Origin of the sequence: Micromonospora sp. B11E3 (assembly GCF_039871625.1) — a bacterium.
In the GTDB taxonomy this organism is placed as follows: Bacteria; Actinomycetota; Actinomycetes; order Mycobacteriales; family Micromonosporaceae; genus Micromonospora.
The window spans coordinates 1-55228 of the sequence record NZ_JBDPMC010000045.1 but is presented as its reverse complement, the minus strand read 5'-3'; the positions used below and the strand labels follow the sequence as shown (position 1 = coordinate 55228).

Below are 55228 nucleotides of genomic sequence, written 5' to 3'. Positions count from 1 at the left end.
CGCAACGTCAGCCTGTGCCCGTGGAACATCGGCAGGATCACCGCGGCGGCCCTCGTACTCCTGCACATCGAGCACAACCGCACAACCTGATCACCCAACGCCACGACCCGTTACGCGGAAAGGCTCAATATCACCAACGCCGTCTGCGACGTGCTCTGCCAGCTCGGCACCGACCTCGTGCTCGTCGACGAGATACACAATCTCAACCTGGCCACGCGCGGCGGCGCGGAAAGCTCTGATCAGCTCAAGTACCTGGCCGAGCGGGTTCCGGCCACGTTCGTCTACGCCGGCATCGACGTCGAGCACGCCGGCCTGTTCTCCGGGGTCCGCGGCCGGCAGATCGCTGGCCGGTTCGCCTCCATCGCCACCATGCCATTCGCCTACGGCACCCGCCCACAACGCGAGCAGTGGGCCGCGCTGGTCGGCACACTGGAACACGCCCTGCGCCTGCACCAACATCGCACCGGCTCCCTGCTGCGGCTCGCCGGCTACCTGCACGAACGCACCAACGGCATGATCGGCAGCCTGTCGCACCTGATCCGCGACGCCGCGGTCGAGGCCATCTTCGACGGCAGCGAACGCATCACCAAGAACGCGCTGGAGGCCGTTACCCTCGACCACGCCGCCGAACACCCGCGCATCAGTACCTCACCACCGGCGCTACGGCCGCGCCGACCGTCTGCCCGCACCGCGAGCAGCGGCGCTGCCTGACCGTGACCGAGCTAACCCTCGACCACGACCGCTACTGGCAACGCCGCCTGCGTCCACTACCGATCCGGCTCCCGCCGATGCCCGGCGAACTCATGGCCTCCTACCTGCGGCGCCTCGCCGAAGCCAACAGTGTCAAACCCGAGCTGCTGGTCCGGCACCTGGCTTCCCAATACAACAACCGAATTTGGCAGATCGTCACGCACGATGTCGCGCTCAACCGGTCCGCCCTGGCACGCCTGGCCACCCTCAGCGGCTACCCGGAATCCACGCTCCTGGCCGCCATCCCAGTGCACATCATCGGCACGCCGGACCCTCGCCCGTCCCGCTACTGGGTCCCGCTCGGACGCGGCAAGGACCCCACCCTGGTGCAGGCATGCTCCCACTGCGCAGCACGCCGAGGCGTTCACGAGCAGGTCGTCGTCCGGCTTCGTCGGCGGCAGCCACCCGTCTGCATCCAGCACCACCGGGCGCTGGCGCCCTACCGGTCCGACGACATCCGCGAGCAGTCCCTCACCGCAACGCCCGAGATCGTCACCGCCGTCCGCCGTCACCAGATCCTGCGCCGCCGCCACGGCGACATCATCGACACAGCGTTCGCCAATGCCGAGAGCATCACCAGCACATGGCGACTCTGGGCAGCCAGTCGCACGGCAAACCAGAACAGATCGCCGCCCGCTGGCAGACCCGCCAACTACACCTCCCCGGCATCGCCGACAGCCTGGTCCGATACCCGGAGACCGTCGCGTTGGCCGCCTTGCTCACTTCAACGCCATCGCTACTTCTCACCCTGCGCAAGGCACCCGACGCGCCGTCACCCATGCAGTTCCTCCTCGCCGCCACACGCTGCCTCAACCACCCAGCCCCCACCCAGGTCCTACGCCGCGGCCACCCCTTGTTCCGCTGGGCCGGAGTTCCCAACGCGCCCAGATCGTGGTGGCTCAACACCTCTGAGCCGGATAGGACGATCTACCAGATGCTCTCCGAGAACCAAGTACGGCCAGAAAAAGCGCAGAATCCTTGGGACAACATCGACGCATCTACTCCCACCTGACCTGCTCCACCGCTGGTCAGACCACCTCCACAGAGCAGCTCATCCGGGAACGCACACCGGCCTGCCCGGCTGCCTACCGTGTCGAGGTCCTCGCCAGCACCGGGCGAGACGTGGCCGGGAAGGAGCACCGACGCACGGCTCCACCCTGGCCGGCCTGACCGAGGCCCTGTCGACCGCGATCACCACCGGGCTGCACGCCGGCGCACCGGTGTCCGAGTTCGTGGCGGAGTTGCGGCACACCCGCTACGCCCCCGCCGGCCCCACCGGGGATCCCGAGGTACCAGAAGCCACGTCGCTCGGCGACTACCTCGCACGTCGGCTCACCTGCGCCGGCGGCGACCTGCAAGGGCGCGCGGTGCAGCCGTCCAACAACTGACTCGCTGTGCGGTCGATGCCGCGAAGGTCCTCCACACGGCGCTGTTGGTGGATCGCTCCGGCACGGGCGGTGGCGTGTCCTGCGCAGCCGAGCTGACGGCCGGCCGGGGCTTTCATGCCCACGGTTCCGGCGATGCCGGCTGACGTGACGCCAGCGGCCAGCAACCTAGGGTGACAGTGTGCGGGAGAGGATGGTACGGGACCTGGTCCGAGCCTGTCCGTGGCTGATGGCCGCCCTCGACGTCGTACGGAGATCGGGGCTGCCCGACGCGTGGGTCGGCGCGGGGGTCCTGCGCGACCTGGTCTGGGGCCAGCGGTACGGCCACGGCTTCGACCCGCGGGCGGTACGCGACGTCGACGTCGTGTTCTTCGATCCGCTCGATCTGAGCCGGGACAACGACGACCGGGCCACCGCTCGACTGCGGGCAGCCTGGCCGGAGCCGCCCTGGGAGGCCAAGAACCAGGCCGCCGTGCACACCTGGTACCCCGCCAGGTTCGGTGGTGGCCCGGTCCCGCCGCTGCGCGGCATCGCCGATGCGGTCGCCACCTGGCCCGAGTACGCCACCGCCGTCGCGGTCCGCCTCGACGAGCACGACCGGATCGACATCTGCGCCCCGCACGGCCTCGACGACCTCCTCGACGGGGTGTGGCGACGGAACCCGACCCGGGTCAGCCCCGATGTCTCCCGGCAACGACTGGCCCGGCACCGCCCCGCCGCGCGCTGGCCCGGCGTGCGCGTCGTGACCTGACATCCCGTCCGTAGGGATGGGGTTCAAGGTTCCACGAGCCGCGTGGAAACGCAGGCCCGCCGACGTGCTCAAGGCGACGATCTGGTCCGGCCCCGGCCGTGGTCGGTAGGTCAGATGGTGATGACCACTTTCGCCCGCGCGTGTTCACCTTCGAGGTACCGGATGGCTTGGGGCACCTCGCGGAGCGGATAGGTCCGGTCGATGACCGGGGTGAGACGGCCGGCTTCGGCGTGGGCGCGGAGCGTGTCGAGGTGTTCTCGGCTGGGTGCCGTGGTGAGTGTGACGATGCGGTGTCGAACGAAGGGTGCCAGCAGCCGTCCGCGCGCGAGGAGCCAGACCGGTCCGATGAGACTGCCGCCGCGGTACACGCCGCCGCCGGAGAGCACCAGCGTCCCGGTCGGCGTCAGCGCCCGCCGGAGCGCGGTGAGTGAGCGGTTGCCGACCAGGTCGAACACGACGTCGTGGCGGCGGGCGTCGCGGGTGAAGTCGTCGCGGGTGTAGTCGACGACGTGGTCGGCGCCGAGGGAGCGGACCAGGTCGACGTTTCGGGTGCTGCACACTCCGGTCACGGTCGCGCCGAGCGCCTTGGCCAGTTGGACGGCCAGGGTGCCGACGCCGCCGGAGGCGCCGTTGACGAGGACGCGGTGGCCGGCCTCGACCTGCCCGACGTCGCACAGTCCCATGAGCGCGGTGACACCGGCCAGCGGCAGGGCAGCCGCCTGCTGCGGCGTCAGGTTCGCCGGCTTCGGCGCGACCAGAGTCGCGGGGACGCACACGTACTCCGCGAACGCGCCGTTGGCGTCGCCGAGGTCGCCGAAGACGGCGTCGCCCGGGCGTACCTGTCGAACGTGGGTGCCGACGGCCTCGACCCGGCCGGCGAAGTCGCGGCCACGGATGCGCGCTCGGGGGCTCGATCGCCCCATGGCCAACCGCGCCATCCGTGGATCGCCACGCATGGCATGCCAGTCGTACGCGTTGAGCGCGGCGGCCTCGACCCGCACGAGCACCTCGTCGGCGGCGGGCACCGGCGCGTCGACGTCCGCGAGCTTGAGCGTCTCCGGCGGGCCGTACCGGTCCTGGACGATCGCCTTCATCTCTACCCCCTTCCGGGTGTACGGCGTACACCTCATAAGAGCATGTTAGGTGTACGCCGTACACCCGTCAAGGCGGTTATGGTTTCAACCGCCGCCGGAAGACGAGGACCGAGATGGCTGAGCAGGCTGAGACGTTGCGCCGAGCGCCGCTGAGCAGGGACCGGATCCTGCGCGCCGCCGTCGCACTCGCCGACGAGGCCGGGATCGAGTCCCTCAGCATGCGCAACCTCGCCCAGGATCTCGGCGTCGTGCCGATGGCCCTCTACAAGCACGTGGCCAACAAGGACGAACTGCTCGACGGCATGATCGACGTGGTCGTCGGCGAGATCGATCCGCCGGTGCCCGACACCGACTGGAAGCACGCGATCCGCGGCCGCATCCTCTCGGCACGGCAGGTGCTGCGGCGCCACCCCTGGGCGCCGCTCGCGATCGAGTCGCGGAACATGGCGACTCCGGCCGTCCTCGCCTACCTCGACTCGATGGTCGGGACGTTCCGGGCCGGCGGGTTCTCCGCCGATCTCGCCCACCACGTGATGCACGCGATGGGCAGCAGGATTCTGGGCTTCAGCCAGGAGCTGTTCGACCCCGCCCGGCGCGCCGGCCGGTCCGGCACGACCAAGCCGGACCCGCCGGCGGCCCTACCACCGGAGGTCGCGGCCCGGTTCCCGCACCTCGCGGAGATCTCCATGGCGGCGTCCCACGACGAGGCCTCGGTCGTCGGGCAGGGCTGCGACGACCAGTTCGAGTTCGAGTTCGCGCTGGACCTGCTGCTGGACGGCATCGAACGGCTGCAACAGCAGGACTGGACGTCGTCGCGCCGACCCCGGTGAGACGGCCAGGAGGCCGGCATAAGGAGCGAACGCGCGCAGCGCGGCCGGCGGGCTTGACGTGATCATCTACGCTGCCACCGCCCGTTGAGCTGAGGTGAAGGGTCCGGTCGATGGCACGCACGCCCCGGTCACGCGACCTCGGCTGGCTGGTCCCCGTCGGGCTCACCGTCGTGGCGTGCGGGTGCACAGGCTTCATCTTCTGGCTGGTCCACCACCTGATCGGTATCGAGCACCTCAGCGACGAGCAGATCGATGCCGGCCGGCCGTGCACCGCCACCGTTCTCTCGGTCGCCGACACCAGCAACTCGGTGAACGAGAACACCGTGTACGAGGTCAAGCTCCGGATACGCCCGACGGACGGCGCCGCGTACGAGGCCACGGTGCGGGACGCGCTCAACTCCGTGGAGGCTGGCCGGGTGGGTGCCGGCACCACCGAGTTCCGGTGTGTGATCGACAAGGACGACCCTTCCAGGGTTGAGGTCTTCTGGTCGGACTGAGCCCGCGCCGGCGCTCCACGGACTGCCCCACGGGCCGGGACGTTCTCCCTGGGACGGCGGGATTCCCTCACCCTCCGCGGCCAGCGGCGGCCAGCGGCGGCGATCTCTTCGGACCGAAATCCGACACTCCGGGTGACGACCCGCCCGAACGTGTCGTTGATCCGGATGCGCCGGTCGCTCCGCCGGGTCGACGGTGGGGCCCGCCGTGGATGGGCGCCGGGCCGGCGCGGTCGGCGGGCCGGCACGCCGGCGCGGTCCGGGGCCACGAGGTCGAGGAGGTACGCGATGACCCGTCAGCGGGAGACCATCGAGGTGGATCCGGTCCTGTTCCGCGCCGTGTACGACTCGCCGGCCTCGCTGCCCGGGCGGCACCGCTGGGTCACGCCGGAACATGACGTACGCCGGCTGGAGAAGCTGCTGGGGATGCCGCCGCGCAGTATCGGCGCGCCGCTGTGGGTCAGCGGCGACGAGCCGGACTGCCCGAAGTGCGCCCGGCGCGTGACCTGGCTGGACATCGTCTCGTCGGCGCTGCACGGCGTGCACGAGCCGACCATGATCGCCAAGGTGATCCTCGGCGACCGCCGGTACGTCAACACCGAGGTGCCGGACGCCATCGCCGGGGTGTACTGCGCCGACTGCCGCACCCCGATCGAGGGGCTGCGCAGCTTCAAGTGCCACAACTGGGCGTACGCGTTCGAGGAGCTGGAGGCCGTGGTCGAGCGGATGTCCGGGGTCGCGGACGAGCCGGTCCAGCGCCCCGCGACCCCTACCGCCTGACGGACCCGGGCCCGGACGGAGTCCTTCCTCTCACTGGGGGCCGGCGGCTCACCGAGGGGCGGGGCGGCGACCGGGTGGGGACGGCGGCTCGGGGCCCGGGTCGGGCAGCGGCGGCAGCGGGCGGGTCACCGGGGCGTTCCCGGACACCCGCAGGCGCTCGCCGTGGTGCAGGACGTCGACCGCGTCCCCCGGGCCGGCGTCGGGCAGTTCGTAGCACGCCCCGTCGCGGGTGAGGGTGACGCGAAGCCGGTGGCCGCGCCAGCGCAGGCTGAACGCCACCCGCCGCAGTCGGCGGGGCAGCCGCGGACCGAAGGAGAGCACCCCCGCGTCGTCGCGCAGGCCACCGAAGCCCTGCGCCACGACGAGCCACGCCCCGGCCAGCGAGGCCAGGTGCAACCCGTCGGCGCTCTTGTCGCCCAGGTCGGTGAGGTCCTGCAACGCCGTCTCGGCGAACAGGTCGTACGCCAGGTCGAGGTGGCCGACCTCGGCGGCGAGCACCGCCTGCGGCGACGCCGACAGGGAGGAGTCCCGGACCGTACGGGCCGCGTAGTAGGCGAAGTTGCGTGCCTTCTCGGCGGCGGTGAACTCCCCCGCGCAGCGCAGCATGGCCAGCACCAGGTCGGCCTGCTTGATCACCTGCCGCCGGTACAGCTCCAGGTAGGGGTAGTGCAGCAGCAGCGGGTACTCGTCCGGGCCGGTGTTCGCGAAGTCCCACTCGGGCTGCTCGGTGAACCCGGCCGCCTGCTGGTGCACGCCGCGCTTGCGGTCGTACGGGACGAACATGGCGTCGGCGGCGGCCCGCCAGCCGGCGATCTCGCCCGGGTCGACGCGCAGCCGGGCCGCCGCCTGCGGGTGCCGCTCGGCGGCGTCGGCCGCGCCCCGCAGGTTGCGCCGTGCCATCAGGTTGGTGAAGAGGTTGTCGTCGACCAGGGCCGTGTACTCGTCCGGGCCGGTGACGCCGTGCAGGTGGAACGCGCCGTCGTCGGACCAGTGGCCGAACCGGTGCCAGAGCCGGGCAGTCTCCACCAGCAGGTCGACGCCCGGCCCGGCCAGGAACTCCCGGTCGTCGGTGGCGGCGACGTAGCGCAGTACGGCGTCGGCGATGTCCGCGTTGACGTGCAGCCCAGCGCTGCCCGCCGGCCAGTAGCCGGAGCACTCCCTGCCGCCGATGGTGCGCCACGGGAAGGCGGCCCCGGCCAGCCGCAGCTCGGCGGCGCGCTCGCGGGCCTCGGGCAGGTGGGCGTGCCGCCAGCGCAGCGCGGAGCGGGCCACCTCCGGCGCCAGGTACGTCAGCACGGGCAGCACGTAGCCCTCGGTGTCCCAGAGGACGTGCCCGTCGTAGCCGTTGCCGGTCAGCCCCTTCGCCGGGATCGTCCGGTCCCCGTCGGGAGCGTTCGGGCACCCGCTCGTTGGCCAGCAGGTCGGAGCAGAGCCGGACGTCGACCGGGGCGTCCACCGCCTCGACGACGTACCGGACGGCGGCGACCGGGCGTCGGGGCAGCGACACGAGCCGGGTGCTGAGGATCCGGACCCGGTGGCCGGCGGGCGAGGCCCAGTCGGTACGCCGTTCCACCACCCCGGCCCGCAGGTCGAGCACCCGCTCGTGATCGTGCAGGGTGCCGGTACGCACGTCCAGCGGCTCGCCGCCGGAAACGCCACCCACGCCGGGGACGCCACCGGCAGCGGGGACGACACCAGCGGCGGGAACGCTGCCGGCGGCAGGGACGACGCCGCCGGGACCGGAACCGCCGCCCGCCGCGTCGGGGACGCCGTTCGGCCCGGTGACCCAGAGCCGGACCAGCGCGGCGTTCTGCGCGCTGACCACGGTGTCGGCGCGCTTCGGGAAGGCGTACCCGTCCTCGGGGTACGTCAGCTCGCGCTGCTCGTAGAAGCCGTTGAGGTAGCTGCCGGGCATCCCGTACGGGGCGCCCTCGTCGAGGTTGCCGCGCCAGCCCACCCAGCCGTTGCCGAGCGCGAAGATCGACTCGGTCTCGCCGAGCCGGCCCAGGTCGGCCCCGCTCCGGCGGATCCGCCAGCCGTCGTCGTCCGCCCCGCCCGGCTCCCGGTCGACGGTCGAATCGCTGCCCACGGCACCTCCCCGGGTCGGACGGTCCACCACCACCGCGGCGGACGCGGGTGGCTGCCGTCGCCTTGTCCGTCGGCCACCGCCGCGGTCGGCCGCCTTGTCCGGTCGGCCACCGCCGCGGTCGGCCACCGCCGCGGTCGGCCACCGCCTTGTCCGGTCAGCCACCGCCTTGTCCGGTCAGCCACCGCCGCGGTCGGCCCGCGGCGGGCGCCGATCCCGACTCAGGTGGCAGCCCGTACCCGACCTTCGTCCACTGCGCTGGTTCGGTCAGTTTCCTAGCGTGCGGTCAGGTAAACGAGACATGAATATTTGATAGGGTGAGCCATGATTAGGTCCGGTTTGTCGGATGTTCCGCAGATCAGCACCGATCTGTACCACGAGATCGTCGACTTCGCGGACGGCACACCGGAGCCGGTGCGGTGGCTCGCCGGGCACTTCACGGAGTGGTCGATCATCCTGCTCGGCGCCCTCCTGGTGGTGGCGGCGGCGCCGAGGCTGGGAGCCGGCCCGCGCAGGCTCGCGCTCGCCCTGGCCGCCCCCGTCGCGGTGGTCCTCGCGTACGGGGCCAGCGAGCTGCTCAAATCCCTGGTGGACGAGGACCGCCCCTGCCGTACCCCGGCCGACCTGGTGATCATCGCCGGGCACTGCCCACCGGCGGGCGACTGGTCCTTCCCGAGCAACCACTCGACGATCGCCGGGGCGCTGGCGGCGGTGATCCTGCTGCTCTCCCCCCGACTCGCCTGGTACGCCGTACCGCTGGCCGTGCTCGCCGCCCTCTCCCGCACCTTCGTCGGCGTGCACTACCCGCACGACGTGGTCGCCGGTCTGCTGCTCGGCGCGCTGGTCGGCACGGTCGGCACTCCGCTGCTGGCCCGGCCCGTCGCCGAACTGCTGCGCCGCCGGGACCGCCGCGCCGACCGCCCGCTGCAGCTGAAAGGAAGGGCCCCTTCCTGGCGTTTCCGGCACAGGAAGCTCCCCTTCTCGCACCCGCCACCCGCGCCGGGCCGCGGAAGCACGGCGCAGGCCGCGGATGAGCACGGCGCAGGCCGCGGATGAGCACGGCGCAGGCCACGGGCGGCAGGTCAGGCCGTGAGCAGCAGCGCGGCGAGGGTGCCGAATACCAGGAACGGGCCGAACGGCAAATGGCTCGACCAGCGGACCCGGCGGGCCAGCAGCAACGCCAGGCTGGCCAGCGCGGAGAGCGTGAAGGTCAGCATGAGCCCGAGCACCAGCACCGGCCAGCCGTACCAGCCGAGCAGCGCGCCCACCCCGAGCGCCAGCTTGGCGTCGCCCAGGCCGAACCCCCGCCGGCCGAGCAGGAGGGTGGTGGCGGCGAAGCAGAGCCCCAGCCCGACCCCGCCGACCGCCGCCCGCAGCCACGGGCCGGCCTCCCCGGAGGCCAGGGCGGCCACCCCGAGCAGGGCCTGGACGCCGCCGGCCGCCGGCCAGGTGAGCCGGTCGGGCAGCCGGTGCACCGCCGCGTCGACGAAGACGAGGGGCACCGCCCAGCCGAGCCACCAGGCCAGGGCCGCGCGCTCGGCCGGCGCGCCGTCGGCGACTACGAGCACCGCCAGCCCCGCGAGCACGGCCAGCTCGACGGCGCCGGGCGGCGCGCCGATCCGGGCGCGGCAGCCGGGGCAGCGGGCCGTCGGCCCCAGCGCCGGCCAGGGCCGGTCCAGCCCGAGCGCCGTGCCGCATCGCGGGCAGCCGGCCCGGTCCGGCTCCCCGGGGGGTACGGCGTACCGGGCGATCGCGAGCCGGAGGACCGGGACCACCGCCAGGGCGGCCGACAGGCGTACCCAGGGCCGGCGGGACGGCCCGGCGGCCGGCGCGACCGGGGAAGGTTCGGCGAGGGCCGGCGGCGGCCGCAGGTGCTCAGCGGTCACGGCGGCCTCCTGCCCGCGGTGGCCGACCCGACCCCGCGACAACACGCTGCGTAACCTTGCGATGATCCTCATGTAGCGAATGGCGCGGAATCCGGCCTCTGACCAGCTCACCGGGACGCCTTGCGCCCGCCTCTCCGGGCCGGTACGTCAGCCGCCCGTCCGCCTCGCCGGGAGGACGCAGATCGGACGGATCGCCCGCAGCTGGTCCGCCTTTCGGGCGGAACGGGCGCGTCCACCCGGACGCCATGGCCGGCGCGACGGCAGCCGCCGCCGGACCGGGGAGTCGCCGGAGCGCCAGCCGGCAGGCACCGAGGCGCGCCATCCGCCACCACCACCGATCATCACTGAGCGTGTTCAAGCAAATTGCCTCTGTTGCATCGGCGGACGTCAGCCTATGCTCGCCCCTTGGGTACGACGCAACCCCGGACAAGGCGTCGGAGGCCGAACGAGGACATCGGTTCACGAAATTTCAAAAGATCAGCACAGGTAAATGCAGCGGTGGCGCGGAAAGGCCGGGCGACTGGATCCGGTCGCACTGCCGCACGCCCGGAGGCAGCAACTGCGCCGTCCTCCGGGTCGCCAGCGAGGAGGCGCGGCGTTGCGAGCACGGCATCCCGGCCGGTGGGCGATCTTCCTGGTCGCGGCCCTGGCAGCCGGCCCGGTCGCGGCCTGCGGCACGGAGCCGGACGCGACCGCCGAGCCGCTCCCCGCGCCGGAGAAGGCGACCCCGACCCATTCGGAGGCGGACGAGCGCGCGGCGCGCGAAGCGGCCCTCGCCGCCTATTCCGGATATCTCGCCGCGTCCCGCGACGCCAGCCGGCGCAGCGATCCGCACCATCCGGAACTGGCCAGATTCCTGGCCGACCCATTGCTGACCCGGGTCCGTCTGACAATTCGCGAAGCGAAGGAGCACGGCGCGATGCGTACCGGAACGCTCGTCTCCGACCCGACCGTCACCGCCGTCAGCCTGGACACCGTCCCGGCGACCGTGGAGATCCAGGACTGCCTGGACGCCACCCGCTACCGGCTGGTCTACGCGAAGACGAAACGGGTCGTCCCCGGCTCCGGGGGCGGCCGGCACCTGGCGACGGCGACCGCGACCCGGTACCCGGACGGCCGCTGGCTGATCAACTACGGCGTCGCGCACGAGGACCAGCCGTGCTGACCCGGGGAGGAGGAGACGCGGCGGGCGCACGGCGCGTACGGCGGCTGGCCGGGATCGGCCTGGCCCTGCTGCTCGCCGCGGCCGTCGCGCCGCCCGCCGCCGCGGCCGGCGCGGCCACGACGGTCCGCGCGGCGGCGGCCCGGGCCGGTGGCATCGAGTGCCCGGTCGGCCAGCACGACTGCAACGTCTGGGACGACGACCCGGGCACCCCGGGCAGGCCCGGCGACGGCGGGGACCCCGGGGACGGCGGCGGCTCGGACGCCGGCGGCAAGTGCCAGTGGAACGGCCGCGTCGTCGCCTGCTACGACGAGGATCTGGGCTGGTTCGACAACGGCAGCGGCTGCTACTACAAGCTGGAGGAGCCGCAGCCGCCGGACACGCCCGAGGGCAAGCAGTGGTACCTGGTCACCTGCAACGGCGGCGACCTGGGCAGCCAGCACGAGGAACTGCTCGACGCCCCGCCGCCCGGGTACGGCACCCCGCCCGACCCGGAGGAGCTGGCCCGGCGCGCGCTCGCCTCGATCTCGCTGCTGCCGCCCCGGCTGGGGGTCGCCCCGCGCAAGAGCAAGGGCCCCGGCCTGGTCGGCCTGCCGGTGTGGATGTGGGCCAGCCCCGGCGAGGACTACTTCGGTCCACTGCAGGCGTCCGCCTCCGACCGCGGCCTGACGGTGAGCATCACCGCGAAGGTCGACCGGATCGTCTGGGACATGGACAACGGCGAGAAGGTCGAGTGCACCGGCCCCGGCACCCCGTACGAGGTGAACGGCGCGCATGCGGGCCAGCCCTCCCCGGACTGTGGCTACGACGACGGCTACCCGCGGGCCGACACGTACGACGTCAGCGCCACCACGTTCTGGACGGTGAAGTGGCAGTCCAGCAGCGGCGAGAGCGGCCAGATCACCCAGACCCGGACCAGCGGCACGGCACAGATCCAGATCGACGAACTTCAGGTGGTGACCCGGTGAGTCTCGCGACGCGCAACGGTACGGGGCCGGTGGACGCGCCGGTCGCCCCGCCCAGGGTGGTCCGGCAGCGCCGCGTCCGTCCCGGTTTGCTCGGCCTCGCCGTCCTGCTGATCGCCCTCGGCGGCCTCGGCGCGGCGTTCGCGGTCACCTCCGTCCGGGCCACCGGGAGCTACCTGGCGGTGGCCCGCCCCGTCGAGGTGGGCCGGACGCTCGGCGCCGACGACCTGGTCGCCGTGCAGGTGGCCGGCGGGCAGGGACTGCGGCCGGTGCCGGCCGGCCGGCTGAAGGACGTGGTGGGCAAGCGGGCCGCCGTGGCGCTCACCCCGGGCACCCTGCTCACCCTCGGCCAGCTCACCGACGATCCGCTGCTCGGCCCCGGCCAGCAGCAGATCGCGCTCGACCTCGGCCACGGCCAGGTGCCGGCGAAGCGGCTGCACCCCGGCGACCGGGTCCTGCTGGTCAGCACCCCCGACCGCAACGCCACGGGGCAGTCGGCCGGCGGCACCCGGTTCGAGGGCACGGTGATCGACACCGCCACCCCGGAGACCAGCAAGGTCGTGCTGTACGTGGCACTCGCCGCCCGGGACGTGCCCGCCGTGGTGGCACTGGCCACCCAGGACCGGGTGGCGGTCGTGCTGACCAAGGCGGCCTGAGCATGGCGATCATCGCGCTGGTCTCGGCCAAGGGCTCGCCCGGCGTCACCACCGCCGCGTTGGCCTGCGCCCTGACCTGGCACCGGCGGCTGGTGCTCGCCGAGTGCGACCCGTCCGGCGGCTCGATCCTCGCCGGCTACCTCGGCGGGGCGCTGGACGGCCCGCGGGGCATCGGCGAACTGGCCGTCGGCGAGCTGCGCGACGGCAGCCTGGAGACCGCGTTCTGGTCCCAGCTCGTCGACCTGGACGCGCCGCGCCGGGAGCGGCTGCTGCTGCCCGGGGTCGTCGACCCGGCCCAGGCCGGCAGCGTCACCCCGCTCTGGCAGCGGTTCACCGACTTCTTCCTCGGGCTGGAGCGCGGCGAGCCGCCGTACGACGTGCTCGTGGACTGCGGGCGGCTCCAGGTCACCGGCCCGCCGTGGCCGATCCTGCGGGCCGCCGCCGTGGTGCTCCTGGTCACCCGGGCGAAGCTGCCCGACCTGTCCGCCACCCGGGCCATGGTCCGGGCGATCGAGCGGGACTTCACCGAGCACCGGGTGCCGCCCGGCACCCTGCGACTGCTGCCGGTCGGCGACGGCCACGGGAGCAGCGAGATCAGCAAGGCGCTGCGGCTGCCGGTGATCGCGCGGCTGCCGGACGACCCGCGTACGGCCGACGTGCTCACCCTCGGCGGGACCGTGCGGGCCGGACGACCGCTGATGCGCGCGGCCGGCGCCCTGGAGGTGCCGATCCGCGCGCTGCTCGAACGGCGCCAGGCGCGGCTGGCCTGGCCGGCGGCGCAGGGGGTGCCGCATGCGCTTTGAGCCCGTCTCGCACGACCCCCGCGGCCCGCAACAGCCCGGCGCGACCTCGATCGCGCCGCCGCTGCCCCCGCCGAACGGGCGGCACCAGCCCGCCCCGGCGGCCGCCGCCCCGCCGCCCGCCGCGCCTCCGCCGCCCCGCCCCCGGGTCGACTTCGCCGTGGTGCGGGAGCTGCGCCGGGAGCTGAGCGAGCGGCTGGCCCTGTGGCAGCGCGGCCGGGAGTTCGACGCCGACGCCGAGGAGGTCGAGCGGGCCCGGCTCGCCGTCGCGGTGGTCGCCGAGTACGCCGACGCGGTCCGCCGGGCCGGCACGCCGATGCCCGCCGGGGAGGAGCGACTGCTGCTCGACCAGGTGACCGCCGAGCTGGTCGGCCTGGGACGACTGCAGACGCTGCTGGTCGACGACACCATCGAGGAGGTGCACATCCTCGGCTGCGACCAGGTGCGCATCACCCGCCACGGCGGCGGGGTCGACTGGGCCGAGCCGATCGCCGACAGCGACGACGAACTGGTGGAGATCCTGCAGGCGGCGGCCCGCCGCGCCGGGGCGACCGAGCGTTCGCTGTCCACCTCGAAGCCCACGCTGGACCTGCAACTCCCCGACGGCAGCCGGCTGGCCGCGGTGTTCCTGGTCAGCCACCGCCCGTACGCGGTGATCCGCAAGCACAACACCCTCGAGGTGAGCCTCGACGACATCGCCGGCGGACGGGGCGACCTGGACGAGATGATCGACCCGCTGCTGCGGGACTTCCTCCGGGCGTCCCTGCGGGCCGGGCTCAACATCATGGTCGCCGGGCTGGCCGGGGCGGGAAAGACCACGGTGGTCCGGGCGCTGATGGACGAGATCCCGGCCGACGAGCCGTACGTGCTGCTGGAGGAGAGCCGGGAGCTGCTGCCGGCGCGGCGCGGGGCCCGGCACCGGGCGGTGATGAGCTTCGAGGCCCGCGAGGGGCACGGCGAGCGCGGGCTGGACGGACGCCCGGCGGGTGAGGTGACCATCGCCGACCTGATCCCCGTCGCGCTGCGGATGGGCGTACTGCGGATCGTCGTCGGCGAGGTGCGGTCCCGGGAGATCGTCCCGATGCTCCAGGCGATGACCACCAGCCGCGGCTCGATGTGCACGATCCACGCCCGTACGCCGGCCGGGGTCGGCGAACGGATCGTCGAGCTGGCTCTCGCCCACGGCCGGGAGATGACGGTCGACCAGGCCCGCCGGATGGCCGGCAACGCCCTCGACCTGATCGTCTACGTCGCCGTCGAGGACGAGACCGCGATCGGCGGGCGCAAGCACCGGTTCGTCTCCCACGTGGAGGAGGTCATCGGGGTCGGCGAGGGCAACCGGATCGTCACCACCACGGTCTTCGGCCCCGGCCCGGACGGCCGGGCCGTACCCCGCCATCTGCCCGAGCGCGTCCGCGAGCAGCTGCTCCGGGTCGGCTACGACGCCCGGCTGCTGGGCCGGTGGATCGAGGCCGGCGCCGGCGCCTGGCAGCGTCCCCGGCACAGCCGACTCGCACCGGCGGTGGCCCGGTGAGCGCGAACGTCGAGCTGATCGCGATGGTCTCCGGTGCCGCCTGCGTCGCCGGCCTGGTGCTGGCCGTGGTGGCGCTCGTCGGCACCACCCGGCCGCCCGGGCCGGCGCCGGGCGCCGGGCGGGGGCTGCGCCGGCTCTGGCTCGGCTCCGGCGCCACCCCCCGCGAGCAGCGCAACCACCAACTGCTGCTCGGCGGCGCGGTGCTGGCCGGCGCGCTGGCCTTCCTGCTCACCGGGCTGCCGGTGGTCGGGCTGCTGGTCGGCGCGGCGGTGCCGGGCACGCCCTGGCTGTTCTCGGTCGGCCGGGCGGAGCAGCGGGCCATCGCCCGGATCGAGGCGGTCGGCGAGTGGACCCGCCGGCTCAAGGACATCTCCGCCACCGGCCAGGGCCTCCAGCAGGCCATCATCGGCACGATCGCCACCGCCCCGGAGGAGATCGAGGAGGAGGTACGGCTGCTCGCCACCCGGCTCCAGGCCGGCTGGCTGGCCCGGTCCGCCCTGCTCGCGTTCGCCGACGACATCTCCGACCCGGTCTGCGACCAGGTGGTGGCCGCGCTGATCCTGCACCTGAGTGACCGGGGCGAACGCCTCGGCGACGTCCTCGGCTCGATCGCCGGCGCCGCCGCGGCCGAGGTGGCCACCCGGCGCGAGATCGAGGCCAAGCGCACCCAACCGCGGTTCGCCGTCCGCTTCCTCACCGGCATGACCCTGGTGACCCTGGCGTACGGGCTGGTCAACACCGAGTACGTCCGCCCGTACGGCACGCCGGTCGGGCAGCTCGTGATGATGGTGCTCGGCGCGGCGTTCGTCGGCCTGCTGGCCTGGGTGCGGTTGATGAGCCAGCCGCCCCGGCCGGCGCGGTTCCTGCCCGCCCCCGACCCGACGGAGGCGATCGCGTGAAGCTCGCGAGCCCCGCAGTCGCTGACGAGAGGGGGCACTGATGATCTTGAACTGGCAGCTCACCCTCGCCGTCGGCGGCGGCGCGGCGGTGGGGCTCGGCGTGTTCCTGGTCGTCCGCGAGGCATTGCCGGCCGCCCCCGCGCTCGGCCCCGCGCTGCGCCGGCTGCACCAGCCGCCGGGCGTCGCCCGGGTCGTTCCGGCCGGGCGGAGCCTCGACTGGATCGGCGGGTTCGCCCGCTGGCTGCGCCCGCCGCACCGGCAGCTCGCGCTGATCGACCAGACCCCCGAGCAGTACGCCCTGTCCGTGCTGCTGTCCGCGCTGGTCGGGCTGGTCACGCCGACCCTGGCGTCGACCGTGCTGTTCCTCGGCGGGCTGTCGGTCCCGGTGGTCGTACCCGTGCTGGGGAGCCTGGGGATGGCCCTGGTCGCCGCCCTGCTGGCGCACCGCGCCGTGCTGGTGCGGGCGGCCGCCGCCCGGGACGAGTTCCGCCAGGCGGTCTGCACCTACCTGGACCTGGTCGCGTTGCAGCTCTCCGCCGCGCACGGCCCGGTGCAGGCGCTGGAGCGGGCGGCGGCGATCTGCGACGGCTGGGTGTTCGACCGGATCCGGGAGTCGCTGCGGATCGCCCAGATGCAGATGCACTCGCCCTGGGACGAGCTGCGCGAGCTGGCCGAGAAGATCGGCATCCCGGAGCTGGGCGACGTCGGGGCGATCATGCGCTCGTCCGGCAGCGAGGGGGCGCAGGTCCACGAGACGCTGCGCAGCCGGGCCGACTCGCTGCGCGACCAGATCCGCACCGACAACCTCGCCCGCGCCGAGGCGGTGACCAGCCGGCTGGACGTCCCCGGGTCGCTGCTGGTCTTCGTCCTGCTCGGCTTCATGGTCTACCCGTTCCTCGCCCGGCTGTGATCTGACCCCGAGAAGGAGCACCGTCATGAGTCTCATCGCCTACCTGCACGTCGCGCTGACCACCCGGCTGGCCGAGCTGCGCCGCGACGGCGAGCGCGGCGACAGCCCCGTCCCGACCGCAGTGATCATCTTCGGGCTGGTCGCCGTCGCGATGGCCGTCACCGCGCTCGCCCTGACCAAGGCCAACGAGTGGATGACCAACATCCCGGGCGCCACCGACCCCGGCGCCGGCGGCGGGAACTGACGGGGGTGACCCGCCCCCCGCGCCCGGAGCGGAGCCGGTCGGCACCCGCCGACCGGTCCGCTGGCGTGCGCGGCCCAGGGCGGCGCCGGCACCGGATACGCGCGCGGCTAGCCCTGGGCGGGGCGGACCGGGGCGCCAATCCGGTGGAGCTGGCCGTGGTGATGCCGGCGATCCTGGTGCTGCTCTTCGGCTCGATCCAGGTCGCCGCCTGGTTCGTCGCGCGGGCCACCGCCCTGAACGCCGCGCAGACCGCGGTCAACGCGCAGCGCGTCCACCTGGCCCCGCCGGGTGCCGGGGAGGCCCGGGCCGCCGCGTTCCTCACGGCGGCCGGCGACTGGCTGGTCGGCTGGGACCAGCCCGGCCCGGCCTGCGTGACCGGCACCACCGAGGTGACCTGCACGGTGACCGGCCGGTCCCTGTCGGTCGTCCCGGGCGTCGACTTCGCGGTACGGCAGACCGCCCACGGCACCGTCGAACGGTGGACGACGGGATGAGCATCGTGCGGCGGTGGGTTCGCCAACTGGACGGATGCTCGAAGGTGTGGAGGCGGCCGGGGCCCACGGGTGCCGGCCACCGGACCGAGCGCGGCTCGGTGGCCGTCGAGGTGGCCGTCCTCGCCCCGGCGTTCATCGGCCTGATCGTGCTGGCCGGCGTCGCCGGGCGTACGGCGATCGCGCAGGAGGCGGTCCAGTCGGCGGCGCACGACGCGGCCCGGGCAGCGTCCATCTCGCGGGACGCCGACGCCGCCCGCGAGGCGGCGCTGGCCGCCGCCGGCTCGCAACTGGACTGGCAGCGGGCGAACTGCGCCAGCCAGCCGGCGCTGACCTTCACCGGCTCGGTGAACGGCACACCGGTCAGCTTCGACCAGGCGTACGCTGCCGCCCCCGGGGAACCGGCCGCCGTGACCGTACGCGTCACATGTACGGTCTCCTTCGCCGACATCCGGCTGTCGCTGCTGCCCGGCATGACCGGCGCCCGGGCCGTCTCGGCCACGTTCACCTCCCCGCTGGACCGCTACCGGAGCCGGTCGTGACGCCGCGCCCCGCTTCCGCCGGCGGGATCGGGTGGCTGCGCCGGGTCGGGTGGCTGCGCCGCGACGACGGCCGGGTCAGCCTGTTCCTGGCCGCGGGCATGATCGGCGTACTCGCGATCATCGGCCTGGCGTTCGACGGCGCCGGCCAGCTGCGGTCGATGCAGCGGGCCGACAACCTCGCCGCCGAGGCGGCCCGGACCGGTGGGCAGTCCATCGACCGGGCGCAGGCCATCGAGGGTGGACCCAAGGAGATCGACGAGGTGGCGGCCCGGGCGGCGGTACGCAGCTACCTCGCCGCGGCCGGGGTCACCGGCCACTCCGTCGAGTTCCCGGTCGTGGACGGGGAGAAGCTCGTCCGCGTCCGCGTCACGGTCACCTACGACCGGTACATGCTCGGCCTCTTCGGCTTCGGCAACACCGTCACCGTCTCCGGTGAGGCCACCGCGCGGGCCCTCACCAAGGGCCCGTAGAAGGGAAGGCACGCCATGGCCACACCGGGTCGCTCCGCCGCACGGCGGGTCGGGCAGTTCCTCACCGGGTTCGGCGCGCTGATCGTGCTGGTCGCGGTGCTGGTCGGGGCGCCGGTGGCGCTGATCGCGTTCGCCGGCAACCCGCTGCCCGACCACGTACCCACCCTCGCCGAGATCGGCACCGCGCTCACCAGCCGGGACGACGGGCAGCTCTTCCTGCGCGCGCTCGCCCTGGTCGGCTGGTTCGGGTGGGCCACGTTCGCCCTCTCCGTGCTCGTGGAGCTCGGCGCGCAGGCGGTGCGCCGGCCGGCTCCCCGGCTGCCCGGGATGAGCCGGCAGCAGCGGGCCGCCGCCGCGCTGGTCGGCTCGGTCGCGCTGATCATCGCGGCGAGCCCGGCCGCGAGCGCGGCGACCGTCCTGACCGGCCCGTACGCGGCAGCCGCCGCCCCGGCGGCGGTGCAGCCGGCGGCGACCCACCGGACGGCGGCGACCCTGCCGCCCGCCGCGACGGCCCCGGTGGCCGCCCGACCCGGGCCGGCGGCGGTCGCCACGGCCGCCGCCGAGACGCCGGAGCAGACGGGACCGACGGTGTACCGGGTGGCCAAGGGCGACTATCTGGGCAAGGTGGCCGAGCGCTACCTCGACGACTTCGACCGCTACCGGGACGTCGCGAAGCTGAACCGGCTGCGCGACCCGGACCGGATCCAGCCCGGACAGTTGATCCGGCTCCCGGACGACAGCCAGGACGGCGGGGCGCGCCGGCACGCCACCGGCCGGCTCGTGGCCCGGCCGACGACCCCCGCCCCCGGCACGGTCACGCCGCCGGCACCCCCGGCCGCGCCGTCCGAGTCCCCCGCGTCCCCGGCCAGCCCGGCCGCTCCCGCCAACCCGCCCGGGCCCGGCGCTCAGGCAGGAGAGACCCCCTCGTCGCCCAGGACCACCCGCCCCTCGCCGGGGCCGTCGGCGGCCCGGCCCCCGGCCGGGTCGTCCCAGTCGGCCCAGCAGGTGGCGCAGTCGCCCGGCGGCGGGCAGCCGGCGATGGCCGCCGGGGCGTCCCGGGCCGGCGAGGAGGACCGGGTGAACCGGCCGCTCGCGGTCTCGGCGGTGCTCGCCGTGGCCAGCATCGTCGGGGCGCAGATCGGCGCGGTCCTCGGGCTGCGCCGCCGGCCCGCCACCGCCGCCCGAGCCGCCGGCGCCACCGCCCGGGGCGGCGCCACCGCCCGAGCCGCCGGCGCCGCCCGGACCACCACCGCCCGGGCGACCGCCAGCGCGCGGGCCTTCGTCACCGGCCGGCACCGCCGGGGCTGACCTACCGGGGCCCGCGAACAGCGGCACCGGGGCCCGCGAACAGCGGCACCGGGGCCCGCCGGGGCCGGGCCAACAGCGGCACCAGGTCCGACCGGCCACAGCCGGACGCCGGGATCGGACCGTGCCGTGCCGGCGCGGGTCAGGGCAGCCGGACCTGCAGCACCCCGTCGACCACCCGGCTCGTCAGGATCTGCTGGTCGTTGGCGGCCGGGCCGTGCACGACCTCGCCGCCGTTGAGCCGGAACGTGCTGCCGTGCCACGGGCAGACGACGCAGTCGTGCCCGTCGACCTCGGTGACCTCGCCCTGTCCGAGCGGGCCGCTCTGGTGCGGGCAGCGCTCCAGCATCACGGTGACGTCGTCGCCGTGCCGGTACAGGATCACCGAGACGTCGTCCACCTCGCGGGTGATCAGCTTCCGCTGCGGCAGCGCGGCCATGTCCGCGACCGACTTCCAGCCGTCGCTGATCCGGTGCAGCTCGGAGACGCTCTGGTTGACCTGCGCCGCCTGCTTGTACGCCAGGTGCCCGCCGATGTACGCGCCCGTGCTCGCGGCCGTCAGCCCGAGGTACGCCAGCATCCGCCCCGCCCCGTGCCGGCCCTGCCGCCGCGCCGCCAGCGAGCCCGCGTACAGGGCGAGGGCTACGGTGTTCGCGGCGGCGTGCACCAGGCCGACCCGGCGTTGGTCGCGGGCGAGGGCCGCCCAGTCGTTCAGCCCGGCGACCGCCGCCGGGAGGGCGCTGACCGTGCCCAGCCCGACCAGCGCGGTGGCCGCCCGGCGCTGCCCCGGCATCAGGTCGAGCACGGCCGCGCTGATCCAGGCGCCCACCGGCACCTGCACCATCGCGGGATGCAACGGATGCCCAAGCCACACCCCGTGCAGCAGGTCGCGGACCCGCTGCGGTCGGAGGGTGGCCTGGACGCCGCGCTGCAACCGGTCGCCGGCTCGGTCCAGCGCCGAGTTCTGTTCGAGTTTCGTCAAGAGTGCCCGCATGCCGTCCGACTTCCCGGCGGAAGCGGTCGCAAACCGGGCGACGGCGACAATTCGCGCCGACCGCGCCGGGAGCGGACACACCATGTCCCCGACATGGCGGCATCCGTCCGACCCGGATGCCGCCATGTCGCCGCCACGAGGCCGATCACCGCCAGCGATCCCGGTGGACGGCCGCGGCGAGCGGACGCGGCTGACGCCAGCCGTGCCGGGCCAGGTCGGGTACGGCCTCCAGGTGGGTGACCGGCCCGACGCAGAGCCACGCGACCGGCCGGATGCCGTCCGGTACGCCCAGCAGCTCGGCGAGGAACGGCTCGCGGTAGAAGGAGACCCAGCCGACGCCGAGCCCCTCGGCCGTGGCGGCGAGCCAGAGGTTCTGGATGGCCAGGCAGACCGAGTAGAGGCCGGCGTCGGCGATGGCGTGCCGGCCGAGCACCGCCGGGCCGCCCCGGGCCGCGTCGTAGGTGACCACGATCGACAGGGTCGACTCCAGCACCCCGTCGATCTTGATCCGGGCGAACCGCTCGGCCGCCGGGGCGTCCAGCGTGGCGGCGAAGGTCTCCCGCTCGTCCTGGACGTGGCGGTGGAAGCGGCGACGGGTGTCGGCGTCCCGGACCAGGATGAAGTCCCACGGCTGCGAGTAGCCGACGCTCGGTGCGGCGTGGGCGGCGGCGAGGACGCGACGCAGGGTCTCCTCGGGCACCGGCTCCCCGGTGAACTGGGCTCGGACGTCACGGCGACGGTGGATGGCGTCGTACAGTTCCACGGCAGGCTCCCGCTGCGCTCGGCCCACCCCTGCGGGCGGGCGGTCGACGCGAGGCCGGTCTTCGGACTCCCGGATCGACGCCTGGCCGTCCGCCTTCCCAGCCGTACGGCCAGTGGCTGCGCTCTGCGCGCGTGGACGGTGGCTCCCCGGTCACCGCGGCGGGCCCGTGCCGGATTCGCACCGGCTTCCCGATTCTCCCCACTCACGTGGGGCACCTCACATGATCGTGCCGCCGCCGATGCTACTGGAAATGCTGTCGCGGCCGGGGCCCGCCGGGGCCATCGTGGACGGGGTGTACGCCCATGCCTCCCGCCCGCTGCCGACCCCCGCCGCCGCCCGGCTGACCGCCGCGATCGGCCGCCCCGACGCCCTACCGCCGCCGCTGCTGATGCTGCTCGGGATGCTCTCCACCCAGGTCGGCGCGGCGGTGGCCAAGCAGCTGTTCGGGGCGACCAGCGCGGGCGGCACGACCGCCCTGCGGCTCGGCCTCGGCGCGCTGGTGCTGCTGGTGGTGGTCCGGCCGGGTCTACGGCTCGGGTGGCGGGCGGCCGGTCTGGTCGCGGCGTTCGGGGTGGCGATGGCCGCGATGAACCTCGCCTTCTACGCCGCGCTGGACCGAGTACCCCTCGGCGTGGCGGTCACCGTCGGCTTCGCCGGCCCGCTGCTGGTGTCCCTGCTCGGCAGCCGCCGGATCGCCGACGTGCTGTGGGCGGTGCTGGCCGGGGCCGGGGTGCTGCTGCTGGCCGGCCTCGGCGGGGTCGGCGTGGACGCCCTGGGGATGGCGCTGTGCGGGCTGATCGCCCTCGGCTGGGCCGGCTACGTGCTGCTCGGCAAGGCGCTGGCCACGCGGGTGCCGGGGACCCGGGGGCTGGCGCTGGGCATGACGGCCGGCGCGCTCTGCGTACTGCCGTTCGGGGTGGCCACGGCCGGCGTCGAGCTGCTCGATCCCCGCGTCCTCGCCCTCGGGCTCGGGGTGGCGCTGCTGTCGTCGGTGCTGCCGTACTCGGCGGAGCTGGCCGCGCTGCGCCGGATGCCGGCGCAGGTCTTCGCCGTCCTGCTGAGCCTGGAACCGGCGATCGCCGCGCTGGTGGGCACCCTGCTGCTCGGCGAGCTGCTGGCCTGGCCGCAGCTGGCCGGTGTCGGCTGCGTGGTCGCCGCCGCCCTCGGCGCCACCCTCGCCCGCCGCGACGAGGGCTGAGGCCACCACCCTCGCCCGCCGCGACGAGGGCTGAGGCCACCACCCTCGCCCGCCGCGACGAGGGCTGAGGCCGCCACCGTCGCCGCCACGATCAGGGCCGGGGGCACGAGCAGGCCCGCTGCGACGAGCCTTGAGGCCCACGCAGGCTCCGGCCTGGCGCGCCGGCGCCCCGGGCGGGCATGCTGTCCGGATGGGCGTACGAGTGGAGCGCGCCGGCGCGGTGACCACCGTGATCCTGGACCGGCCGGCGGCCCGCAACGCCGTCGACGGCCCGACCGCGCGGGCGCTGGCCGACGCGTTCCGCGCGTTCGAGGCCGACCCGGCGGCGGCGGTTGCCGTGCTCTGGGGCGCCGGCGGGACGTTCTGCTCGGGCGCGGACCTGAAGGCGATCGGCACCCCGAGGGGCAACCGCGTCGAGCCGGACGGCGACGGCCCGATGGGCCCGACGAGGATGCGCCTGTCGAAGCCGGTGATCGCCGCGATCTCCGGGTACGCCGTGGCCGGCGGGCTGGAGCTGGCGCTCTGGTGCGACCTGCGGGTCGTCGAGTCCGACGCGGTGCTCGGGGTGTTCTGCCGGCGCTGGGGGGTGCCGCTGATCGACGGCGGCACGGTGCGGCTGCCGAGGCTGATCGGGGAGAGCCGGGCGCTGGACCTGATCCTCACCGGCCGGCCGGTGCCGGCGGACGAGACGTACCGGATGGGGTTGGTGAACCGGCTGGTCGCGCCGGGCGAGGCCCGGGCGGAGGCCGAGCGGCTGGCCGCCGAGATCGCCCGCCACCCGCAGACCTGCCTGCGCAACGACCGGGCGGCGGTGCTGGCCGGCGCCGGCCTGCCCGAGCCGGAGGCGCTGGCGGTCGAGCTGGCGTACGGCGTGGAGTCGCTCACGGCCGGCGCGGCGGCGGGCGCGGCCCGCTTCGCGGCTGGAGCGGGCCGGCACGGCGCCCCGACCTGACGGCGCTACCGCAGGTTTCGGAGGGCGTCCTCGATCGCGCGGTGGAACGTCGGGTACGCGTAGATCATGTGGCGCAACTGGTCGATCGGGACGGCCCCGTGCACCGCCACCACCAGCGCGGACAGCACCTCGCCGCCGGCCGGCCCGACGGACGTCGCCCCCACCAGCACGCCCCGGTCGGCGTCGGCGACCAGCTTGATGAGCCCGTCGGCGCGGTGGATCCAGCCCCGGGCCGACGAGCCGAGCCGGCTGAGGCCGACCTGCACGTTGATCCCGCGCTCCCGCGCCTGCCGCTCGGTCAGCCCGACCGCGCCCACCTCGGGGTCGGTGAAGGTGACCCGGGGCAGCGCCCGGTAGTCGGCGCGGGGCACGCCGGCCGGGCCCGCCGTCCCACTCAGGGTGGTGCCCGCCTCCGGTCCCGGCTGCGCCTGCCGGGTGTGGTCAAGCACGTCGGCGACCACGATCGCCGCCTGGTACATGGCGACGTGGGTGAACGGGCCCTCGCCGGTCAGGTCGCCGACCGCCCAGATCCCCGCGGCGACGCGCATCCGGTCGTCCACGGCGAGGTGGCGCCGGGACGGGTCGAGGCCCATCGTCTCCAGGCCCAGCTCGTCGAGGTCGGCCCGCCGGCCGGTCGCCACCAGCAGCTCGTCGGCGACGATCGTGACGCCGCCCGTGCCGTACAGCGTGAACGCCCGCCCGTCGTGGGCGACCCGTTCGGCCCGCAGGCCGGTCTCGATGCGCACCCCGTCGGCGCGCAGCGCGGCGGCGGCCACCTCGGACGCCTCGGGCTCCTCGACGGCGAGCACCCGGTCCATCGCCTCGACGATCGTCACGGCGACCCCGAACCGGGCGAAGGCCTGGGCCAGCTCCAGCCCGATCGCGCCGCCGCCGAGGACCAGCAGCGAGCCTGGCAGATCCTCGACCTCGATCGCCTGGTGGTTCGTCCAGTACGGCGTGTCGGCCAGCCCGTCGATCGGCGGGACGACGGGACGGGTGCCCGTGCCCAGCACGATCCCGTGCCGGGCCTGGAACACCTGGTCGCCGACGCGTACCCGGCCGGGGCCGTCGAGCCGGCCGTCGCCCCGGACGAACCGGCCGCCCTTGTCGGTGAACCGCCGTACCGCGACCGTGTCGTCCCAGGTGTCGGTGGCCTCCTCGCGGATCCGCTTCGCCACCGGCGCCCAGTCGGGCTGGACCTGGGCCGTGCCGGCGAACTCGTCGACCCGGCGGGCCTCGGCGAGCGCGTTCGCCGCCCGGATCATCATCTTGCTCGGGACGCAGCCCCAGTACGGGCACTCCCCGCCGACCAGGCCCCGCTCGACCCCGACGACGCTCAGGCCGGCCTCGGCGAGCCGCCCGGCCACCTCCTCGCCGCCGACGCCGAGCCCGACCACGACCACGTCCACCACTTCCGGCTCCGCCACCACGCCAGCATTCCTCACCGGGCGGGTCGCGGCCACCCTGGCGGGGCCGGAAATGGCGGGCCCGTTTCCGGCGGGCAGGCCCTACGGTGGCCGGATGCGCGCACGCTTCGCCCCGGTCCGGGACTGCTTCCACGACCTGTTCGCCGCCGGCCGGGAGACGGGGGCCTCCCTCGCCGTCTGGTACGACGGGCGGCTGGTCGTCGACCTCGTCGGCGGCAGCCGGGGCGGGGCTACCGCCGACCCTTCCCGGGGGCGGCCGGGCGACGGGCGGGACTGGCGGCCGGACACCCTGGTCAACGTGTACTCGGTCGGCAAGCCGGTGGTGGCGCTGTGCCTGCTGGCGCTCGTCGACCGGGGCCGGCTCGGCCTGGACGACCCGGTGGCGGCGCACTGGCCGGGGTTCCGCGCCCCGGCCACCGTGCGCCAGGTGCTGAGCCACACGGCGGGCCTGCCGGCGTTCCCGGTGCCCCGCCCGGCCGACGCGGTCGCCGACTGGGCGCTGCTCTGCGCCGACCTGGCCGCCGCCGAGCCGGAGTGGGAGCCGGGTTCCGTCGCGGGCGAGCACGCCTGGACGTACGGGCACCTGGTGGGCGAGCTGGTCCGGCGGGTGGACGGCCGGTCGGTGGGCCGTTTCCTGGCCGACGAGATCGCCGGGCCGTGGCGGCTCGACCTGGGCTTCGGCCTCGGGCCGGCGGACCGGCGGCGGTGCGCCGACCTGTCGTACGGCGATCCGGGCTGGCCGGCCCGGACGCTGGGCGAGCCGGGCTCGGTGCGGGCGCGGGCGCTGGGCAACCCGGCCGGCGGCCTCGACGTGGCGGTGCTGAACGGCCCGGTGTGGCGGGGCGCGGAGGTGCCGGCGGTCAACCTGCACGCCACGGCCGCCGGGCTGGCCCGCCTCTACGCCGGCCTGCTCGCCGGCGGCACGCTGGACGGGGTACGTCTGTTCAGCCCCGAGTTGGTCGGCGAGGCGACCCGCGTCCAGTACGACGGGCCGGACGTGGTGCTGGACCGTCGGGCGTGCTGGACGCTGGGCATGCAGTGGGAGCCGGACGGTAGCTGGGGCATGGGCGGGATCGGCGGCAGCAGCGCCTGGGCGGATCCGGCGCGCGGCTACACCTTCGCGTACGCCACCGCGCGGCTGGCCGGCCACGACCGGGTGGACGAGCTGGTCGAGGCCCTGCACTCCTGCCTCTGATTCCGCCGCCCGCGACGGTCAGGACGGGACCCCCGCGGTGACAAGGCCCCCCTCCCGCCGCCCCGGGCCGGGGAGCGCGACCGGGGTGCCCGGCGGGGCGAGCAGGGCGCGTCCCGCCACGGCCAGTCGCCGTCGCCCCGGCACGCGGGCCCGGCGCGCGAAGACGTCGTAGCCCTGGGCGGCCACCTCGTCCAGGATGCCGCCGTAGAGCGCGTACGCGGTCCGCATGCACGCCTGCGAGCCGGCCGCCAGCAGGGGGATGCCCGGCGCGGCGGCGGCGTAGTGCGCCTGTGCGCGGGTCACCTCGTACGCGATCAGTTCCCGGATCCGCGGCGTGCTCCGGCGCCCGGCGGCGGCGGCGAGCAGGTCCTGGCGGGTGACGCCGAACGCGGCGAGGTCCTCGTCCGGCAGGTACGTCCGGCCGCGGTCCAGGTCCTCGGCCACGTCCCGGACGAAGTTGGTGAGCTGGAAGGCGAGGCCGAGTTGGCGGGCGGGTTCGCGGGCGGCGACCGGGTCGGAGCTGCCCAGGATCGGCAGCATCATCGTGCCGATGACGGCGGCCGAGCCCTCCATGTAGTCGAGCAGGTCGTCGTACGTCCGGTAGGAGGTGACCGTCAGGTCCATCGCCATGCTGCGCAGGAACGCCGCGAAGTCGGCCCGGTCCAGGTCGAACACGGCGATGGTGTGCAGGACGGCGGGCAGCAGCGGGTCGTCGACGGGCGCGCCGTCCAGCCCGGCGAGGAAGCGCGCCGACCAGCCGTCGAGCCTCGCCGCCCGCTCGTCCGGCGACGCGTCCTCAATGCGGTCGACGATCTCGTCGGCGTACCGGGTGAAGCCGTAGAGGGCGTGTACGTGCCGGCGTTTCCAGGCGGGGAGCAGGCGGGTGGCGAGATAGTAGGTGCGGCCGTGACGCCGGTGCAGCTCGCGGCAGCGGTCGTAGGCGGCGGCCAGGTCGGTCTCCACCGGCACTCCTCAAGAATCGACGCATCAATCGACGCAGCCCATAACCCTAGGGTACGCTCGCCGCACGGCCGACGCGGCGGTTGCCGGGCATGGTGGGCGGCGTTCCGAAGGAGGTGGCCAGGTGCGGACCGTGACGGGACCGACGGACCGGGTGGTCGTCGTCGGCGCCGGGCTCGGCGGGCTGGCCTGCGCGCTGCACCTGGCCGGCACCGGCCGGCAGGTGACGGTGGTCGAGCGCGAGCCGGTGCCGGGCGGCCGGGCCGGGCGACTCGCCGTCGACGGGTACGAGTTCGACACCGGGCCCACCGTGCTCACCATGCCCGACCTGATCGCCGAGGCGCTCGGCGCGGTCGGCGAGGAGCTGGGCGACTGGCTGGACCTGACGCCGCTGGACCCGGCGTACCGGGCGTACTACCCGGACGGCTCCACGCTGGACGTCGTCACCGACACGACCCGGATGGCGGCCGGGATCGCCGCCGTATGCGGGCCCCGGGAGGCCGACGGCTACCTGCGCTTCGTCGAGTACGCCCGGGAGCTGTGGCGGCTGGAGCGGGCCGACTTCATCGAGCGCAACCTCGACGCGCCGACCGACCTGCTGACGGGCAACCTGCTGCGGCTGCTGGCCAACGGCGCGTTCCGCCGGCTCCAGACGAAGATCAACCAGTTCTTCCGGGACCCACGCACCCAGCGCATCTTCTCCTTCCAGGCGATGTACGCCGGGCTCGCGCCGCACGACGCGCTGGCGATCTACGCCGTCATCGCGTACCTCGACTCGGTGGCCGGGGTGTACTTTCCGCGCGGCGGCGTCCACGCGGTCTCCCGCGCGCTGGCCGGCGCGGCGGAGAAGCACGGCGTGCGGATCCGGTACGGCACCGAGGTGACCCGGGTCGAGACCGCCGGCGGCCGGGCGACCGGAGTGCTCACGGCGGACGACGAGTTCGTCCCGGCCGACGTGGTGGTGCTGAACCCCGACCTGCCCGTCGCCTACCGGGATCTGCTCCCCCCGGCCCGGCGCCGCCGGCTCACCTACTCGCCGTCCTGCCTCGTGCTGCACGTCGGCTCACGGCAGGGCTATGCGAGGATCGCGCACCACAACATCCACTTCGGGCGGTCCTGGAAGGGCACGTTCGACGAGGTGATCCGCCAGGGGAAACTGATGACCGACCCGTCGTTACTGGTGACCAACCCCAGCCGGACCGATCCGTCGGTCGCCCCGGCCGGCCGACACACGTACTACGTACTCGCCCCGACACCGAACCTCGACCGCGCCCCGCTCGACTGGCGCGGCGACCTGGGCCGCCGCTACGCCGACCAGCTCGTCGCGACGCTGGAGGAGCGCGGGTACGTCGGCTTCGGCGCCGGCGTCGAGGTCCGGCACACGGTCACGCCGGCGGACTGGGCCGAGCAGGGAATGGCCGCCGGCACCCCGTTCGCGTCCGCGCACAGCCTTTTCCAGACCGGCCCGTTCCGCCCGTCGAACCTGCACCGGTCCCTGGCCAACGTCGTGTTCGTCGGCTCCGGCACGCAGCCCGGCGTCGGCGTGCCGATGGTGCTCATCTCCGGCAAGCTGGCCGCCGCCCGCGTCACCGGGGGCGAGCGGTGAGCGGCTCGCGCGAGGCGCACCTCGTCGAGCTGGTCGACGACGCCGGCCGGGCGCACGGCGAGACGACCGTGGCCGCCGCCCACCAGCCACCCGGCCAGCTGCACCGCGCCTTCTCCGTCCTGCTGGTCGACCCGGCAGGCCGGGTGCTGATCCAGCGCCGGGCCGCCGTCAAGACCCGGTTCCCGTTGCGCTGGGCCAACTCGTGCTGCGGCCACCCCGGTCCCGGCGAGTCGCTGGCCGAGGCCGCCAACCGGCGGCTGGCCGAGGAGTTGGGCGCCGGGCCCGTCGGCCTCACCCCCGTCGGCGTGTACGTCTACCGTGCCGACGACCCGGCCACCGGCCGGGTCGAGTTCGAGTACGACCACGTGCTGCGGGCGGACGTGCCGGCCGACACGGCGCTGCGCCCCGACCCGGACGAGGTCGCCGAGCTGCGCTGGGTCGATCCGGTGCAACTGGCGGCCGACCTGGCGGCCGACCCGCACACGTACGCGCCCTGGCTGGGCGGGGTCCTGGACCGCCTGCTGCACCCGTCCCCGCCCGCGGCGGACGCCCCCGGCACCGGCGCGACCCGCTCCGACGCCCCGGTGGGCGACGCGTCGGAGCGGCCGGGTGGCCGATGAGGCGCTGAGCGCGGGGGCGGCGGCGCGCCGGCTGGGCGTCGCGGTCACCACGCTGCGCACCTGGCACCAGCGCTACGGGCTCGGGCCCAGCCAGCACCTACCGGGGCAGCACCGGCGGTACACGCCGGCCGACGTCGCGCGCCTGGAGGTCATGCGCAGGCTCACCGCGGAGGGCGTCACTCCCGCCGAGGCGGCCCGCTGGGCCCGCCACGCGCCGCTCCCGGCCCGCCACGCGCCGCCCGCCCCGATCGCGCCACCCCCGGCCCCGAGCGTGCCACCCCCGCCCGTGGCGGTGCCGGTTGGCGGCCGGGCCGGCGGTGGCCGGGGCGTGCCGGTGGGCCGGGCCGGCCCGGCGGCCCGCGGGCTGGCCCGGGCCGCCGTACGGCTGGACTCGGCCGCGATCGGGGAGGCGATCGCGCGTCACCTGGCGGCCGAGGGGGTCGTCGCCACCTGGGACCGGCTGCTGCGGCCGGTGCTCGCCGGCATCGGCGACCGGCACGCCGCCACCGCCGGCCTGATCGAGGTGGAGCACCTGGTGTCCCGGTGCGTCTCGGAGGCGTTCGCCACCGTCGGCCGGGCCGGGACGGCCACCGGGCCCGCCCGGATCCTGCTCTCCTGCGCCGACGAGGAGCAACACACCCTGCCGCTGGAGGCGCTGGCCGCCGCGCTGGCCGAGGCCGGCGTCGCGTACCGGATGCTCGGTGCCCGGGTGCCGGCGCCGGCGCTGGTCGAGGCGGTGAACCGCACCGGCCCGGCCGCGGTGGTGCTCTGGTCGCACACCCGGGACACGGCCGACCCGGCCCAGCTCACCGCGCTGCTCGCCGGCCCCCACCGGCCGCTGCTGGCACTGGCCGCCGGGCCGGGCTGGCAGGCGGACGCGCTACCGGCCGGCGTGGTCCGGCCGGCCGACCTCGCCGAGGCGCGGGCGCTGGCCCTGGCCGTACGCGACTCGCTGGACCGACCGGCAGGGGTTTGACGGGTCTGCCCATTTCACGAAACGTGCACTAGCGTCGAGTCGCCCACGGACCTCTACCCCTCGGAGCGACGATGAGCGCACGCGCCGTCCTGGCGTTCGGCCTCAGCCTGGTCCTCTTCCTCGGCGGCTGCGCCGAGCCGACCGCCCCGCGCCCGGAGGCCGCCGCCCCGACCGGGTCGGCGACGCCGGAGCCCGAGGCGACTGCGAAACCGACCACCTCGCCGAAGCCGACACCGACCCGGGCCACCACCCCGCCCCCGCTGCGGCCACGTCCCACCAAGCTCCCGGCCGGGCTGCGGCGGACCACCGGCACCCGCGCCGTCGCGCTGACCTTCGACGACGGGCCGGACCCGGCCTGGACGCCGAAGATCCTCGACCAGCTGCGCGCGGCCAAGGTGCAGGCCACCTTCTGCGTGATCGGCACCCAGGCCCGGCGCCACCCTCAGCTCATCGCCCGGATCGTCCGTGAGGGCCACCAGCTCTGCAACCACAGCTGGCACCACGACCTCAACCTCGGCCGCCGGCCGGTCGCGGACATCAAGGCCGACCTGGTACGGACCAACCGGGCCATCCAGGCCGCCGCGCCGGGCGCCAAGGTGCCGTTCTACCGGCAGCCGGGCGGGCGGTGGACCCCTGAGGTGGTGGCGGTGGCCCGGCAGCTCGGGATGCGTTCGCTGCACTGGGCCGTCGACCCCCAGGACTGGGCCAAGCCCACCGCCCCGACGATCCGGCAGCGGGTGATCAAGGCGACCCGGCCCGGTTCGATCGTCCTGCTGCACGACGGCGGCGGAGATCGGGCCGCCACGGTCGCCGCCTGCGCCCACCTGATCGGGGAGCTGAAGCGGCGCTACGGGCTCGCCCGGCTCCGCTGAACCGGCCCTGACCTGCCGTTTCCCGCGTGGCTGCGCCCCGGGCCATACCGATTTGGTGCCGGGGCCGGCCGTCACGTATGCTTTCCAAGCCTCCGGCAGGGCCGGATGGGAGCAAGTCCGCCAGATTTGTGAGTGTGCAATGATGGCGGGGCCGCCCTCATCGTCTAGCGGCCCAGGACGCCGCCCTTTCAAGGCGGTAGCACGGGTTCGAATCCCGTTGGGGGCACGACCGGCGCAAGCCGGAGCAACACCGGTAACACCAGCTAGGTCCTGTGGAGCAGTTGGAGTGCTCGCCGCCCTGTCAAGGCGGAGGTCGCGGGTTCAAGTCCCGTCAGGACCGCAAGCGCTGACGCCGCGCGTACGTTGCGCGGCGTTCTGCGTATCGGTGCAGGTGCCCTTCCGGGCGGCGAGCTCGCCATCCGGGTACCATGAGCCGAGCAGCACGGCCAGGTAGCTCAGTTGGTACGAGCGTCCGACTGAAAATCGGAAGGTCGGCGGTTCGACCCCGCCCCTGGCCACATAGCCTTTCGCCGGGCTACAGAGATCCCCACCAGCGGAAACGCCGGTGGGGATCTTGCTGTTGACGCCCCGGCCGCATCCCTCTGCTGCCAGTGGCGCGAGCTGGACGGCGACGCCGCGACCAAACCGCCCGCACAGGTCACCGCGGCTTGCCCCTCGCAGAAGACGAGCCCGCTCCGACAGGACGACAGCGCGGAGACCGGCGATACAGAGCTCCGTGAACCCCACCACCGGATGCATCCGTGTCTCCATCGACAAGCGTGTTGCGCGCGTGCCAGGCGCAACCGAGCCACGACGTCCCACTACAAGCTCCCACTACGACATCCCAGGAGCCCAGATGACAGCATTGACACGCATGCGCAAGGCGTGGCGACCGGTCCTGATCGGCGCCCTGGTCCTGGCAGGGTTGGCCGCAACCTCGACTACGGCAGGGGCAGCGAGCACCAACCGGACCGGACTCTGCAACAAGGCAAGCTACTGGTCGTACCTGCAGTTCCCCTCTCGTGGCGGGTTTTCCAGTTACCTGGTAGCGCCGGGCAAATGTTGGAGCATGGCATTTCGCAGCGGCAGCACTGAGCCTGTCCACGTGTATGCCTACCGGACCAGCGACGGCGCGACGTTCTGGATTGGCTGGAAGATGATCAAGACGGGCGAGCACAACGTGTTCCGGACCTACGGCGAGATCCCCACGCGCAAGGTCAAGTTTTCACACCGTTGACGGCCGTGGAAGCCCGGCGCGCCCAGCGGGCGCGCCGGGCACGGCGATTGCGTAGTCGGAAGCTGAGGCTCTGAGCGTCCGACTGAAAATCGGAAGGTCGGCGGTTCGACCCCGCCCCTGGCCACAATGCCTCTCGTCGGGCTACAGAGATCCCCGTCAGCGGAAACGCCACTGCTCCTGCGGGCAGGCCGACCGACACGACCGCCGGGACCTGCCGCTACGGTCGCAGGCATGACGGTCGCCCGCTCGATCCTGCTGTTCCTGCTCGCCGCACTCGCCGAGATCGGCGGCGCCTGGCTGGTCTGGCAGGGCTGGCGGGAGAACCGGGGGCTGCTGTGGATCGCGGCCGGGGTCATCGCACTCGGGTGCTACGGCTTCGTCGCGACGTTCCAACCCGACCCGAACTTCGGCCGCATCCTGGCCGCCTACGGCGGCGTCTTCGTCGCCGGCTCCCTCGTCTGGGCGATGGTCGTCGACAAGTTCCGCCCCGACCGCTACGACGTCATCGGCGCCGCCGTCTGCCTCGCCGGCGTCGCGATCATCATGTACGCCCCACGCGGCGCCTGAGCCGGCTCGGGGCGGAGGCGGGCGCCCTGGTCCCGCTCCGTCGCGTACCCACCCATTGCCGCCACCCCCTGTCGGCCCCGGTCGTGGTCGGGCCGGGTCGGGGCGCCTACCCGCTGGCGCGGCGGGCATCCGCCCTCGCCGCCGAAGGCCGCGTCCCTGGATGCGCAGCCACGCAGGCCACACCTGGTGTCGCGACCGCCAGGGCGTCCGGAGGACAAACGCCACCGTCCGGCATGCGGGCGTGCGAGCGCTCAGAAGCGGCCATTTGTGCTGCTGCGTCCCCGCTCCGGAGCCGGTATGGTCCGGCCCTATGGGACAGGAGATGGCCGGCCCGACAGAAATCCGGCAGGACGTCGCGCGGTTCTCGCTCCGCAGCACCCTCCTCGTCTCCGCCTCAGCCGAGCACGCCTTCGCGGTCTTCGCCGGCGCGCTGACCGACTGGTGGGTCGCCGAGTACACCTGGTCCGGGCCCGCGGCGCTGGCCGAGCTGGGGATCGAGCCCCGCGCCGGCGGCATGCTCTACGAGATCGGCCCGTACGGCTTCCGGAGCGACTGGGGCCGTGTGCTCACCTGGGACCCGCCCCGCCGGCTCGTGTTCACCTGGCAGATCGGCCCCGACCGGGTACCGGTCCCCGACCCGGCGCAGGCGAGCGAGGTGGAGGTGCTGTTCCTGCCCGACGCGGATCAGGTCCGGGTGGAGGTCGAGCACCGGCACTTCGACCGGCACGGCGAGGCGGCCGAGGGATACCGGCAGGCGCTCACCGCGGGCTGGCACGAGCTGCTGTCCCGGTTCGTCGTCTCCGTGGCCCGCAACCACCCGCCGCTGTCCTGACGGACGCCGACCACCGGCGGCGGCGGTCCGGGGCGCGGGCTCAGCGGCCGATCCCCCGGCCCGGCCGGATGTCGCCGACGGCTCCCCGCCCGCCCAGCTCCGCCCTGCGCCCGGCGGCGGCGCCGGAGCCGTACCCGGTGCCGGCGAGCCGGCGCGCCGCAGCGGTGCGCAGCCGTGGGTAGACCTCGGCGACCCGGCGCTGGACCCGGTCCGACCGGTCGGCCAGCACCAGCGCGACCGAGGGGGCTCCGGCTTCCGTGACCGCGCCGGCCTCGGCGTCGCGCAGCCGCACCCCGACCGCCTGGGCGAAACCGGCGAGCCAGGACCGTCGGAACGCGGCCGGGTGCTCGCCCGCCGGAACGGCCGTCGCGGCCAGCCCGTGCGCGGCCTGTACCAGCAGCGAGGTGAAGAGCACGTCGACGCGCTCCAGGTCGCTGGCGAAGCCGAACAGGTGCATCGCGAAGCCGCCGCCGTGGTGCCGGCGCACGCAGCGGCAGCGAAGCGGGTCGGCGACGGCCGCGAGCAGCCCGGCCTTGTCGCGGGCGTACGGGGCGACGACCTCGATCACCCGGTCGCCGACCGGGTCGGTGGCCGGGTCACGGGCCGCCAGCAGCGCCCGGTCCACGCCGTAGCGGGCGATCAGCTCCGTGGCCTTGGCCGTGAAGGCGGCGGACTCCTGCGGCGTGCAGGCCGGGTCCTCGGCCTTCGCCAGCAGCTTGCGCACCTTGGCGAGCATGGCCTCCGACATGCCACCACAGCTATCACACGGGGCGGAAGGGGCGGCGCCGGCCCGACGTCGGGCGTCAGCCGGCCCGGCTGCGCAGGGTGGCCACCGTCGAACCGGCGAGCGTGAGCAGGCAGTCGGGCAGCAGCCCGTCGGCGACCGCCGCCCCGAACAGGGCCTCCCCGGTGTCGGCGTCGGCGTTCGCGTACGCGCTGACGAACCGGGCCACCCAGCGGGTGTCGTACCCGGCCTCGTCGATGCCCGGGAAGTCCAGCGCGGCGCCACCCGGTCGGGGGACGTTCCCGACCATCGTGGCCGCCAGGCACCAGGCCACCCCGTACGCCCCGGCGAGGCCGGACCGGTCGACGACCGCGTCGAAGGTGCCCACCACCGCCTCGCCGTCCCCGGACAGTGCCGAGTGGAGCACGGCGGCCGCGTCGTCCAGCGTCTGCTGCGGTACGTCCGTCACCTGGCGAAGAGTACGACGAGTGGTCAAGTGGTGACCAGCCGACAGTTTCCTCGTGGCCGCCGCGATCGACACGGGCCGAGCAGGCGATTCACCCGGCCTCCACGACCCCACCGGCGGGTCCGGCACGCTAATGTGCGCAGCGGACCTTCGCCCGAGGAAGGACGACCATGCTCGTATCACCCGGTCCACGCGCCGCCGCCGCGCTGGTGGCGTGCGGGGCGTTGCTCCTGGCCGGTGCCGGCTGCGGCACCGGCAAGCCGGAGGAGGGGGCCACCACGACACAGGTCCGCCTCTACGGCACCGACGGCAACATGCAGAACTCGTACGCCGAAGGGATGAAGGAGCGCGCCGACCTGATCGACGGCATGAAGGGCACCACTCCGCTCACGCCGTTGCCGGACGCCTTCAAGAACCGGCTGCGGGCCGTCGACCCGAAGCTGAACGACTTCGTCTACGCGGCGGAGTCGTACGATGCGGTGCTGATCAGCGCGTTGGCCGCGCAGCTGGCGGGCACCACCGAGCCGACCGCGATCGCCAAGCAGATCGTCGGGGTGACCAACGGTGGCCAGCGCTGCGAGGAGGTGGCGGCCTGCCTGAAGCTCGCCCGCGACGGCCAGGACATCGAGTACCGGGGCATGTCGCTCAACCGGGCCGGGTTCACCGACGCCGGCGAGCCGGCCACGGCCAGCTACGCCACGCTGACCTTCGGGTTCCAGAAGCTCGACGAGGGCAAGACCGAGTTCGTCGGCGCCGGCGACGAGTCCGCCGCGAGCACGAAGAAGCCGCCCCGGGCGCACCGGCAGCGCGGCGACAGCAAGGCCCCCGACGCGCCGCTGGTCCTTGGTGGCCTGCTGCCGCGCAGCGGTGACCTGGCCCTGGCGTACCCGCCGCTGGCGGCCGGGGCCGCCCTGGCGGTCAAGGAGATCAACGCCGTCGGGGGTGTGCTCGGCGACTCGGTGGTCTGGAAGGACGGCGACGACGGCACCAACCCGGACGTCGCGAAGGCCACGGTGGCCTCGCACATCAAGGAGGGCGTGCACGTCATCATCGGCGCCGGTGCCTCGGGCATCTCCCGGGCGGTGCTGCCGGACGTGGTGGCCGCCGGCCGGGTGCTGTTCTCACCCTCCAACACCGACGCCGGGCTGACCTCGATCGACGACAAGGGCCTCTACTTCCGTACCACGCCGCCGGACAGCCTGCAGGGCCGGGCGCTGGCGGACGTGATCCTGCGCGACGGGCCGCACAAGATCGTGCTCGTGGCCCGGAAGGACTCCTACGGCGAGGGCCTCCAGGAAACCGTCCGCGCCGAGCTGGAGCGGGCCGGCATGGGCGCCGACCGGGTGAAGCTGCTGACGTACGAGCCGCCGGCCGACGCGAAGGCCCCGCCGCTGGACTTCTCCGCCGGCGCGCGCGAGATCAAGGCGTACGGCGCGGACGCGGTGCTGGTCATCGGCTTCGGCGAGTCCGCGCAGGTGATCCGGGCGCTCGCCGACTCGGGCGTGCAGTTCCGGCACTGACGATCTCCGGCACGACGACTTCCGGCACCGACGACTTCCGGCACCGACGACGAACGGCCGCCCCCGAGCATCCAGGGCGGCCGTCGCGCGTCTACGGCCCGGCGCCGCTGTCAGCGGGGGCGGCGGCGCTCCAGGAACTCCGTCATCCGCCGCCGCTTCTCCTCGTCCTCGAACAGCACCGCCTGGCTGACGAGGTCGAGCTGCGGATGCGCGGCCGGCGGCGCGTCCACGGCCAGCTTGGTGAGCCGCAGTGCGAGGGCGGACGCCTTCGCCATCTCGTCCAGCAGCCCGTGCGCCGCGGGCAGCAGCTCTGCGGGCTCGGCGACCACCCGGTTGACCAGCCCGATCCGCAGCGCCTCCTCGGCGTCCACCCGGCGGCCCGTGAACAGCAGCTCCTTGGCGCGGGCCTCGCCGATCAGCGCCGGCAGCCGGTGGGTCGCCCCCGCCCCGGCCAGGATGCCCAGCCGCACCTCGGGCTGACCGAAGGCCGCGCGGGCCGTGCACACCCGCAGGTCGCACGCGTACGCCAGCTCGGCGCCCCCGCCCAGCGCAGGCCCGTCCACGGCCGCGACGGTCGGCATCGGCAGCGCCCGGATGCGGGCGAACGCGGCGGAGTTGATCGCGGCGAGGGCGTCCAGCCGGCCCCGCTCGCGGAGCTGCCCGATGTCCGCCCCGCCTGCGAAGATGCCCTCCGCGCCCCCGGTGAGCAGCAGCAGCCGGGGCCGGGCCTCCAGCTCGGCGCAGACCGCGTGCAGCTCGCCGATGAGGTCGGCGTCGATCGCGTTGCGCTTCTCCGGCCGGTCCAGCGTCACCACCAGCCGGTCCGGGTGCTCCTCCACCCGCAGGCCGCTCACTGCCGGACACCGCCTTCCCAGCGGTAGAAGCCCTGCCCGGACTTCTTGCCCAGCTTCCCCGCCGCGACCATCTCCGCCAGCAGCGGCGGCGGCGCGAACCGGTCCCCGTACGCGGCCTGGAGCGTGCGGGCGATGTCGAGCCGGACGTCCAGGCCGACCAGGTCGGTCAGCTCCAGCGGGCCTACCGGGTGCCGGTAGCCCAGCACCATCGCCTTGTCGATGTCGGCCGGGCTGGCCACCCCGTCGGCGACCATCCGGATCGCCTCCAGGCCGAGGGTGACCCCGAGCCGGGAGGTGGCGAAGCCGGGCATGTCGCGTACGACGACGGGGTCCTTGCCGAGCCGGCCGGCCAGCGCGACGGCCGCCGCGGTGGTCTCCTGGGTGGTGGCCGGGCCGACCACGACCTCCAGCAGCGCCATGGCCCAGACGGGGTTGAAGAAGTGCAGCCCGAGGAATCGCTCCGGCCGGTCCAGTCCCGCGGCCAGCTCCGTGATCGGAATGCTGGAGGTGTTGCTGCCCAGCAATGCGGGGCGCAGGGCGGCGGCGTCGCGCAGCACGGCGCGCTTGAGGTCCAGTCGCTCGGGGACGGCCTCCACGACCACCTCCGGCTCCGGCGCGACCTCGGCGAGGGCGGCCCGCAGCGTCAGTCGGTCCTGGTTCGCCGCCGCCTCGCCGGCGGTGAGCTTCCCCCGCTGCACCGCCCGCTGCCACAGCTCGCCGAGGCGTTCGGCGGCGGCGGTGGCCCGGCCGGGGTCCACCTCGACCAGTTCGACGCGGTACCCCGCGCCGGCAGCCACGTAGGCGATGCCGAGACCCATCGTGCCGGCCCCGACGACGACAAAACGACCGCTCATGACGTCCCCTCGCTGCGTACGGCGTGCGGGGTCTCCGCCGCGCCGGGCCGCCCACTCCGCTGGCTCATGGGTGCGACCCTATGCAGCACGGCCGGCGGCGGCATGCGTGGGGGCACGCCGAGGCGGGTAGGACGGCCGACAACCGAGGGAAGGACCGAGAGATGAGCCAGGCACCGCGGAACGTGGACAACGCGGAGACCGTGGAGACCCGCGGCGACGAGCGGATCGACCTGCTCCGCGCGGACACCAACAACGACGGCCGGACCGACGTCTGGGTGGTCGACACGGACGGCGACGGCAGGGCCGACCTGTTCCAGTTCGACACCGACCACGACGGCAAGGTGGACGTCACCATGGTCGACCTCGACGAGGACGGCACCCCCGACGAGGTGGTCGACGGCGATGGCGGCCTCCCGCCGGAGCAGCTCCCCCCGACCGTCCAGGTCTGAGTTGGAAGGGGCCCTTCTCAACGCTTCTCGTGTATGGCAGGGGCCCCTGTCAACACCCGGGACGCCGGCCGACACGCGGACCCGCCGGCCGCTCGGCCGTATCCTGGCCGAATGAGCACGTTGGACCGCCTGGCCGCCGAGAAGTACCTGCTGCTCACCACCTACCGTCGCGACGGGCGCGCCGTGCCGACGCCGGTCTGGGCGGTCCGGGACGGCGACGCGCTGGCCGTCTGGACGGCCGCGGACTCGGGCAAGGTCAAGCGGATCCGGCGCAGCGGCAAGGTGACGGTGGCCCCGTGCGACGTCCGGGGCCGGCCGCACGGCGAGGAGGTGGCCGGGCACGCGACGATCTGCGACGTGGCCGGCACCCGGCGGGTGCGGGAGCTGATGAAGCAGAAGTACCGGATGCTCGGCCGGCTCAGCCTGCTGGCGAGCCGGCTGCGGCGGGGCGAGCGCGGCACCGTGGGGCTCCGGGTCACCCTCGCCGAGTGAGCCGCGGGGCCGTCCGGGCGGCCCGCCGGCGCAGACGCGTCAGGGGCGGCGGAGCGATCGCTTCCGCGATCCGCTCTGCCGCCCCTGACCTGGTACGTTTCGGAGCTTCCCTCGTCGGTCAGTCTCCCTGGCGCTGCTGCGGGATCTGCCCCTGCAGCAGCGCCCGAACCTCCGACTCACGGTAACGACGGTGGCCCCCCAGCGTACGGATGGCGCTGAGCTTGCCGGCCTTGGCCCACCGGGTCACCGTCTTCGGGTCGACACGGAACATCGACGCCACCTCGGCCGGTGTGAGCAGCGGCTCTGGTTCGTGCGTTCGCGATGCCATATCGGTCACTCCTCCACAGGTATAGACATCGGCCGGGGTCCCGCCGGCCGACGCGTCTCCCATGGTCCGGCTAGTCCCCGATGTCCGACATGGGCCGAACGGCCGAAGGTCCCTAGACGGACGGATGAACCATGCCCGATTTATACGACTAATACACGCCAGACCGTATCTTATTCGGACTCATGATCACGGTTCGTGATGCGTAAACTACGAGCACTTCTCGGTTTGGGAGCCTTCCCATGGGTGGTTTGGGGCCCATTGAGAACTCCTCTACCCAGCTCAGGGCTAGTTGCAACGCTCCAACAGCTGGACCGCCCGCCAGCGCGCCACGAGCTTGTCGTACGCCGCCGAGGCCGCCTCGGCCTCGCCGTTGGAGAGGCCGGCCAGGCCCCGCGCCACGAGCGCCGGCGAGTCGTCCGCCTCCAGCGTCTCGTCCGAGAGCAACTGGACCAGGCCGCCGTAGTCCAGCTCCACCACCGAGCGCGGGTGGAACTCCTCCAGCCATCGGGCGGCCTCCTCGACCGCCTCGGTGATCGGCGCCTCACCGACGGTCTTGCGCAGCACCGACAGCGCCCGCGAGGACCGGCGACGGGCCCGGGAGATCTCCGTCCGATAGGACAGCGCCCGCCGGCCCGGGTCGGTGACGAAGTGCCGCTCGGCCGGCTCGAACAACACGAACCAGCGCAACGGCACGCCCCAGGTGGCGATCTGCTCGTGCACCCGGGGGACGCCGTGCTCCAGCACCCGGGCCCCGCTGCGCCAGTCCTCCACGACCGCCTTGGCCTGCCCGGCCAGGATCGGGGGCACGAACGCGTCCGCCAGCACCGACGGCACCCCGTCCCGGGCGCTCAGCGCCGCCTCGGCCACCCGGACCCGCAGGTTCCACGGACAGATCAGTAGGGTGTCGTCGGTCTCCAGGACGTACGCCTCGTCCGGCAGGTCGGGCAGCCGGGTCCAGCCCGCGCCGAGCGCCTCGATGACGGCTGTACGCTGCCGTACCGGCCCATCCGACGGGGTGACGGCACGGCCCTCCTGGGCGTAGCGCCGCCAGAACGCCTGGCGGTCCCGGTCGAAGGCGGTCAGCGGCTCGTACACGCGAAGGTACGAAGCGAAGAGCGACGGCACGCCGCGATCCTCCCACGAGACAGAACCCGAACGCCCACAGCGTCCGGGGAACAGGCATGTGGCGACCCTGCTCAGGCACTCCGGATAGCCCTTGCGCTCAGGCCGGCCGGCGACAGTACGGTATCGGCCGATACTAGGCTCGGCAGCACCGGCAGCACCGGCAACATCCCCGTCCGGTGCGCCACCAGGTCCGCGTCCCACAAGGACGGACACCGACACAGGAGTCAGCCATGGGTGTGTTCGCCAGTACCGACGACCCTTCGTCCACCGGCCACGAGCAGGTCGTGTTCTGCCAGGACAAGCAGACCGGCCTCAAGGCGATCATCGGGATCTACTCCACCGCGCTGGGCCCCGCCCTCGGGGGGACCCGCTTCTACCCGTACGCCAGCGAGGAGGCGGCGCTGGCCGACGTCCTCGACCTGTCCCGCGGTATGGCGTACAAGAACGCCCTGGCCGGGCTCGACCACGGCGGCGGCAAGGCGGTCATCTGGGGCGACCCGGAGCAGATCAAGAGCGAGCCCCTGCTGCGCGCGTACGGCCGCTTCGTCGAGTCGCTGAACGGTCGCTACTACACCGCCTGTGACGTCGGGACGTACGTCGCGGACATGGACGTGGTCGCCCGGGAGAGCCGGTTCGTCACCGGCCGCAGCGTGGAGCACGGTGGCGCGGGCGACTCCTCGGTCCTCACCGCCTGGGGCGTCTTCCAGGGCATGCGGGCCGCCGCCGAGCAGGTGTGGGGCACGCCGACCCTGAAGGGCCGCCGCGTCGGCATCGCCGGCCTGGGCAAGGTCGGCAAGCACCTCACCGGTCACCTCATCGAGGACGGGGCCGAGGTGGTGGCCACCGACGTCAGCGCGAAGGCCCTGGCCTGGACGCGCGCCACCTACCCGCAGGTCGAGCTCGTCGACGACACCGCCGCCCTGGTCGCCTCCGACATCGACGTGTACTCCCCGTGCGCGCTGGGCGGCGCCCTCGACGACGACACCGTGCCGGTGCTGCGCGCGAAGGTGATCGCCGGGGCGGCCAACAACCAGCTCGCCCACCCGGGCATCGAGAAGGTCCTCGCCGACCGGGGCATCCTCTACGCCCCCGACTACGTGGTGAACGCCGGCGGTGTGATCCAGGTCGCCGACGAGGTCCAGGGCTTCAACTTCGAGCGGGCGAAGCTGCGCGCCACGAAGATCTACGACACCACCCGGGAGATCCTGCGGCTCGCCGACCAGGAGGGTGTGCCGCCGGCGGCGGCGGCGGACCGGCTCGCCGAGCGCCGGATGGCCGAGGTCGGCCGGCTGCGCACGATCCACCTGCGGTGAACGTCACGTTCGGGGGCGGGAGCGTTCCCGCCCCCGAACCGGCGAGCCGGTGAAACCGGACGGCCGCGCCGGCGTTAAGCTGGAAATTGGGGAGATTCCGGCCGATTCGCACGATGTCACGAGCGAGTCGGCGTACGCCCCTTACCCCGGTACACTTGGTGACGGCCGGATCACCGCGACGCGCGGTGCCGGCTGACGGTAACCCGAGGTGCCGAACGGTGGCATCCCCATGTACCGTAAGAGCCACGAGAGATGCCTGACGTCATCGGGGCCCGCCTTCGGGCTGCCCCGCATTCTGTGCGAGGGGGTCGAGCCATGGGGCGCGGCCGTGCTAAGGCCAAGCAGACAAAGGTGGCCCGGGAGTTGAAGTACCACTCCCCGAACACCGACCTCGCCGCCTTGCAGCGAGAACTCGGCGGCAGCCGCAAGTCGGACCACGACTTCGACGACGACTACAAAGAGTATGTCGACGACGATGACGAGGACCACGCGGACGAGGACCCGGATCCCTGGGTCCGCCCGACCCGCTGACCCCCGGTCACATCTGAGCACGCGGTGAGCCCCGCGTGCTCACGCATGTGCCCATCGTGAGGCGGCGTTCACCGACGATCAGGGGCCTGCCGTGCCGGAGCATCCGGAAACACCGGCAGGTCCTTGATCGCGGGCAGTCGTCTCAGCGGGGCCGGTTGTTCCAGTTGTAGAACGTCGGGATGTTCTCGAAGTGGTTCCAGGCGCAGACCGCGCCGGAACCCTCGCCTCCCGCCACCTCCGACCGCAGCCGGCGCGCGTCCTCCGCGTCGCGGAGCAGCGCGGTGATCCCTGGGGCGGCCTCCCGCACCCGCTGGGCAACCGGGTCGACGACAGCGGCCCCGGCGCGCTCAGACAGCCGGTGTCCGGTGGTCTCGGGCATGGTCCAACACTCCCTCCAGTAGGCGGATCTTGCTGTTGCGGCAGTGGTCGGTCTCCGTACCGTCGAAACGCCCCAGCTCGAAGTAACGGTTGGCGGCGTGGCCGCCGCCGCAGAAGCCGAAGTACGGGCAGGACCCCCGGCACGCCTCCACGCCGGCCAGGAACTCGCCGACCCAGGGCGTCCCCGCCGCGCCGGCCAGGATCTCGGCCAGCGGCGTGGTCAGGACGTTACCGCTGCTGAAGTCGCCGTACCGGGGGTCGGTGAAGCCGGCCAGCTCCGGCGAGAGCACGGTCACCGACCCGTCGTGGCCGACCGTGGGGATCGGGTCGAGCCGGCGGGGCAACAGATCGTCCGTCGTGCCGGCGAGGACCGCCCCGACGTACCGCAGCGACCATTCCACCTCGCGCAGGTGGATGCGGGGCGCCCGCCGCCAGGCGGCCACCAGCTCGGCCCAGAACGCCCGCACCGCCACCGCCTCGTGGGCGTTGCCGCGGGTGTTGACGCCCTCGGTCTCCTCGATGTTGACGCCCAACACGTCGCAGCCGAGGCCGAGAAAGTAGTCGTACAGCTCGGTGGCGCGCCCCGGCGTCGGGTCGCTGACCACGGCCAGCGCCGAGAACGGCAGCCCGTGCCGGCGCAGCGCGGCCACCCCGCGCACGATCCGGTCGTACGCGGGCAGGCCGGCCCGGGTGACCCGGTCGCCGTTACGCCCGCGCGGGCCGTCCACGCTGACACTGACCCGCATCCGGTGCGCCGCGAAGAACTCGCACCAGGCGTCGTCGACCAGGGTGGCGTTGGTCTGCACGTGGTGCTCCACCGCGGGGTCGAACGGGGCGAGCAGGGCCGCCAGGTGCTCCCGGCCGGCCGCGAGGGGCTCACCGCCGTGCCAGACCACCGAGAAGCGCCCGGCCGCCGCCCACGGGTTCACCGAGGCGGCCACCGCCTCGGCCACCTCGACGGACATCCGCCGGTCGACGGCCCGCAACGGCAGGTAGCAGTACGCGCAGTCCAGGTTGCAGAGCGTGGTGGGCTGCATCACGACGTACGACGGGACCGCAGCGATGCCGCGCATTCCGCCGATCGGCCGTACCCGAGCAGCCATCACCCTCCTTCCTGGCCCGAAGGCGCCCTTCAGGCTAGGCGGCGATGGCCACTCGGGTGAACCCCCGATCAGGTGCCCGGATGATCAACGCAGTGTGATCACCCGCGGGTGTGCTGCCCCACCATCTGCACCTTGCCGGTGCCCTCGATGATCTCGCCGGCCTGCCACGCGTCGACGCCCCGCCCGGTCAGCGTGGCCAGGGCCCGGTCGGCGTCCTCGGCCGAGACGACCGCGAACATGCCGACGCCCATGTTGAACGTGGCCTCCATCTCCGCGTCCTCGATCCGGCCCTTGGACTGGATCAGGTCGAAGACCGGCTGGGGCTTCCAGGTGGAGCGGTTGACCACGGCGTCGACGTGCTCGGGCAGAACCCGGACGAGGTTGCCGGGGATGCCGCCGCCGGTGACGTGGGCGATCGCCCGCACCTCCGCCTCGGCGATCAGCTTGAGGCAGTCCTTCGCGTAGATCTTGGTCGGGGTCAGCAGCTCCTCACCGAGGGTGCGCTGCCGGCCGAAGTCCTCGATCACCACGTCCAGCCGCATCCGACCCGCGCCCAGCAGCACGTGCCGGACCAGGGAGTAGCCGTTGGAGTGCAGGCCCGACGAGCGCATGGCGATCACCACGTCGCCGACCTCGACCCGCTCCGGGCCCAGGATCTCGCTCTCCTCCACCACGCCGACGCCCGTGGCCGAGACGTCGTACTCGTCCGGGCGCAGCACGCCGGGGTGCTCGGCCGTCTCGCCGCCGAGCAGCGCGCAGCCGGCGTACCGGCAGCCGTCGGCGATGCCGGCGCCGATCTCGGCGACCTTGTCCGGAACCACCTCGCCGCAGGCGATGTAGTCGAGCAGGAACAGCGGCTCGGCGCCGCAGGCGACCAGGTCGTCCACGACCATGGCGACCAGGTCGATGCCGATCGTGTCGTGGATGTCGAGCTGCTGGGCGATCACCAGCTTGGTGCCGACCCCGTCCGTGGACGACGCCAGGATCGGGTTGCGGTATTTCGTGGTGTCGAGCCGGAACAGGCCCGCGAAACCGCCGAGGTCACCCAGGACCTCGGGCCGGCGGGTCTGGCGCACCTTGGACTTCAGCAGCTCGACCGCGCGGTCACCCGCCTCGATCGAGACGCCGGCCTCGGCGTACGAAACCGAGCGTTTGCGCGCGGCGCGGCCGGCCCCGGCCGTCCAGGGCTGACGGTCGGCGCCGGTTCCGGTCGGGCTGCTTTCGGTGCCGCTGCGCTCGGACACGTGCGTCACGGTTCTCCCCTTTGTGGTTCTCGCGGGCGCCGGCAGTGGCCGGTCCAGACCGCGTCGGGCGGTGCTATGGGCGGTGTGCGGTCGCGCCGCCCGGAGTGGCGACGAGTGGTGGGACGGTGCGGTCGGGATCCTCCGGTGCCGTGCTGGCGACGCGGCGTCCCACTCCTTCGAGCACGTGCTTGCCGATCAGGTTCCCGGCCGGCAGCGGAATCGGGTATTCCCCATCGAAGCACGCCCGGCAGAGCCGGGTCTTCGGCTGCTCGGTCGCGGCGATCAGGCCGGACAGCGATACGTAACCCAGGGTGTCGGCCCCGATCGACCGCCGGATGCCCTCGTTGTCGAGCCCGTTGGCGAGCAGCTCGGCGCGGGTGGCGAAGTCGATGCCGTAGAAGCACGGCCAGCTGACCGGCGGCGAGGAGATCCGGACGTGCACCTCCAGCGCGCCCGCCTCGCGCAGCATCCGCACGATGGCCCGCTGGGTGTTGCCGCGCACGATCGAGTCGTCGACCACGACCAGCCGCTTGCCGCGGACGTTCTCCCGCAGCGGATTGAGCTTGAGCCGGATGCCGAGCTGGCGCAGGGTCTGCGACGGCTGGATGAACGTCCGCCCGACGTACGGGTTCTTCATCAGGCCGGCGCCGTAGGTGATGCCGGACTCCTCGGCGTACCCGATCGCGGCCGGCGTGCCCGACTCCGGCACCGGGATGACCAGGTCGGCCTCCACCGGGTGCTCCTTGGCGAGCTGGCGGCCGATCTGCACCCGCGCCGCGTGCACGTTCCGGCCGGCGATGGTGGCGTCCGGGCGGGCGATGTAGACGTACTCGAAGAGGCAGCCCTTCGGCTCGGGCGCGGCGAACCGGGCGGAGCGCAGGCCGTTCTCGTCGATGGCGATCAGCTCGCCCGGCTCGATCTCGCGGACCACACTCGCGCCGACGATGTCCAGCGCGGCCGTCTCGCTGGCCACCACCCAGCCGCGCTCCAGGCGGCCGAGCACCAGCGGGCGTACGCCGTGCGGGTCGCGGGCCGCGTAGAGGGTCGACTCGTCCATGAAGACGAAGCTGAACGCGCCGCGCAGCCGGGGCAGAACCTCCAGCGCGGCGGCCTCGACCGAGAGATCCGGCCGGCTGGCCAGCAGCATGGTGACCAGGGAGGTGTCGTTGGTCGAGCCGTCGGTGGCCAGCCCACGCTCGCTGACCTCGCGCTGGAGCTCGGCGGTGTTGACCAGGTTGCCGTTGTGGGCCAGGGCGATCGTGGTGCCGGCGCTGGTGGACCGGATCGTCGGCTGGGCGTTCTCCCAGGTCGAGGCGCCGGTGGTCGAGTAGCGGGCGTGCCCGATCGCGACGTGCCCGCGCAGGCTGGCCAGGGTGGGCTCGTCGAAGACCTGGGCGACCAGGCCGAGATCCTTGTAGACCACCACGCCGGAGCCGTCGCTGACGGCGATCCCGGCGGCCTCCTGGCCACGGTGCTGGAGGGCGTAGAGCCCGAAGTAGGTCAGGTTGGCGACCTCCTCCCCCGGCGCCCAGACGCCGAAGACGCCGCACGCGTCCTGGGGGCCGGGTCGTTGGGGGTCAAGGTCGTGGCTCAGCCGGCCGTCGCCTCGGGGCACCTGCCGCTCCCTCATGCTGGTCGGGACTGGCCGGGCGAAGTCACGGGGCTGAATCCGCGCTGCTCGGCCGGGCCATGTCGTCGCCTGACAGTGTACGCGAACCAGGATCGATACAGAAAGTCACGATTCGGCAGCTCTGTGTTACCCATCTCGCAGAGTTATTCGCCCAGGTCGAGCGGAAGGTGGACAGAAAGGTCGGCACGGACACCACTGACCCGTACGCGCCCCTGGGCGACCGCCTCCGCCCACCCTCGGCGACCCGTCGCGACCTCCAGCCAGGTGACCGGATCCATCTCCACGACATTCGGCGGCGTGCCCCTGGTGTGTCGGGGCCCGGGTACGCACTGCACCGCGCCGTATGGTGGAACACGCACCTCGACCGATCGGCCGGGGACACGCTCCGCGAGGGCCGCCAACAGGGCACGGACCGCCTCCCGGAACACCGCCCGTTCGGGGGTACGACCCTCGTCGAGGGCGGCGAACGTCGCGGCAACCGCCGCGGACTTTGGGTGCGGAGAGGACACGACGGGACAATACGACCCGGGTCCGACGCTTTCGACGCTGGCCCTGGGTCGCGCTGACGGAGTCGGACAAGGCATAGTTGCCGACGGCGTATTTCGTACCGTGATGATCCCCGGCCCGGCGACCGGCCCGGGGGAGGTCAGACCGGAAGGCGGTGGACGTGTCAACACACCGACGTGCCTGGAAGCAGCGGGCCGGTGTGGTCGTAGCGCTGGTAGCCGGCGCGCTGCTCGCCGTCCCCGCAACACCTGCACTAGCCGTCGCAGATGTCAAGGTGTCGCCCAAGTCCACCTCGGTGCAGGCGGGCAACGAGACCTCCGTGAGCGTCACCATCACCCCCGACGGCCCGGTGGAGAGCGCCAACATCAGCCTGGCTGGGCTGCCCCAGGGCGTCAGTTGCGTCGGGGGCTGCGGCAGGGTCGTCGTGAACGACCCTCAGGGTGAGACGCAGGAGATCCGGCTGCGGGCCGCCGACAACGCCCCCGGCGTCGACGGGCAACAGGTAACCGTCACCGTCTCCGGCAAGAGCGACAGTTTCTCGTTGACGGTGAAGGCTCAGGCGGCTCCGAGCCCGACGCAGGCGCAGACCGTCAAGTCGGTCTCCGGCAAGGTGGTGGTCGCCGCGAACAGCGACCCCGTGCCGAACGCGACCGTCATGCTCCAGGACAGCACCGGCAAGGTCCTCAACACCACCAGCGACGGCAGCGGCAACTTCCGGTTCTCCGGCAGCAGCAGCAACCCGATCGCCCCGGGCCGGCTCACTCTCGGCGCCGTCAAGGGCGAGGTCCGCGCCACCAAGAGCTTCAACGCCAGCGGCGGGCAGACCGTGACCGGTCAGCGGATCAGCCTCGCGATCCCGGTCCAGGTGACGCCGAGCGCCACCCCCGAGGCCACGGAGGAGGCGCTGCCGACCGACGAGCCCACCGAGGAGGTCACCGACCCGTCGGCCGAGGCCAGCGCGGGGGCCCAGCAGAACGCCGCGGCCGAGGAGGACTCCGGCTTCGGCAACTGGCTGCTGATCCTGCTCGGCGGCCTCTTCGTGGCGGTCGGCGTCGGCACGATGGTGCTGCTCTGGATGAAGCGCCGGGAGAACGGCGACGACGACACCGACGCCGCGCCGGCGGGAGCCGCCGCGGCGGGCGGCGTGCCTGCCGCCCGGGGGGCGTACCACGGAGCGGACGACCAGACCAGGGTGGTCAACCGGGCCGGCATGGGCTCGGACCGGACGATGGTCGCCGGTGCCTCGCTCAGCGACGCGCCGACGATGCTGCACCAGCCTGTCGTCGACGACGTACCGCCGGACCCGTACGGCGCACCGCCGCCCTCGTACGGCCCCGGCGGCCAGCAGGGCTGGGCTGGCGGCGGCTACGGCGACGAGCCGCAGGGCCCGGGCGGCTACGGCTCGGCGGGCACCTACGGCAACTCGCCCTCCTCGGGCGGTGCCTACGGCAACGCCCCGGCCTCCGGCGGCGGGTACGGCAGCGGCTCCGCCTCCGGCGGCTACGGCGGCAACGCCCCAGCCTCCGACGGTGGCTACGGCAACGCTCCGGCGTCCGGCGGCGGCTACGGCAACGCACCCGCCTCGGGCGGCGCCTACGGCAACGCCCCGGCGTCCGGCGGCGCCTACGGCGGCTCCCCGAGCAGCGGGGGCTACGGCGACGCACCAGCCTCCGGCGGTGGTTACGGCGGCTACGGCGACGACGCCCCGGCGTCCAGCGGCGGCTACGGCAGCCGCGACTACGGCACGCCCGCGGGCGGCTACGGCGGCCAGGGCGGCGGCTACGGCGAGCGCTACGACGAGCCGACCGGCCGCTACACCGGCGAGTCGACCGGCTCGTACACCCCGCCGGCGGCCGACCCGTACCCGACGACCACCTATCAGCCGGAGCAGGAGCCCGGGTACGGCGAGACCCAGCAGTACGGCCGGGGCGGCGACAGCAGCGGTGGCTACGGCGGCGGGTACGGCCGGCAGGGCGGCGGATACGACGGCGACACCGGCGGCGGATACGACTCCGGCCGGCAGGGCTACGACCGCGGCTACGACCAGCAGGGCGGCTACGACCAGCAGGGCGGCTACGACCAGCAGGGCAGCTACGACCAGCAGGGCAGCTACGGCCAACAGGGCAGCTACGGCCAGCAGAGCGGCTACGGTCAGCAGAGCGGCTACGGCCAGGAGCCGCCGCGGCAGCGCGGCAGCTACGACGACCGCGGCTACGGCCAGCAGGACGGGTACGACCAGCAGGCCGGCGGCTACTACGGGGACTCGCCCCAGGGCAACCGGGGCCGGTCGGACGGCGCGCCGCAGCAGGACCGGGGCGGTCGCCGGCTGGACTGGCTGGACGACTGACGCCCGGCCCGCTCCACCCACCCACCGAACGCGTAGAGGTGGCTGCCCGACTGATCGGGCAGCCACCTCTTTCGTTCCCGACGCGGCCGGGCGGCTCTGGAAAAGGGGGGTGTTTGTTGCACGCGACCTGACGCGGGTGTGTGCAACCCCAGGCCGTCAGGCGGCGGAGAAGACGCCCTGCCGTAGCAGCGGGACCACCTCGGAGACGCCGACCTGGACCGCGACCTCCACGTCGGCCGGGAAGCCGCCCTCGACGAGTTCCCGGCCGGAGACGCATCCCCGCACAGCCGCCGGCACGTCCGGCGTGCTGGTCAGGACGGCCAGTGCCATCGCCGCCTCGACCGACAGCCCACCCGGCGCGCCGGACAGTGCGTCGAGCACGCACGCCGCCCCGAGTTGGTCCTCGACGGAGGGGCGCAACGAGCCGTCCGGCCAGCGTTCGCCGGCCGCGACGACCCCGATCGGCGCGGCCGTCGAGCCGTACCCCTGCTCGCGCAGCCAGCGCCCGACGGCCCGGGCGTTGCGCAGGCAGGCGGCGACCACCGGCAGCCCGGTGGCGCTCGCCGCGGCGCTGATGGCCGAGCCGTTGGGCGACGGCAGCACGAGGTCCGCGACGACGGGCGCGGTGCGCAGCGCTGCCGGGGACAGCGACCACGGATGCTCCGGGGTCGTCTGCCGGCGGCCGACGGCGGAGACCGCGCCGACGCGGCGGGCGTACTCAGCCGCCTGCTCGCCCCACGGGAAGGGGTGGACGCGAATCCCCCGGGCGACGGCGACCTCGACGGCGGTGGTGAACGAGAGCACGTCCACCACCACCAGGACGGCGCAGACGCGGCCGAGCTCCGCCGCCCCGGTCAGCCCCCAGTCGAAGCGGGCGCCGGAGCCGGGTTGGGCGAAGACGGCCGCGGCCATCGCCTCAGCGCTCGTCGGTCGTCGCCCGCTGTTCCGGGTCACCGGAGTCCGGGGCGCTCGGCCCGGGGCCGGCGTCGGCCCGGGCCGCCTCGTCGCCGTGCCCGGTCACGGCCCCGTCCGGCTCGGCGTCGCCCGCCGACTCGGCGGAAAGTGCCGGCCCCGCGGCCGTCTCCGGCCCGGCGGGAACGGACGCCTCCGGTCCGGCGGGAGCCAACGCCTCCGGCGCGCCGGGAACGGGCGCCCCCGGCCCGGCGGGAGCCGACGGCTCCGGCTCCGCGTGGACGGCCGGCCCCGAATCGGCCCCGGCCTCCGTCTCGCCGGCCACCGGAGCGGCCGTCGTGGCCTGGGTGGCCGTCGTGGCCTGGCCGGCCGTCGTGGCCTGGGCGGCGGAACGCGCGGGCGGGGCGGCCTGGATGGGCTGGCCCACCCCGGCCGGCTCCGACCCGCCGAAGAGCCGGGGCAGCGTGGCGGTGTGCGCGGCGCACAGCTCGTCCAGGCCGATCCGGAACTGGCCGACCAGCTCCAGGGCGCCGCCGGCCGGGTCGGTCACGCCGATCGGCTCCCACGGCACGCCGCGCTCGGCGCAGAGGTCGGCGAACGCCTTCTCGTGGCCGCGCGGCACCGAGACCAGGGCCCGCCCGGCGGACTCGCTGAACAGGAACACGAACGGCAGCGAGCCGGTGGCGAACTGCTCCGGCAGCGCGATCTTCGCGCCGACGCCGCGCCGCAGGCAGGACTCGACCAGGCTCTGCGCGAGACCGCCGTCGGAGAGGTCGTGCGCCGAGCTGAGGTGGCCGACCCGGGCCGCCTCAGCCAGCAGGTCGGCGAGCTGGCGCTCCCGGGCGAGGTCGACCTGCGGCGGGATGCCGCCGAGGTGCTCGTGGGTCACCCAGGCCCACTCCGAGCCGGAGAGCTCCACGTGCGTCTCGCCGAGCAGGAAGAGCTGGTCGTGGTCGCCCGCGGCGCGCGGGACGAAGCCCATCGGCACCCGGTCGGCGACGTTGTCCAGCACGCCGAGCACGCCGACCACCGGGGTGGGGTGGATCGCCGCCGGGCCGGTCTGGTTGTAGAAGCTGACGTTGCCACCGGTCACCGGGATGCCCAGCTCCAGGCAGCCGTCCGCCAGGCCGCGCACGGCCTCGGCGAACTGCCACATCACGCCAGGGTCCTCCGGCGAGCCGAAGTTGAGGCAGTTGGTGACGGCGATCGGTGTCGCGCCGGTCACCGCCACGTTCCGGTACGCCTCGGCCAGCGCCAGCTTCGTCCCGTGGTACGGGTCGAGGCGGGCGTACCGGCCGTTGCCGTCGACCGACAGGGCGACGCCGAGGCCGGTGCGCTCGTCGATCCGGATCACGCCGGAGTCCTCCGGCTGGGCGAGCACGGTGTTGCCCAGCACGTACCGGTCGTACTGCTCGGTGACCCAGGTCTTGTCCGCCAGGTTCGGCGACGCGATCATGCGCAGCACGGTCTCGCGCAGCGCCTCCGGGGTGGTCGGGCGGGGCAGCGTCTCCGCCCGGTCGGCCTGGAGCAGGATCAGGTCGGCCGGCTCACGCATCGGCCGGGCGTAGACCGGGCCGTCGTCGACCAGCGAGCCCGGCGGGACGTCCACCACGGGCTGGTCGCGCCAGGTGACCAGCAGCCGGCCCGGCTGGCCGTCCGGAGACGGCGCGGTGACCTCGCCGATGGCGGTGGCGAGCACGCCCCACTTCTCAGCGGTCTTGAGCACCGCCTCCAGCTTGTCCGGGGCGACGACCAGCAGCATCCGCTCCTGGGACTCGCTGGCCAGGATCTCGTGCGGCTCCATCGAGGGCTCGCGCAGCGGGACGCGCTCCAGCCAGACCCGCATGCCGGTGCCGGCGGCGGCGGCCGTCTCGGTGAGCGCGCAGGTCAGCCCGGCGCCGCCGAGGTCCTGGATGCCGACGACCAGCTCGGCGTCGTACAGCTCCAGGCACGCCTCGATCAGCAGCTTCTCGGTGAACGGGTCGCCCACCTGCACGGACGGGCGACGCTGCTCGCTGCCCTCGTCGAAGGTGGCGCTGGCCAGCACGGACACGCCGCCGATGCCGTCCCGGCCGGTCTTGGCACCCATCAGCACCACGACGTTGCCGGGGCCGGCGGCCTCCTTCTTCTGGAGTCGGTCGACCGGCAGCACGCCGAGGCAGAGGGCGTTGACCAGGGGGTTGCCCTGGTAGCAGGGGTCGAAGACGACCTCGCCGCCGATGTTGGGCAGGCCGAGGCAGTTGCCGTAGCCGCCGACGCCGGCCACCACGCCGGGCAGCACCCGGGCGGTGTCGGGGTGGTCGGCGGCACCGAAGCGCAGCGGGTCCATCACCGCGACCGGGCGGGCGCCCATGGCGAGGATGTCCCGGACGATGCCTCCGACGCCGGTTGCCGCGCCCTGGTACGGCTCGACGAAGCTCGGGTGGTTGTGCGACTCGACCTTGAAGGTCACCGCCAGCTCGTCGGAGACCTGGACCACGCCGGCGTTCTCCCCGATGCCGGCGAGCAGCCGGTCGCTCGGCGGGGCCTTCTCGCCGAACTGGCGCAGGTGCACCTTGCTCGACTTGTAGGAGCAGTGCTCGCTCCACATGATCGAGTACATGGCCAGCTCGGCCTGGGTGGGACGGCGACCGAGGATGTGCCGGATGCGGTCGTACTCGTCGTCGCGCAGGCCCAGCTCGGCGTACGGCTGGAGCTCGCCGGGGGTGGCCGCGGCGTGCGGCACGGTGTCCAGGGACTGCGCCCAGTCGCCGGCCGGGGCCGGCTGGGCGTACGGGGCCGGGTGCGCGACGGGGTCGACGGGCCGGGCCGGGTCGACCGGGCCGGTCTGCGGCGCCACGGTGGCCGCGACGGGCTCCGCCGCGCCGGGGATCTCCCGTACCGCCGGATCCGGATGGGTGGTCATGACCTCTCCTCGCTGCGCTCGCCGCCGTCGGGGCGGTGGAGCCGACCGATGGTGCCGCGCACTGTCACGCCGGGGCCCCCACCAGGTGCTTGAGCACCGAGGTGAAGAAGCCGAGGCCGTCCAGGGAGGGGCCGGTGAGCGCCTCCACGGCGTGCTCGGGGTGCGGCATGATGCCGACCACATTGCCGGCGGAGTTCGTGATCGCGGCGATGTCGCGCTGCGACCCGTTGGGGTTGCCGCCGAGGTAGCGGGCGACGACCCGGCCCTCGGCCTCGAGCTGGTCGAGCGTCGCGGCGTCGGCGACGTAGCAGCCCTCGCCGTTCTTGACCGGGATCAGCACCTCCTGGCCGGGCTGGAAGGCGTTCGTCCACGCCGTGCCGACGGACTCGATCCGCAGGACCTGGTCGCGGTTGCGGAAGTGCAGGTGCTGGTTGCGGGTGAGCGCGCCCGGCAGCAGGTGGGCCTCGCAGAGGATCTGGAAGCCGTTGCAGATGCCGAGCACGGGCAGGCCGCCCCGGGCGGCGTCCACCACGGTGTCCATGACCGGGGCGAACCGGGCGATGGCGCCGCAGCGCAGGTAGTCGCCGTACGAGAACCCGCCGGGCAGGACGACGGCGTCCACCCCGTGCAGGTGCGGGTCACCGTGCCAGAGCCGGACCGGCTCGGCGCCGGCGATCCGGACGGCCCGGGCGGCGTCCCCGTCGTCCAGTGAGCCGGGGAACGTCACCACACCGACCCGGGCGGTCACGGCTGGGCGCCCGCGGTCTCGTCGGCCTCGACCACGCGGACGGTGAAGTCCTCGATGACCGGGTTGGCCAGCAGTTTGTCGGCGATCTCCCGGGCCCGGTCCAGGTCCGGTTCGCCGGTGAAATCGATCTCGATCCGCCTGCCGATCCGGACGGAGGCGACGTCGCTGACGCCGAGCCGGGGCAGCGCGTTTGCGACGGCCTGGCCCTGCGGATCGAGAATCTCGGGCTTGAGCATGACGTCGACGACGACGCGAGGCAAGGGGCACTCCTGACTGTGTACGCAGTTGGGTGCCGACCCACAACGGGCGAGCGCAGCCAGCGTACCTGGCAGATACCGCCTCAGCCGAACCGGCCGGGGGCAGGTCAGCCAATGATCCACATCGTCGGCGGAATGGCGGACCGCACCGCGGCCGAAAGTGTGCGGAATGCGCTCGGAGCAGGGCGTTCGTCACAGCCGGGGACGCCAAATCGTTACATTGCCCAGCTTCTATCACGTTCTTGTCACCGGGATCACCGACACCTAGTCTCATCGATATCACTCAATGCACGACCCGTTGGGTGATC

General features: G+C 74.0%; 58 protein-coding genes, 4 tRNA genes, 2 pseudogenes and 1 riboswitch. Of the genes and pseudogenes, 41 read left to right on the top strand and 23 right to left on the bottom strand.

Annotated elements, in window-relative coordinates:
- Both ABGB16_RS21545 and ABGB16_RS21540 read left to right on the top strand, forming a co-directional pair.
- A pseudogene (locus ABGB16_RS21545) lies at window positions 1-90 on the top strand (IS5/IS1182 family transposase); the annotation flags it as partial.
- Between the two features lie 87 nt (window positions 91-177).
- Window positions 178-711 carry a hypothetical protein gene (locus ABGB16_RS21540; RefSeq protein WP_347669890.1) on the top strand — a complete coding sequence of 178 codons (534 nt, stop codon included), beginning with the start codon at window positions 178-180 and terminating at the stop codon, window positions 709-711.
- Between the two features lie 56 nt (window positions 712-767).
- Here ABGB16_RS21540 and ABGB16_RS21535 read toward each other — a convergent pair whose 3' ends face one another.
- A complete protein-coding gene (locus ABGB16_RS21535; RefSeq protein ID WP_347669889.1) occupies window positions 768-1283 on the bottom strand; it encodes a hypothetical protein in 516 nt (171 codons plus the stop codon).
- A gap of 50 nt (window positions 1284-1333) precedes the next feature.
- Here ABGB16_RS21535 and ABGB16_RS21530 point away from each other — a divergent pair, with 50 nt between their 5' ends.
- The 3 genes from ABGB16_RS21530 (at window position 1334) to ABGB16_RS21520 (ending at window position 2886) form a co-directional block, all read left to right on the top strand.
- Window positions 1334-1762 (top strand): hypothetical protein, encoded by a 429-nt coding sequence (locus tag ABGB16_RS21530; RefSeq protein WP_347669888.1) that lies wholly within the window; start codon window positions 1334-1336, stop codon window positions 1760-1762.
- Between the two features lie 208 nt (window positions 1763-1970).
- A complete protein-coding gene (locus ABGB16_RS21525; protein ID WP_347669887.1) occupies window positions 1971-2138 on the top strand; it encodes a hypothetical protein in 168 nt (55 codons plus the stop codon).
- A 178-nt stretch (window positions 2139-2316) separates the two neighbouring features.
- Window positions 2317-2886 (top strand): nucleotidyltransferase family protein, encoded by a 570-nt coding sequence (locus ABGB16_RS21520; RefSeq protein ID WP_347669886.1) that lies wholly within the window; start codon window positions 2317-2319, stop codon window positions 2884-2886.
- 110 nt (window positions 2887-2996) lie between these two features.
- Here the strand turns inward: ABGB16_RS21520 and ABGB16_RS21515 are convergent, their stop codons facing one another.
- Window positions 2997-3980: an NAD(P)-dependent alcohol dehydrogenase gene (locus tag ABGB16_RS21515; RefSeq protein WP_347669885.1), complete on the bottom strand. Its 984-nt coding sequence runs from the start codon at window positions 3978-3980 to the stop codon at window positions 2997-2999.
- Between the two features lie 113 nt (window positions 3981-4093).
- Between ABGB16_RS21515 and ABGB16_RS21510 the strand changes: the two genes are divergently transcribed.
- The 3 genes from ABGB16_RS21510 (at window position 4094) to ABGB16_RS21500 (ending at window position 6084) form a co-directional block, all read left to right on the top strand.
- Window positions 4094-4810 carry a TetR/AcrR family transcriptional regulator C-terminal domain-containing protein gene (locus ABGB16_RS21510; protein WP_347669884.1) on the top strand — a complete coding sequence of 239 codons (717 nt, stop codon included), beginning with the start codon at window positions 4094-4096 and terminating at the stop codon, window positions 4808-4810.
- A 110-nt stretch (window positions 4811-4920) separates the two neighbouring features.
- Window positions 4921-5307 carry a hypothetical protein gene (locus ABGB16_RS21505; protein ID WP_347669883.1) on the top strand — a complete coding sequence of 129 codons (387 nt, stop codon included), beginning with the start codon at window positions 4921-4923 and terminating at the stop codon, window positions 5305-5307.
- A 285-nt stretch (window positions 5308-5592) separates the two neighbouring features.
- Window positions 5593-6084 (top strand): hypothetical protein, encoded by a 492-nt coding sequence (locus tag ABGB16_RS21500; protein WP_347669882.1) that lies wholly within the window; start codon window positions 5593-5595, stop codon window positions 6082-6084.
- A gap of 48 nt (window positions 6085-6132) precedes the next feature.
- Here ABGB16_RS21500 and ABGB16_RS21495 read toward each other — a convergent pair.
- A pseudogene (locus tag ABGB16_RS21495) lies at window positions 6133-8173 on the bottom strand (glycosyl hydrolase family 65 protein).
- 321 nt (window positions 8174-8494) lie between these two features.
- On the opposite strand from ABGB16_RS21495, the gene ABGB16_RS21490 reads away from it, so the two are divergent.
- Complete coding sequence (locus tag ABGB16_RS21490; protein WP_347669881.1) at window positions 8495-9226, top strand: phosphatase PAP2 family protein; 732 nt, start codon at window positions 8495-8497, stop codon at window positions 9224-9226.
- A 26-nt stretch (window positions 9227-9252) separates the two neighbouring features.
- On the opposite strand, the gene ABGB16_RS21485 is transcribed toward ABGB16_RS21490, so the two are convergent.
- Window positions 9253-9963 carry an A24 family peptidase gene (locus tag ABGB16_RS21485; RefSeq protein WP_347669896.1) on the bottom strand — a complete coding sequence of 237 codons (711 nt, stop codon included), beginning with the start codon at window positions 9961-9963 and terminating at the stop codon, window positions 9253-9255.
- A 691-nt stretch (window positions 9964-10654) separates the two neighbouring features.
- Here ABGB16_RS21485 and ABGB16_RS21480 point away from each other — a divergent pair.
- The 12 genes from ABGB16_RS21480 (at window position 10655) to ABGB16_RS21425 (ending at window position 20037) form a co-directional block, all read left to right on the top strand.
- Window positions 10655-11221 (top strand): hypothetical protein, encoded by a 567-nt coding sequence (locus ABGB16_RS21480; protein WP_347669880.1) that lies wholly within the window; start codon window positions 10655-10657, stop codon window positions 11219-11221.
- A gap of 68 nt (window positions 11222-11289) precedes the next feature.
- Window positions 11290-12186, top strand: coding sequence for a hypothetical protein (locus tag ABGB16_RS21475; RefSeq protein WP_347669895.1), 897 nt, complete (start codon window positions 11290-11292; stop codon window positions 12184-12186).
- Window positions 12183-12839, top strand: coding sequence for an SAF domain-containing protein (locus tag ABGB16_RS21470; protein WP_347669879.1), 657 nt, complete (start codon window positions 12183-12185; stop codon window positions 12837-12839). Before ABGB16_RS21475 ends, ABGB16_RS21470 begins: the two co-directional genes overlap by 4 nt.
- A 2-nt stretch (window positions 12840-12841) precedes the next feature.
- Window positions 12842-13642, top strand: coding sequence for a ParA family protein (locus ABGB16_RS21465; protein ID WP_347669878.1), 801 nt, complete (start codon window positions 12842-12844; stop codon window positions 13640-13642).
- Entirely contained in the window at window positions 13632-15173 is a 1542-nt protein-coding gene (locus tag ABGB16_RS21460) for a CpaF/VirB11 family protein (RefSeq protein ID WP_347669877.1), read from the top strand. The genes ABGB16_RS21465 and ABGB16_RS21460 overlap by 11 nt, the downstream gene beginning before the upstream one ends.
- A gap of 23 nt (window positions 15174-15196) precedes the next feature.
- The gene (locus tag ABGB16_RS21455; protein ID WP_347669894.1) at window positions 15197-16072 is read left to right on the top strand and encodes a type II secretion system F family protein; all 876 of its coding nucleotides are present in this window, start codon (window positions 15197-15199) and stop codon (window positions 16070-16072) included.
- A 43-nt stretch (window positions 16073-16115) separates the two neighbouring features.
- Window positions 16116-16982 (top strand): type II secretion system F family protein, encoded by an 867-nt coding sequence (locus ABGB16_RS21450; RefSeq protein ID WP_347669893.1) that lies wholly within the window; start codon window positions 16116-16118, stop codon window positions 16980-16982.
- Between the two features lie 25 nt (window positions 16983-17007).
- The gene (locus tag ABGB16_RS21445; RefSeq protein WP_347669876.1) at window positions 17008-17226 is read left to right on the top strand and encodes a hypothetical protein; all 219 of its coding nucleotides are present in this window, start codon (window positions 17008-17010) and stop codon (window positions 17224-17226) included.
- 65 nt (window positions 17227-17291) lie between these two features.
- Entirely contained in the window at window positions 17292-17720 is a 429-nt protein-coding gene (locus ABGB16_RS21440) for a TadE family protein (RefSeq protein WP_347669875.1), read from the top strand.
- Complete coding sequence (locus ABGB16_RS21435; RefSeq protein WP_347669874.1) at window positions 17705-18259, top strand: TadE/TadG family type IV pilus assembly protein; 555 nt, start codon at window positions 17705-17707, stop codon at window positions 18257-18259. Before ABGB16_RS21440 ends, ABGB16_RS21435 begins: the two co-directional genes overlap by 16 nt.
- Before the next feature lie 98 nt (window positions 18260-18357).
- Window positions 18358-18729 (top strand): hypothetical protein, encoded by a 372-nt coding sequence (locus tag ABGB16_RS21430; protein WP_347669892.1) that lies wholly within the window; start codon window positions 18358-18360, stop codon window positions 18727-18729.
- 15 nt (window positions 18730-18744) lie between these two features.
- Window positions 18745-20037, top strand: coding sequence for a LysM domain-containing protein (locus ABGB16_RS21425; RefSeq protein WP_347669873.1), 1293 nt, complete (start codon window positions 18745-18747; stop codon window positions 20035-20037).
- Between the two features lie 139 nt (window positions 20038-20176).
- Here the strand turns inward: ABGB16_RS21425 and ABGB16_RS21420 are convergent, their stop codons facing one another.
- Both ABGB16_RS21420 and bluB read right to left on the bottom strand, forming a co-directional pair.
- The gene (locus ABGB16_RS21420; RefSeq protein ID WP_347669872.1) at window positions 20177-21028 is read right to left on the bottom strand and encodes a Rieske 2Fe-2S domain-containing protein; all 852 of its coding nucleotides are present in this window, start codon (window positions 21026-21028) and stop codon (window positions 20177-20179) included.
- A gap of 145 nt (window positions 21029-21173) precedes the next feature.
- Window positions 21174-21791: a 5,6-dimethylbenzimidazole synthase gene (gene bluB, locus ABGB16_RS21415; protein WP_347669871.1), complete on the bottom strand. Its 618-nt coding sequence runs from the start codon at window positions 21789-21791 to the stop codon at window positions 21174-21176.
- 34 nt (window positions 21792-21825) lie between these two features.
- Window positions 21826-22025: riboswitch (cobalamin riboswitch) on the bottom strand.
- A 16-nt stretch (window positions 22026-22041) separates the two neighbouring features.
- On the opposite strand from bluB, the gene ABGB16_RS21410 reads away from it, so the two are divergent.
- Window positions 22042-22989: an EamA family transporter gene (locus tag ABGB16_RS21410; RefSeq protein WP_347669870.1), complete on the top strand. Its 948-nt coding sequence runs from the start codon at window positions 22042-22044 to the stop codon at window positions 22987-22989.
- A 190-nt stretch (window positions 22990-23179) separates the two neighbouring features.
- The gene (locus ABGB16_RS21405; RefSeq protein WP_347669869.1) at window positions 23180-23941 is read left to right on the top strand and encodes a crotonase/enoyl-CoA hydratase family protein; all 762 of its coding nucleotides are present in this window, start codon (window positions 23180-23182) and stop codon (window positions 23939-23941) included.
- Window positions 23942-23946: 5 nt separating this feature from the next.
- Here ABGB16_RS21405 and ABGB16_RS21400 read toward each other — a convergent pair whose 3' ends face one another.
- Complete coding sequence (locus ABGB16_RS21400; RefSeq protein ID WP_347669868.1) at window positions 23947-25368, bottom strand: NAD(P)/FAD-dependent oxidoreductase; 1422 nt, start codon at window positions 25366-25368, stop codon at window positions 23947-23949.
- 94 nt (window positions 25369-25462) lie between these two features.
- Here ABGB16_RS21400 and ABGB16_RS21395 point away from each other — a divergent pair, with 94 nt between their 5' ends.
- Window positions 25463-26563, top strand: a complete 1101-nt coding sequence (locus ABGB16_RS21395) for a serine hydrolase domain-containing protein (protein WP_347669867.1) — start codon at window positions 25463-25465, stop codon at window positions 26561-26563.
- An 18-nt stretch (window positions 26564-26581) separates the two neighbouring features.
- Here the strand turns inward: ABGB16_RS21395 and ABGB16_RS21390 are convergent, their stop codons facing one another.
- Complete coding sequence (locus ABGB16_RS21390; protein ID WP_347669866.1) at window positions 26582-27526, bottom strand: phytoene/squalene synthase family protein; 945 nt, start codon at window positions 27524-27526, stop codon at window positions 26582-26584.
- A gap of 121 nt (window positions 27527-27647) precedes the next feature.
- On the opposite strand from ABGB16_RS21390, the gene crtI reads away from it, so the two are divergent.
- The 11 genes from crtI (at window position 27648) to ABGB16_RS21335 (ending at window position 34233) form a co-directional block, all read left to right on the top strand.
- Window positions 27648-29129, top strand: a complete 1482-nt coding sequence (gene crtI, locus ABGB16_RS21385; protein ID WP_347669865.1) for a phytoene desaturase family protein — start codon at window positions 27648-27650, stop codon at window positions 29127-29129.
- Window positions 29126-29749 carry an isopentenyl-diphosphate Delta-isomerase gene (gene idi / locus ABGB16_RS21380; protein ID WP_347669864.1) on the top strand — a complete coding sequence of 208 codons (624 nt, stop codon included), beginning with the start codon at window positions 29126-29128 and terminating at the stop codon, window positions 29747-29749. Before crtI ends, idi begins: the two co-directional genes overlap by 4 nt.
- On the top strand, window positions 29739-30725 hold the full coding sequence (locus ABGB16_RS21375) for a MerR family transcriptional regulator (RefSeq protein ID WP_347669863.1): 987 nt from the start codon (window positions 29739-29741) through the stop codon (window positions 30723-30725). The genes idi and ABGB16_RS21375 overlap by 11 nt, the downstream gene beginning before the upstream one ends.
- 71 nt (window positions 30726-30796) lie before the next feature.
- Window positions 30797-31597, top strand: coding sequence for a polysaccharide deacetylase family protein (locus tag ABGB16_RS21370; protein WP_347669862.1), 801 nt, complete (start codon window positions 30797-30799; stop codon window positions 31595-31597).
- A 153-nt stretch (window positions 31598-31750) separates the two neighbouring features.
- Window positions 31751-31823, top strand: a tRNA-Glu gene (locus ABGB16_RS21365).
- A 40-nt stretch (window positions 31824-31863) separates the two neighbouring features.
- Window positions 31864-31937, top strand: a tRNA-Asp gene (locus tag ABGB16_RS21360).
- Between the two features lie 104 nt (window positions 31938-32041).
- A tRNA-Phe gene (locus ABGB16_RS21355) sits at window positions 32042-32115 on the top strand.
- A gap of 356 nt (window positions 32116-32471) precedes the next feature.
- Window positions 32472-32834 (top strand): hypothetical protein, encoded by a 363-nt coding sequence (locus tag ABGB16_RS21350; RefSeq protein ID WP_347669861.1) that lies wholly within the window; start codon window positions 32472-32474, stop codon window positions 32832-32834.
- A 42-nt stretch (window positions 32835-32876) separates the two neighbouring features.
- A tRNA-Phe gene (locus tag ABGB16_RS21345) sits at window positions 32877-32958 on the top strand.
- 107 nt (window positions 32959-33065) lie between these two features.
- Window positions 33066-33401: a YnfA family protein gene (locus ABGB16_RS21340; protein ID WP_347669860.1), complete on the top strand. Its 336-nt coding sequence runs from the start codon at window positions 33066-33068 to the stop codon at window positions 33399-33401.
- A gap of 310 nt (window positions 33402-33711) precedes the next feature.
- The gene (locus ABGB16_RS21335; RefSeq protein ID WP_347669859.1) at window positions 33712-34233 is read left to right on the top strand and encodes an SRPBCC family protein; all 522 of its coding nucleotides are present in this window, start codon (window positions 33712-33714) and stop codon (window positions 34231-34233) included.
- A 40-nt stretch (window positions 34234-34273) separates the two neighbouring features.
- Here the strand turns inward: ABGB16_RS21335 and ABGB16_RS21330 are convergent, their stop codons facing one another.
- Both ABGB16_RS21330 and ABGB16_RS21325 read right to left on the bottom strand, forming a co-directional pair.
- Window positions 34274-34981: a DUF2786 domain-containing protein gene (locus ABGB16_RS21330; RefSeq protein ID WP_347669858.1), complete on the bottom strand. Its 708-nt coding sequence runs from the start codon at window positions 34979-34981 to the stop codon at window positions 34274-34276.
- A 55-nt stretch (window positions 34982-35036) separates the two neighbouring features.
- Window positions 35037-35426 carry a hypothetical protein gene (locus ABGB16_RS21325; protein WP_347669857.1) on the bottom strand — a complete coding sequence of 130 codons (390 nt, stop codon included), beginning with the start codon at window positions 35424-35426 and terminating at the stop codon, window positions 35037-35039.
- Between the two features lie 167 nt (window positions 35427-35593).
- Between ABGB16_RS21325 and ABGB16_RS21320 the strand changes: the two genes are divergently transcribed.
- The gene (locus ABGB16_RS21320; RefSeq protein ID WP_347669856.1) at window positions 35594-36943 is read left to right on the top strand and encodes an ABC transporter substrate-binding protein; all 1350 of its coding nucleotides are present in this window, start codon (window positions 35594-35596) and stop codon (window positions 36941-36943) included.
- A 110-nt stretch (window positions 36944-37053) separates the two neighbouring features.
- On the opposite strand, the gene ABGB16_RS21315 is transcribed toward ABGB16_RS21320, so the two are convergent.
- Both ABGB16_RS21315 and ABGB16_RS21310 read right to left on the bottom strand, forming a co-directional pair.
- On the bottom strand, window positions 37054-37797 hold the full coding sequence (locus tag ABGB16_RS21315) for an enoyl-CoA hydratase/isomerase family protein (RefSeq protein ID WP_347669855.1): 744 nt from the start codon (window positions 37795-37797) through the stop codon (window positions 37054-37056).
- Window positions 37794-38651 (bottom strand): 3-hydroxyacyl-CoA dehydrogenase family protein, encoded by an 858-nt coding sequence (locus ABGB16_RS21310; RefSeq protein ID WP_347669854.1) that lies wholly within the window; start codon window positions 38649-38651, stop codon window positions 37794-37796. The genes ABGB16_RS21315 and ABGB16_RS21310 overlap by 4 nt, the downstream gene beginning before the upstream one ends.
- A gap of 161 nt (window positions 38652-38812) precedes the next feature.
- Between ABGB16_RS21310 and ABGB16_RS21305 the strand changes: the two genes are divergently transcribed.
- Both ABGB16_RS21305 and ABGB16_RS21300 read left to right on the top strand, forming a co-directional pair.
- A complete protein-coding gene (locus tag ABGB16_RS21305) occupies window positions 38813-39100 on the top strand; it encodes a hypothetical protein (RefSeq protein ID WP_347669853.1) in 288 nt (95 codons plus the stop codon).
- 111 nt (window positions 39101-39211) lie between these two features.
- Window positions 39212-39592: a PPOX class F420-dependent oxidoreductase gene (locus ABGB16_RS21300; protein ID WP_347669852.1), complete on the top strand. Its 381-nt coding sequence runs from the start codon at window positions 39212-39214 to the stop codon at window positions 39590-39592.
- Between the two features lie 118 nt (window positions 39593-39710).
- Here ABGB16_RS21300 and ABGB16_RS21295 read toward each other — a convergent pair whose 3' ends face one another.
- The gene (locus ABGB16_RS21295; RefSeq protein ID WP_007073996.1) at window positions 39711-39920 is read right to left on the bottom strand and encodes a BldC family transcriptional regulator; all 210 of its coding nucleotides are present in this window, start codon (window positions 39918-39920) and stop codon (window positions 39711-39713) included.
- Between the two features lie 285 nt (window positions 39921-40205).
- A complete protein-coding gene (locus tag ABGB16_RS21290; protein WP_347669850.1) occupies window positions 40206-41045 on the bottom strand; it encodes a hypothetical protein in 840 nt (279 codons plus the stop codon).
- Window positions 41046-41275: 230 nt separating this feature from the next.
- Between ABGB16_RS21290 and ABGB16_RS21285 the strand changes: the two genes are divergently transcribed.
- Window positions 41276-42358: a Glu/Leu/Phe/Val dehydrogenase dimerization domain-containing protein gene (locus ABGB16_RS21285; RefSeq protein WP_347669849.1), complete on the top strand. Its 1083-nt coding sequence runs from the start codon at window positions 41276-41278 to the stop codon at window positions 42356-42358.
- A gap of 315 nt (window positions 42359-42673) precedes the next feature.
- Complete coding sequence (locus ABGB16_RS21280; RefSeq protein ID WP_347669848.1) at window positions 42674-42889, top strand: DUF3073 domain-containing protein; 216 nt, start codon at window positions 42674-42676, stop codon at window positions 42887-42889.
- A gap of 142 nt (window positions 42890-43031) precedes the next feature.
- On the opposite strand, the gene amcA is transcribed toward ABGB16_RS21280, so the two are convergent.
- From amcA to ABGB16_RS21255, 5 genes are all read right to left on the bottom strand, one after another.
- Entirely contained in the window at window positions 43032-43268 is a 237-nt protein-coding gene (gene amcA, locus ABGB16_RS21275) for a multiple cyclophane-containing RiPP AmcA (protein WP_347669847.1), read from the bottom strand.
- On the bottom strand, window positions 43237-44340 hold the full coding sequence (gene amcB, locus ABGB16_RS21270; RefSeq protein WP_347669891.1) for a cyclophane-forming radical SAM peptide maturase AmcB: 1104 nt from the start codon (window positions 44338-44340) through the stop codon (window positions 43237-43239). Before amcB ends, amcA begins: the two co-directional genes overlap by 32 nt.
- A gap of 128 nt (window positions 44341-44468) precedes the next feature.
- Window positions 44469-45623, bottom strand: coding sequence for a phosphoribosylformylglycinamidine cyclo-ligase (purM, locus tag ABGB16_RS21265; protein ID WP_347669846.1), 1155 nt, complete (start codon window positions 45621-45623; stop codon window positions 44469-44471).
- 64 nt (window positions 45624-45687) lie between these two features.
- Complete coding sequence (purF, locus tag ABGB16_RS21260) at window positions 45688-47229, bottom strand: amidophosphoribosyltransferase (protein WP_347669845.1); 1542 nt, start codon at window positions 47227-47229, stop codon at window positions 45688-45690.
- A gap of 158 nt (window positions 47230-47387) precedes the next feature.
- Window positions 47388-47753, bottom strand: a complete 366-nt coding sequence (locus ABGB16_RS21255; RefSeq protein ID WP_347669844.1) for a sterol carrier family protein — start codon at window positions 47751-47753, stop codon at window positions 47388-47390.
- 158 nt (window positions 47754-47911) lie between these two features.
- Here ABGB16_RS21255 and ABGB16_RS21250 point away from each other — a divergent pair, with 158 nt between their 5' ends.
- Window positions 47912-50098, top strand: coding sequence for a carboxypeptidase regulatory-like domain-containing protein (locus ABGB16_RS21250; RefSeq protein WP_347669843.1), 2187 nt, complete (start codon window positions 47912-47914; stop codon window positions 50096-50098).
- A 156-nt stretch (window positions 50099-50254) separates the two neighbouring features.
- Here the strand turns inward: ABGB16_RS21250 and ABGB16_RS21245 are convergent, their stop codons facing one another.
- The 4 genes from ABGB16_RS21245 to purS form a co-directional block, all read right to left on the bottom strand.
- The gene (locus tag ABGB16_RS21245) at window positions 50255-51010 is read right to left on the bottom strand and encodes a 2-phosphosulfolactate phosphatase (RefSeq protein WP_347669842.1); all 756 of its coding nucleotides are present in this window, start codon (window positions 51008-51010) and stop codon (window positions 50255-50257) included.
- 4 nt (window positions 51011-51014) lie between these two features.
- Window positions 51015-53915 (bottom strand): phosphoribosylformylglycinamidine synthase subunit PurL, encoded by a 2901-nt coding sequence (gene purL, locus ABGB16_RS21240; protein WP_347669841.1) that lies wholly within the window; start codon window positions 53913-53915, stop codon window positions 51015-51017.
- Window positions 53916-53979: 64 nt separating this feature from the next.
- Window positions 53980-54663 (bottom strand): phosphoribosylformylglycinamidine synthase subunit PurQ, encoded by a 684-nt coding sequence (purQ, locus tag ABGB16_RS21235; protein ID WP_347669840.1) that lies wholly within the window; start codon window positions 54661-54663, stop codon window positions 53980-53982.
- Complete coding sequence (gene purS, locus ABGB16_RS21230; RefSeq protein WP_347669839.1) at window positions 54660-54923, bottom strand: phosphoribosylformylglycinamidine synthase subunit PurS; 264 nt, start codon at window positions 54921-54923, stop codon at window positions 54660-54662. The genes purQ and purS overlap by 4 nt, the downstream gene beginning before the upstream one ends.
- Window positions 54924-55228: the final 305 nt, after the last annotated feature.

Coding starts and splice junctions, on each gene's coding strand:
- ABGB16_RS21530 (WP_347669888.1), top strand. CDS start 1,334: ATGGCGACTCTGGGCAGCCAGTCGCACGGCAAACCAGAACAGATCGCC.
- ABGB16_RS21515 (WP_347669885.1), bottom strand. CDS start 3,980: ATGAAGGCGATCGTCCAGGACCGGTACGGCCCGCCGGAGACGCTCAAG.
- ABGB16_RS21510 (WP_347669884.1), top strand. CDS start 4,094: ATGGCTGAGCAGGCTGAGACGTTGCGCCGAGCGCCGCTGAGCAGGGAC.
- ABGB16_RS21505 (WP_347669883.1), top strand. CDS start 4,921: ATGGCACGCACGCCCCGGTCACGCGACCTCGGCTGGCTGGTCCCCGTC.
- ABGB16_RS21500 (WP_347669882.1), top strand. CDS start 5,593: ATGACCCGTCAGCGGGAGACCATCGAGGTGGATCCGGTCCTGTTCCGC.
- ABGB16_RS21490 (WP_347669881.1), top strand. CDS start 8,495: ATGATTAGGTCCGGTTTGTCGGATGTTCCGCAGATCAGCACCGATCTG.
- ABGB16_RS21465 (WP_347669878.1), top strand. CDS start 12,842: ATGGCGATCATCGCGCTGGTCTCGGCCAAGGGCTCGCCCGGCGTCACC.
- ABGB16_RS21460 (WP_347669877.1), top strand. CDS start 13,632: ATGCGCTTTGAGCCCGTCTCGCACGACCCCCGCGGCCCGCAACAGCCC.
- ABGB16_RS21455 (WP_347669894.1), top strand. CDS start 15,197: ATGGTCTCCGGTGCCGCCTGCGTCGCCGGCCTGGTGCTGGCCGTGGTG.
- ABGB16_RS21445 (WP_347669876.1), top strand. CDS start 17,008: ATGAGTCTCATCGCCTACCTGCACGTCGCGCTGACCACCCGGCTGGCC.
- ABGB16_RS21430 (WP_347669892.1), top strand. CDS start 18,358: ATGATCGGCGTACTCGCGATCATCGGCCTGGCGTTCGACGGCGCCGGC.
- ABGB16_RS21425 (WP_347669873.1), top strand. CDS start 18,745: ATGGCCACACCGGGTCGCTCCGCCGCACGGCGGGTCGGGCAGTTCCTC.
- ABGB16_RS21420 (WP_347669872.1), bottom strand. CDS start 21,028: ATGCGGGCACTCTTGACGAAACTCGAACAGAACTCGGCGCTGGACCGA.
- ABGB16_RS21410 (WP_347669870.1), top strand. CDS start 22,042: ATGCTGTCGCGGCCGGGGCCCGCCGGGGCCATCGTGGACGGGGTGTAC.
- ABGB16_RS21405 (WP_347669869.1), top strand. CDS start 23,180: ATGGGCGTACGAGTGGAGCGCGCCGGCGCGGTGACCACCGTGATCCTG.
- ABGB16_RS21395 (WP_347669867.1), top strand. CDS start 25,463: ATGCGCGCACGCTTCGCCCCGGTCCGGGACTGCTTCCACGACCTGTTC.
- ABGB16_RS21370 (WP_347669862.1), top strand. CDS start 30,797: ATGAGCGCACGCGCCGTCCTGGCGTTCGGCCTCAGCCTGGTCCTCTTC.
- ABGB16_RS21350 (WP_347669861.1), top strand. CDS start 32,472: ATGCGCAAGGCGTGGCGACCGGTCCTGATCGGCGCCCTGGTCCTGGCA.
- ABGB16_RS21340 (WP_347669860.1), top strand. CDS start 33,066: ATGACGGTCGCCCGCTCGATCCTGCTGTTCCTGCTCGCCGCACTCGCC.
- ABGB16_RS21335 (WP_347669859.1), top strand. CDS start 33,712: ATGGGACAGGAGATGGCCGGCCCGACAGAAATCCGGCAGGACGTCGCG.
- ABGB16_RS21330 (WP_347669858.1), bottom strand. CDS start 34,981: ATGTCGGAGGCCATGCTCGCCAAGGTGCGCAAGCTGCTGGCGAAGGCC.
- ABGB16_RS21320 (WP_347669856.1), top strand. CDS start 35,594: ATGCTCGTATCACCCGGTCCACGCGCCGCCGCCGCGCTGGTGGCGTGC.
- ABGB16_RS21310 (WP_347669854.1), bottom strand. CDS start 38,651: ATGAGCGGTCGTTTTGTCGTCGTCGGGGCCGGCACGATGGGTCTCGGC.
- ABGB16_RS21305 (WP_347669853.1), top strand. CDS start 38,813: ATGAGCCAGGCACCGCGGAACGTGGACAACGCGGAGACCGTGGAGACC.
- ABGB16_RS21300 (WP_347669852.1), top strand. CDS start 39,212: ATGAGCACGTTGGACCGCCTGGCCGCCGAGAAGTACCTGCTGCTCACC.
- ABGB16_RS21295 (WP_007073996.1), bottom strand. CDS start 39,920: ATGGCATCGCGAACGCACGAACCAGAGCCGCTGCTCACACCGGCCGAG.
- ABGB16_RS21285 (WP_347669849.1), top strand. CDS start 41,276: ATGGGTGTGTTCGCCAGTACCGACGACCCTTCGTCCACCGGCCACGAG.
- ABGB16_RS21280 (WP_347669848.1), top strand. CDS start 42,674: ATGGGGCGCGGCCGTGCTAAGGCCAAGCAGACAAAGGTGGCCCGGGAG.
- amcA (WP_347669847.1), bottom strand. CDS start 43,268: ATGCCCGAGACCACCGGACACCGGCTGTCTGAGCGCGCCGGGGCCGCT.
- amcB (WP_347669891.1), bottom strand. CDS start 44,340: ATGCGCGGCATCGCTGCGGTCCCGTCGTACGTCGTGATGCAGCCCACC.
- ABGB16_RS21245 (WP_347669842.1), bottom strand. CDS start 51,010: ATGGCCGCGGCCGTCTTCGCCCAACCCGGCTCCGGCGCCCGCTTCGAC.
- purL (WP_347669841.1), bottom strand. CDS start 53,915: ATGACCACCCATCCGGATCCGGCGGTACGGGAGATCCCCGGCGCGGCG.